The sequence below is a fragment of the Flavobacterium hibernum genome (assembly GCF_000832125.1).
Taxonomy (GTDB): Bacteria; Bacteroidota; Bacteroidia; order Flavobacteriales; family Flavobacteriaceae; genus Flavobacterium; species Flavobacterium hibernum.
In genome coordinates this window covers 115,344-173,014 of sequence record NZ_JPRK01000013.1, presented here as the reverse complement: position 1 = coordinate 173,014, position 57,671 = coordinate 115,344, and the positions used below count along the sequence as shown (strand labels likewise).

The 57,671-nt window shown below is 35.6% G+C and carries 30 protein-coding genes (2 of these 30 cut by a window edge); 7 read left to right on the top strand and 23 right to left on the bottom strand.

Translation table 11 applies throughout. The features are described from left to right. From IW18_RS16110 to IW18_RS16100, 3 genes are all read right to left on the bottom strand, one after another. Positions 1 to 3,083, bottom strand: the 5' portion of a protein-coding gene (locus tag IW18_RS16110) for a SusC/RagA family TonB-linked outer membrane protein (protein WP_041518911.1). Its footprint begins 103 nt before the window's first position; only the first 3,083 of its 3,186 coding nucleotides appear in the window; it begins with the start codon at positions 3,081 to 3,083; its stop codon lies off the left edge, out of view. 749 nt (positions 3,084 to 3,832) lie between these two features. Then, complete coding sequence (locus tag IW18_RS16105) at positions 3,833 to 4,561, bottom strand: LytR/AlgR family response regulator transcription factor (protein WP_041518910.1); 729 nt, start codon at positions 4,559 to 4,561, stop codon at positions 3,833 to 3,835. Further along, a complete protein-coding gene (locus IW18_RS16100) occupies positions 4,548 to 5,612 on the bottom strand; it encodes a sensor histidine kinase (RefSeq protein ID WP_041518909.1) in 1,065 nt (354 codons plus the stop codon). The genes IW18_RS16105 and IW18_RS16100 overlap by 14 nt, the downstream gene beginning before the upstream one ends. A 160-nt stretch (positions 5,613 to 5,772) precedes the next feature. Between IW18_RS16100 and IW18_RS16095 the strand changes: the two genes are divergently transcribed. The 3 genes from IW18_RS16095 (at position 5,773) to IW18_RS16085 (ending at position 14,567) form a co-directional block, all read left to right on the top strand. Continuing rightward, positions 5,773 to 7,626, top strand: coding sequence for an alpha-amylase family glycosyl hydrolase (locus IW18_RS16095; RefSeq protein WP_041518908.1), 1,854 nt, complete (start codon positions 5,773 to 5,775; stop codon positions 7,624 to 7,626). Between the two features lie 46 nt (positions 7,627 to 7,672). Continuing rightward, the gene (locus tag IW18_RS16090; protein ID WP_041518907.1) at positions 7,673 to 10,303 is read left to right on the top strand and encodes a DUF5916 domain-containing protein; all 2,631 of its coding nucleotides are present in this window, start codon (positions 7,673 to 7,675) and stop codon (positions 10,301 to 10,303) included. 337 nt (positions 10,304 to 10,640) lie between these two features. Next, positions 10,641 to 14,567, top strand: coding sequence for a starch-binding protein (locus tag IW18_RS16085; RefSeq protein WP_041518906.1), 3,927 nt, complete (start codon positions 10,641 to 10,643; stop codon positions 14,565 to 14,567). A 97-nt stretch (positions 14,568 to 14,664) separates the two neighbouring features. Here IW18_RS16085 and IW18_RS16080 read toward each other — a convergent pair whose 3' ends face one another. The 14 genes from IW18_RS16080 to IW18_RS16015 form a co-directional block, all read right to left on the bottom strand. Next, the gene (locus tag IW18_RS16080; protein ID WP_041518905.1) at positions 14,665 to 15,240 is read right to left on the bottom strand and encodes a Crp/Fnr family transcriptional regulator; all 576 of its coding nucleotides are present in this window, start codon (positions 15,238 to 15,240) and stop codon (positions 14,665 to 14,667) included. Continuing rightward, positions 15,233 to 16,456, bottom strand: coding sequence for an MFS transporter (locus IW18_RS16075; protein ID WP_052480186.1), 1,224 nt, complete (start codon positions 16,454 to 16,456; stop codon positions 15,233 to 15,235). Before IW18_RS16075 ends, IW18_RS16080 begins: the two co-directional genes overlap by 8 nt. Positions 16,457 to 16,604: 148 nt before the next feature. Beyond that, the gene (locus IW18_RS16070; RefSeq protein WP_041518904.1) at positions 16,605 to 17,255 is read right to left on the bottom strand and encodes a hypothetical protein; all 651 of its coding nucleotides are present in this window, start codon (positions 17,253 to 17,255) and stop codon (positions 16,605 to 16,607) included. An 85-nt stretch (positions 17,256 to 17,340) separates the two neighbouring features. Next, the gene (locus tag IW18_RS23490; protein WP_084607965.1) at positions 17,341 to 24,633 is read right to left on the bottom strand and encodes a pectinesterase family protein; all 7,293 of its coding nucleotides are present in this window, start codon (positions 24,631 to 24,633) and stop codon (positions 17,341 to 17,343) included. Between the two features lie 267 nt (positions 24,634 to 24,900). After that, positions 24,901 to 25,698, bottom strand: a complete 798-nt coding sequence (locus IW18_RS16060) for a rhamnogalacturonan acetylesterase (RefSeq protein ID WP_041518903.1) — start codon at positions 25,696 to 25,698, stop codon at positions 24,901 to 24,903. A gap of 1 nt (position 25,699) precedes the next feature. Further along, the gene (locus IW18_RS16055; RefSeq protein WP_041518902.1) at positions 25,700 to 26,695 is read right to left on the bottom strand and encodes an alpha/beta hydrolase; all 996 of its coding nucleotides are present in this window, start codon (positions 26,693 to 26,695) and stop codon (positions 25,700 to 25,702) included. A gap of 46 nt (positions 26,696 to 26,741) precedes the next feature. After that, complete coding sequence (locus tag IW18_RS16050) at positions 26,742 to 28,436, bottom strand: glycoside hydrolase family 28 protein (protein WP_041518901.1); 1,695 nt, start codon at positions 28,434 to 28,436, stop codon at positions 26,742 to 26,744. Positions 28,437 to 28,459: 23 nt separating this feature from the next. Continuing rightward, positions 28,460 to 29,683, bottom strand: a complete 1,224-nt coding sequence (locus IW18_RS16045; RefSeq protein ID WP_041518900.1) for a glycoside hydrolase family 88/105 protein — start codon at positions 29,681 to 29,683, stop codon at positions 28,460 to 28,462. Between the two features lie 3 nt (positions 29,684 to 29,686). Next, on the bottom strand, positions 29,687 to 31,330 hold the full coding sequence (locus IW18_RS16040; protein ID WP_041518899.1) for a glycoside hydrolase family 43 protein: 1,644 nt from the start codon (positions 31,328 to 31,330) through the stop codon (positions 29,687 to 29,689). Between the two features lie 174 nt (positions 31,331 to 31,504). Next, the gene (locus tag IW18_RS16035) at positions 31,505 to 33,154 is read right to left on the bottom strand and encodes a DUF5123 domain-containing protein (RefSeq protein ID WP_041518898.1); all 1,650 of its coding nucleotides are present in this window, start codon (positions 33,152 to 33,154) and stop codon (positions 31,505 to 31,507) included. Between the two features lie 11 nt (positions 33,155 to 33,165). Further along, complete coding sequence (locus tag IW18_RS16030; RefSeq protein ID WP_041518897.1) at positions 33,166 to 35,061, bottom strand: RagB/SusD family nutrient uptake outer membrane protein; 1,896 nt, start codon at positions 35,059 to 35,061, stop codon at positions 33,166 to 33,168. A gap of 24 nt (positions 35,062 to 35,085) precedes the next feature. Beyond that, positions 35,086 to 38,307 (bottom strand): SusC/RagA family TonB-linked outer membrane protein, encoded by a 3,222-nt coding sequence (locus tag IW18_RS16025; protein WP_084607964.1) that lies wholly within the window; start codon positions 38,305 to 38,307, stop codon positions 35,086 to 35,088. 177 nt (positions 38,308 to 38,484) lie between these two features. Next, on the bottom strand, positions 38,485 to 39,243 hold the full coding sequence (locus tag IW18_RS16020) for a hypothetical protein (RefSeq protein WP_115098654.1): 759 nt from the start codon (positions 39,241 to 39,243) through the stop codon (positions 38,485 to 38,487). Between the two features lie 897 nt (positions 39,244 to 40,140). Further along, entirely contained in the window at positions 40,141 to 44,457 is a 4,317-nt protein-coding gene (locus IW18_RS16015) for a hybrid sensor histidine kinase/response regulator transcription factor (RefSeq protein ID WP_041518896.1), read from the bottom strand. Between the two features lie 300 nt (positions 44,458 to 44,757). On the opposite strand from IW18_RS16015, the gene IW18_RS16010 reads away from it, so the two are divergent. Next, positions 44,758 to 47,373, top strand: a complete 2,616-nt coding sequence (locus IW18_RS16010; protein WP_041518895.1) for a glycoside hydrolase family 3 C-terminal domain-containing protein — start codon at positions 44,758 to 44,760, stop codon at positions 47,371 to 47,373. 131 nt (positions 47,374 to 47,504) lie between these two features. Here the strand turns inward: IW18_RS16010 and lepB are convergent, their stop codons facing one another. Then, a complete protein-coding gene (lepB, locus tag IW18_RS16005; protein WP_041518894.1) occupies positions 47,505 to 49,118 on the bottom strand; it encodes a signal peptidase I in 1,614 nt (537 codons plus the stop codon). 517 nt (positions 49,119 to 49,635) lie between these two features. Between lepB and IW18_RS16000 the strand changes: the two genes are divergently transcribed. Next, positions 49,636 to 50,466 (top strand): ATP cone domain-containing protein, encoded by an 831-nt coding sequence (locus tag IW18_RS16000; RefSeq protein WP_041518893.1) that lies wholly within the window; start codon positions 49,636 to 49,638, stop codon positions 50,464 to 50,466. 1 nt (position 50,467) lies between these two features. Continuing rightward, positions 50,468 to 51,823, top strand: coding sequence for an MBL fold metallo-hydrolase (locus tag IW18_RS15995; protein WP_041518892.1), 1,356 nt, complete (start codon positions 50,468 to 50,470; stop codon positions 51,821 to 51,823). A 301-nt stretch (positions 51,824 to 52,124) separates the two neighbouring features. Here IW18_RS15995 and IW18_RS15990 read toward each other — a convergent pair whose 3' ends face one another. The 3 genes from IW18_RS15990 to IW18_RS15980 all read right to left on the bottom strand — a co-directional run bounded on the left by IW18_RS15990 (position 52,125) and on the right by IW18_RS15980 (position 54,094). Continuing rightward, positions 52,125 to 52,571, bottom strand: a complete 447-nt coding sequence (locus IW18_RS15990) for a hypothetical protein (RefSeq protein ID WP_041518891.1) — start codon at positions 52,569 to 52,571, stop codon at positions 52,125 to 52,127. A gap of 133 nt (positions 52,572 to 52,704) precedes the next feature. Beyond that, a complete protein-coding gene (locus IW18_RS15985; RefSeq protein WP_041518890.1) occupies positions 52,705 to 53,340 on the bottom strand; it encodes a hypothetical protein in 636 nt (211 codons plus the stop codon). 124 nt (positions 53,341 to 53,464) lie between these two features. Continuing rightward, a complete protein-coding gene (locus IW18_RS15980; protein ID WP_052480183.1) occupies positions 53,465 to 54,094 on the bottom strand; it encodes an N-acetyltransferase in 630 nt (209 codons plus the stop codon). A 364-nt stretch (positions 54,095 to 54,458) separates the two neighbouring features. Between IW18_RS15980 and IW18_RS15975 the strand changes: the two genes are divergently transcribed. Beyond that, positions 54,459 to 55,922 (top strand): FAD-dependent oxidoreductase, encoded by a 1,464-nt coding sequence (locus tag IW18_RS15975; protein WP_205625289.1) that lies wholly within the window; start codon positions 54,459 to 54,461, stop codon positions 55,920 to 55,922. Positions 55,923 to 56,251: 329 nt separating this feature from the next. Here the strand turns inward: IW18_RS15975 and IW18_RS15970 are convergent, their stop codons facing one another. Both IW18_RS15970 and IW18_RS15965 read right to left on the bottom strand, forming a co-directional pair. After that, positions 56,252 to 57,091: a DUF4249 domain-containing protein gene (locus IW18_RS15970; protein WP_041518889.1), complete on the bottom strand. Its 840-nt coding sequence runs from the start codon at positions 57,089 to 57,091 to the stop codon at positions 56,252 to 56,254. A 5-nt stretch (positions 57,092 to 57,096) separates the two neighbouring features. Continuing rightward, positions 57,097 to 57,671 carry the 3' portion of a TonB-dependent receptor gene (locus tag IW18_RS15965; RefSeq protein WP_041518888.1) on the bottom strand. 2,038 nt of this gene lie beyond the right edge of the window, so the window shows 575 of its 2,613 coding nt (coding positions 2,039–2,613); its start codon lies off the right edge, out of view; the stop codon is at positions 57,097 to 57,099.

The window sequence follows — 57,671 nt, the reverse complement described above, 5'->3', positions numbered from 1 at the left end:
ATATTTGGGGCGTCTTTGTAGATAAATAAAAGGTTACGACCTACAGCAGTAAGGCTAGCACCATCTAATCCAAGTCTTCTGGCAAATGATTTATTAAAATTGTAAGCCAGTTTTATCTCTCTTAGTTTTACAAATGTTGAGCTATAAATATAAGCTTCGCTAATGTTGTACGACGCTTTGTAATATTCCTGCGCGCTAAGAACCGAAGTATTAGGAGTTCCATCTGCATAAACACCTTTAAAGATCATACCATCATCATAAACTGTCGATCCCGCTGGCGCACCTCCCGCAGGTACCAAAACTTTTGTCGTACCAGAAGTATAATAACTTAATCCACCGTTTGCAGCATCACGTCCCGGAAGCGTTTGAGCAAGTACACCTGTATAAGTACCCGTTCTGTTTGTTCCAGAAAAAATCTCTCCACCTACACTAGCATCAATAAGGAATGATAATTGAAGATTTTTATACGTCAAAGTGTTTGTAACACCCGCTAAATAATCTGGAGTATAATGTCCTAAAACTCTCTTTGTTGGATCAGCTTTTGGCAATCCATTTGCACCTACTACAATGTTTCCGTTTGCATCACGTTGGTAAGCAGTTCCGTAAAGTGCTCCGTAAGCTTGTCCTACAGATGCCAATACATCTACACCTCCAGAAGAACCAATTGTATAGTTTTGAATTTGTTTGTCATAATCCAGAACATCTACTTTACTAATATTCTTCGAATAATTAACCGCTACATTCCATCTGAAATCTTCCGTTTGAATAGGGTTTCCATCCAATTGAATTTCGATACCGTGGTTGTTAATTTTACCTGCGTTGATTAATTGCGAGTTATAACCACTTGCAGTTGTTGTTTTTATTTCTAAAATCTGATCAAAACTGTTTGTGTTATAGTAAGCAAAATCAAAATGCAATCTGTTTTTCCAGAAAGAAGCCTCTAAACCAAGTTCAGTAGAACGAGTTGTTTCCGGTTTCAGGTTCTCATTAAGTTTCTTTTGAGAAGAAGTCTGAATTGGATTTCCGTCAAATGCAGTTTGAAAGTTGTAAACTGTAGCCAATTGATACGGATCTGCATCGTTACCTACTTCAGACCAACCACCACGTATTTTTAAGAAGTCAAGAGTGTTACTTTTTAAATTTAAGGCATCAGAAACTACTAAACTTCCACTAACTGATGGATAAAAATAAGAACGGTTACTGCTTGGCAATGTAGACGACCAGTCGTTACGTGCCGTTACATTTAAAAATGCATAGTTTTTATATCCAAATTGTGCCGAAGCATATGCACTATACACTCTCAATCTTGACAATGAGTTCGATGATGTTAACGGATCTCTCGAATTCGTCAGCGTATATAAATCCGGTACAGCCAAACGTGGCGCTTTTTGGTAATTGTTTGCATCGCTATGGTTACGGATATTAAATCCGGCAAGAGCATCTACCGTAAAATCGTCGTTTATTTTTTTAGTGTATGTAAAAATACCCTCCGTATTTTGTTCGTTTACCGTATAAGCATCTTCAGCATATGATCCAAAAGGAGTTCCGTTTGTACCATATTTAATCTCATACTTTCTGCGATCATTATAATAATCAACTCCTGTACGGAATTTAAAATCAAGTCCTTCGGCAAGTTTTGCGTCCAAATGGATATCTCCAATTAAACGATTACGTTGTTGGCTTGTCGTATTGTAATAAGCATTCCAATAAGGATTGCTATAATAACTGTTGTTCCAGTTAACATCTCTATTATTTCTAAGCTGATTGATATCGACCTGACGACCAAACCAAAGAAACTGTAACATTACACCAGCAGCACGGTTTCCAGATGGACCTCCTGGCAAAGCCGGAGCATCAGTAACAATATAGTTAGCATTTACACCAACTTTAATTCCTTTAGTTATTTGATAATTAGTATTTACAGTAAAGTTTGTTTTATTTACTTCGCTGTTTGGTACTGTACCTGTTTGTTTTTGATTGTTAATTCCTAAACGAAAATCTGATTTATCATCTGATTTCGCCACAGAAACACTATTATCAAAAGTAAGACCTGTATTAAAAAAGTCTTTTACATTGTTTGGGTTAGCAACAAAAGGTACTGCTACACCATTCGAATAAAATTGAGGAATAAGACGTCCGTCTAATTTAGGTCCCCAGCTTTCATCAACTCCATCGTTAACTCCGCCACCTTTACCATCTACGTAGCTAAATTTTCCGTTAGAACCTTGTCCGAAAGAGTTTTGAAAACTTGGTAAAGTAGCAACCTGAGAAATTGTAATACCAGAACTAAAACTAATTCCAAGTCCTTTTTGATTTTTTCCAGATTTCGTAGTAATCAAAACAACACCGTGTGCAGCACGTGATCCATAAAGAGCAGCAGCATTTGGGCCTTTTAAAACTGTTAATGTTTCGATATCATTTGGATTTAAATCAGCAATCGCATTTTTAAAATCGCGGGAAGCAGCCACTCCTGCCACAGAATTCAGTTGCGAGTTATCAACCGGAACTCCATCGACCACAAATAAGGGTTGGTTATTTCCAGATATAGAAGTTTCTCCACGAATAATAATACGTGAAGATCCCATATCTCCTTGCGAATTGGTGATACGTACACCGGCTAATTTACCAGTAAGACTATTCAAGAAGTTGGTTTCTTTAGTGTCTGATAATTCTTTGCCTTTAAGTGCCTGTGTAGTATAACCTAAAGATTTCTTTTCTTTAGTAATACCAAGTGCTGTAACTACAACTTCAGATAATGCATTTTGTTCTTGAGTAAGATCAATTACTACTGAATTTCTATTTACTACAACTTCTGTTTTTTTATAACCCAAATAACTCACTACTAAGGTATAAGGAAATTTTTGACCTGTTTGAAAATAAAATTTACCATCAAAATCTGTCTGAACACCATGCGTAGTTCCTTTTATGTTTATTGAAGCTCCAATAACCGGCTCTTTTGTAACAGCGTCGATAACCGTTCCTTCAAGTTTAGACTGTATTAAAGGTTTAGTCTCCTGAGCGTTAACTCCTATGGAAATCAACAAAATACATATCGATATATATCTATTTAATTTTTTTTTCATTACTTTGTTTTAGTTTAAATAATAAGGCAATTCAAGAACGGATTTACTCCAATCTTGCTTTCCTTACTGAGATGTACAATTTCTTTAAGCTCCACCATTTCTGCTGCAACAGAAATGGTTTTTTTTTACCTGCATTGCATTCGTTTTTTCATTTTTTTTATTTTGGATTATTATTTTTTTTAATGGTTTGATACAAGAATTCGACCCTCAAAAACTGAGAATGCATCTTGTTAAAAATTGATATAAATTTGAGATTGAAGATTTTTTGAAAGCTGCAACGCAAATGTTTAAATAGACAAATGGTTCATGCTTGATTCGAAAACGAAATGTATTTGATAGTCTTTAACCTTGATTTTATTGCTTTACTTTTAAACTCTACTAATTTGATAGAACAAAAATATATTAAAAATTTTAATCCCAAAATTTTACACAACTTTTTTCTAAAAAAAATGTTAACTAAACTTTTTCTAAAACTTTAGTTTACTAAAAACAAGACACTTAGTAATTATCCAATTTTTTGGCTTGTGTAGGAATTTTTCTAAACCAAAAGTGTAAAATCGAGAATTTTAATGACGAAACATTAAATCACTTTTAAAAATATCTTGGAAATTAACCTTCTAAAACACGATTAAAAGCCCCTTTTCCGCCGCAAATTCTGAAATAAAGCAGTATATTTTTTTTGCAATAGAAGTTGTTTTTGGAACAATAAAAAAAGCTAAAAAAGTTCCGTTTTTATTTAATAACTGAGTCTAGTTATCAAAACCCGGCAAAGAATTCAACAAATGAGATACTGTCGAATTGTAAAATCTGCCAATAGGCAATTGTTTGTTTTGAATACTAATATGGTTAGCATTGTAACTTGTCACTTTATTTAAAGCTACCACAAAAGAACGATGAATTCTAACAAATAAACCCTCAGGTAATTTGTCTTCCATCTCAGTAATAGATTGATACGTTTTATAACAATCTGTAGCGGTATAAATAAGTAAATAATTTCCCTGAGATTCAAAGTAATGAATTTCGTCTAAAAAAAGCTTTAGCATCTTTCTTTCACATTTTACAAAAATAAAAGCGCGCTCAATTTCCAGATTTTTGGCGTGTAAAACAACTTCATTCAATTCCCTGATTTTAGTGTATTTGCTAATTGCTTTTGTAAAACGTTCTAACGAAATTGGTTTTAAAATATAATCAATAGCATCCAATTCAAAGCCTTCAACAGCATATTCTGTATAAGCCGTTGTAAAAATAATAGCAGTTTCAGAAAATAAACTTTTGGCAAATTCAATTCCCGATTTTCCGGGCAAATTGATGTCTAGAAAAATAAGATCAATTTTATGCGATTTTAAAATGTTTTGCGCGTTTGAAACACTCGTAAATTTGCCTTTCAAATCCAGAAAATCAAACTTCGCAATATGAAGTTCCAGTAAAATGGACGCTGGTAATTCATCTTCAATAATAATACAATTAATTGCTGCCATCTTTTATCTTTATTTTTAAGGAAACAAAAAAGCTTAGAGCCTCATTTTTAATCGTTAAAACATGTTTGTCAGGATACAGTAATTCTAATCGTCTTTTTACATTAGCAATTCCAATTCCGCTACTCACATTATCTGTTGCAGTATTAAAATGCTCCGGCAAACTATTTTCGATTTTAACAACCAGCCATTCCTCAGTAACCGAAATTGCAATCGTTATCCACCCCTGATTGTTTTCGTCTAAACAATATTTATAACTGTTTTCGATAAACGGAAGTATTAAAAATGGTTCAATCGAATGATTTTCGACATTTCCGTAAACGCTAAAACTTAATTGAAGCTGATTCTCAAAACGCAATTGTTGCAAGGCGATATAATTTTTGAGATAATCGATTTCATTTTCCAAAGAGATATTTTTATTGTTTACATCATAAATTGAAAATCGAAGCAAATCAGATATTTTAAGTACAATATCGGCAGAATCATCCGATTTACTCAAAATTTTAGAGTATAAACTATTTAAAACATTGAATAAAAAATGTGGATGAAACTGATTTCGGAGCGACGATAATTCGGCTTGTAATTTTTCTGATAAAATCGTCTGAACTTTATTTCTTTCCTCGGCCAAATAATAAAAAAGCTTAAACGCTATTGGCATCGTAACAACAAATTGAAGTTTGCTCACATTATACAAAAAAACGGGTGCCGATAATAGTGGTTCGATTTTCCAGAAAGTCAAATAATAGCGTAATATGATATAATTATCTATCAGTCGTTGCAGGAAAGCAAAAACCAAAATAAGAACGACGTAAACACCAAAAAAAGCCATTATTTTTTTTCTGAATAACAAACGAGGCATGAGCAACTCCACCACAATAGTTACAAAAAGTATTTTGGGCAAAACGCTGTACCACTCATTGCGCAATGCCATAAAAAAATCTCCTCCAGGCAAACCCTGAATCAAACTAAACAATAAAATATATCCCAGCCAATAAACGGCATACAATCTAATAATCAAGGATCTATTTTCCGGATCGTAAGTCAATATCTTCATTTGGCGTTGTTGCTTTACTTATAAATGTAAAAATAGTGCATTTGTTTCAAATCAAAATTGTCGTTTACAATGCAAATCATGTTGTTTAAATAAGTGGCTTTTTTAGCACCGTGAAGCAAAATATCTTTCGCTGGTAATATTAATCTAAAAATAGCTGGAGATGAAAAAAACACTCTTTTTTTACTTGGTTTTAATGTGTTGCACCTACATGGTTAACGCCAAAAATATTGACGTATACCCTACTAATTGGTGGGTTGGAATGAAAACAAATTCGATACAATTGCTTATTAGAAGTACCGGCGAAGCTTTTTCATCAGATGCTGTTACTATTAATTATTCAGGAATTAAAGTTTTAAAAACACATCAATTCTCGAACAAAAGATATCTTGCCCTAGATATTTTAATTTCACCCGAAGCTCTTGCGGGAACTGTTTTAATCGAAACGACTCAAAACGGAAAAAAGCAAAAAATTAGCTGGCCTCTAAACGCACGCCGTACTGGCAATGGTACCGAATATGCAAAGGGCGTAACTTCTGCAGACTTTATCGATTTAATAATGGTTGATCGCTTTAGTAACGGCGACCCAACAAATGATCGCGTAAAAGGAATGCGAGATCAATCTTTAGACAGAAATCAAATGTATGATCGTCACGGTGGCGATTTACAAGGCGTTATTAATAATCTGGACTATTTGCAAGGTTTAGGAATTACGGCTTTGTGGTTTACGCCTGTAATGGAAAACGATATGATGAATCGTACCGAACATGGTTATGCTATTACAGATCATTATAAAATTGATGCCAGATATGGCGGAGATGCAAAATATAAAGAGCTAAGCGAGCAACTGCATAAACGCGGAATGAAACTTATTTTTGATGCAGTTTACAATCATTTTGGACTCTATCATTTTTTAGAACAAGATCAGCCCGAAAATGATTGGGTACACCGTTGGCCAGAATACACGCAAACCAATTATAGAGAACAACCTTTGTTTGATCCTTATGGTGCAAAATCTGATCAGAAAAAAATGAGCAATGGCTGGTTTGACAAAATTATGCCCGACATTAATCAGGATAATCCGTATATGGCCAACTTTTTAATTCAAAATTGTATTTGGCATATCGAAACTTTTGGTATAGATGGCGTTCGCTTAGATACTTATACTTACAATGATTTAAATTTTGCCAATCGTTGCAATGCCGCGATTTTAAACGAATATCCTAAAATGACCATTTTTGGCGAAATTATGGTTCACGGTGTAGCCAATCAAGCATATTTTGAACAAAATAATATTGATACGCCTTTTAAAAGCAATTTACCTTCGGTTGTAGATTTTCAGAGTTTATACTACGGAATCATCCCCGCTCTTACTCAGCCATTTGGCTGGACAGATGGCGTAAACAAGTTATATTATACGTTAAGTAGCGATTTTTTAAGTAAAAATGCAATGCAAAAAGTATTGCTTTTAGACAATCATGATGAACCTCGTTTTTTCTCGGTTGTGGGAGAAAATGTAGAGAAACAAAAAATAGGTTTCCAATGGTTGCTTACTTGTCGTGGAATCCCACAGCTTTACTATGGTTCCGAAGTATTGGTGAAAGGTTTTAAAGCGCCTGATGGTTTGGTACGTAGTGATTTTCCGGGTGGATGGACAACTGATACTAAAAATGCTTTTACTGGAAAAGGTTTAACCGAAGACGAAAAATCGACTCAGGATTTAGTTCGAAAACTGGCCAATTTCAGAAAAAAATCTTCGGCCTTAACCACCGGAAAATTGATGCATTATATTCCGGTCGATGGCTTGTACGTCTATTTTAGATATGATGATAAACACACCATTATGTGTGTTATGAATACCAGCGATAACGAAAAGGAAATCGACTTTCAAAAATATAACGAAAGAACAGACGGTTTTAATTCAGCCGAAAATGTTGTTACAAATGAAAAATTTGCATCGCTCAAAAAAACTACCATTCCAGCTATGAAAATGTGGATTCTGGAATTAAATAAATAATCAGGATTAGCAGTGATAAAATTCGTTTTAATGAAGATCAGGAATTATGATTTATTATAAAAATACATTGATTTTATTATTGTTCTTTTTTCAACTGAGTTTTGGACAGCTTGCACCTAAAGTCGCTAAAAAGGTTTATACCACAAAGCCTTTGGGTGCATTAGCTCCGCCAATAATAGATGGACTTTTAACCGATGAAAGCTGGAACATTGTAGATTGGACGGGAGATTATATCGAAAATCTTCCTGACGAAAATACAGCCCCAATTGAGCAAACTAAATTTAAGATCGTGTACGATAACGAATTCATTTATTTTGCTTTTAAATGTTATGACAAAGACCCAAAAGGAATTGTAAAACGATTGTCCAGACGCGACGGTTTTGAAGGCGATTGGATCGAAATTAATATTAGCAGTCATAATGATCAGCTAACGAGTTTTTCATTTGCAGGATCAGCCGCAGGAGTAAAAAGTGATGGTTTTATTTCTGACAATGGTAAAACATGGGACGGAAACTGGAATCCAATTTGGTATTTAAAAACGAATATCGATGACGAAGGCTGGACAGCCGAAATCAAAATTCCTCTAAGTCAATTAAAATTTAGTGATGCTCCAGATCAGGTTTGGGGATTGCAATCGACCAGAAGGTATTTTAGAACCGAAGAACGATCTGTCTGGCAGCGAATTCCGCTCGATGCTCCAGGTTGGGTTAGCGAATTTGGAGAATTACGGGGTTTGGTTGGTTTATCTCCTCAAAGACAAATAGAAGTTCAGCCGTTTGTGCTTTCAAAATTAGAAACTTATCCACAAGAATTAGGAAATCCGTTTAAAACGGGTAATGATTTTAAACTAAACGGTGGTTTAGATGCCAAGATTGGTGTTACCAATGATTTGACTTTAAATTTAACGATTAATCCCGATTTTGGGCAAGTCGAAGCCGATCCGTCTACAATTGTCTTAGATGGTTTTCAGGTATTTTTTGATGAACGTCGCCCCTTTTTTGTCGAAAATAAAAACATCTTTAATTATTCTTTTGCCGATGATCAGGACAATTTATTTTATTCGCGCAGAATTGGTCGAAATCCTAACGGACAGCCTAATATTCCAAACGGTGCTTTTATGTCAATCCCCAACAATACAACCATTTTGGGCGCAGCGAAGTTTAGTGGAAAAACTAAAAATGGCTGGTCAATTGGAATCCTTGAAAGTGTTACCAATAAGGAATATGCAAAAATTCAACAAAACGATCAAACCAATAAAGTATTGGTAGAACCTTTGACTAATTATCTGGTGGCACGCGTTCAAAAAGATTTTAATAACCGTAATAGTTATTTTGGAACTGCCTTTACGGCTACAAACAGAAATTTAGAAACTGATTTTCTAAATTTTATGCATACATCGGCCTATACTGCCGGAATTGATTTTATGCACAACTGGAAAAACCGAAAGTATTATTTTAAAAGTAATATGGTCGCCAGTAAAGTTTTGGGTAGTGAAGAAGCCATCACAGCAACACAAAGAAACATGACACATTTGTTTCAAAGAACAGATGCCGGACATCTTTTTGTAGATCCTACCAGAACCTCTCTTACAGGAACTGGCGGAAAGTTTGAATTAGGAAAGGCAAGTGTTGGAAACTGGCGTTATAAAGGAATTATTATTTGGAGATCGCCGGAATTAGAACTTAATGATATTGGTTTTTTAAGACAGGCCGACGAAATTAAACAATCTGCTTTTTTATCCTACGAAACCCTAAAACCTTTTGGTCATTTTAGAAAAATAACCACAAACTTCGAACAGCTTTCGTATTTTGATTTTGAAGGAAATTATAATAAAATGCAATACACCATTGGTGCAGATCTTGTTTTAAAAAACAATTGGAGCGTTGTCGTTTCGGCCATTTATAAACCCGTAAATTATTCGAACTCTATTTTGCAAGGAGGCCCAAGATTTCGGTATTCAGAAGAGTTTTTTAAATCGATAAATATTACTTCAGATACTCGAAAAAAACTCAAATATAACTTTGCGATTTATGATACGAAAGGCAAGAACAATTCCTTTTCGTATACTGAATTTGCAACTGGAATTACCTATCAGCCCGTGAATGCTTTTACACTTGCTTTTACACCTAGTTTATCTTCAAACAAAAACAAATTGCAATACATCACTCAAACCAGTTTTAATACAGACGCTCGTTATATTACGGCAAATCTCGACCAGAATACCTTAAGTGCTTCTATACGTTTAGATTATAATATTAATCCCAATTTAACCATTCAATATTATGGTCAGCCGTTTATTTCCAGAGGACGATATAATGATTTTAACCGAGTTATCAATCCAACTGCATTTTTTTATGGAGATCGCGTAAGTTTATTTGATTCGAATCAAATTCATTTTAATGAAGTAAAAAACAGCTATCAAATTGACGAAGATGCAAATGGAATTACAGATTACAGCATTCACAATCCAGATTTTGCTTTTGTACAATTTCGATCTAATCTCGTGGCACGTTGGGAATATATTCCGGGTTCAGAAATTTTTCTGGTTTGGTCGCAAGGAATAACCTCAAACGGAGATGCTAGCGAAAATTTATTTACGGAACTTAATGCTCAGATTTTAGGACGAAAACCTACCAATACTTTTTTGATCAAAATGACCTATCGATTTATGTTTTAGGAATCTTAATAGTCTAACAACACTCTATAACCGGAACAGCCTTTTAGTATGGATTAGATTTAATTTTTTTCAGAAAACTTAAAGGCTGTTTTTATTGGCATTAACAAGAGAATAAAAATACTAAACACTCATTTTCAATACGTTAAAAAGTTTAAAAAATATTCTTCCATAAAAAAACAACATTTTTTGTAAATAAAGTTTTATTATTCTGCTTTTTAAAAAACTTGTAAACACTAAAACGTTGTAGTTCTTCTATTTTAATTAATTAAATAATTTTAATGTTAATAAAATATACTTTTAACATAAAAATAACCACTTTACTAACTAAAATTAAATTATGAAGAAAAACCTACTTTTGTATTATGCCTTACTAATTCCCTTTGCTTTTTTGCAGGCACAAGTGAATACTTCGTACTTATGGCATCTTCATCAACCCACATATTGGGGCGATGTAAGTAAAAAAAATGTGAACCGATACCAAATCGTAAAAGAGTCGCAAGACTTAAAGATTTCGGGTGCAAATAATGATAAAAACGGGCTGGCACATCCTACAAACAATCTTGAAGAAATTTTTGGTACAGGCGATCGTGTTGCTGCGTATCAATTTGCTCCAAAAAATGCTATAAACTCTATTCGTGATTTAGCCAAAGCCGGAGCACAAATAACTTACGGAGGTTCTTTGATGGAAAACGTTAACGAACTTGCACAAGCCAATCAATGGGGATATTCTAATTCGTGGACGCAGAATATTAAAGATGCAAAAGCATGGAAAACTTCTGGAGGATATTCTCGTATGGAAGTCGTTTCATTTACGATGCATCACGCGCTTTCGCCATTATTGAGTGACGAAGCTTTAAAAAAAGAAATTAAAGCGCATCAATATTACAGCGCACAACTATTTGGTTCACATGATTCTAAAGGATATTGGCCAGCAGAATGTGCTTTTTCTGAAAGGATAATAAAAACCTTAACCGAATGTGGCATTGAATGGTCTGTAATTGCCAACAGTCATTTGTCCAGAACTCTGGCCGATTATCCTTTAAAATACGGTTCTGGCGGTACAATGTGCGATGTTCCCAACAAAGCAGATCAGGTTGAAACTACAGGAAACACGTGGTTCTCTGCTCAAAAAGATGCGCGTGGCGGTCAATTTGCCGTACCCTATTCTTACCTTCCTTACAAAGCCAAATATGTCGATCCGGAAACAGCTCAGGAATACAAAATTACGGTTGTACCAATGGCAGATTATGAAAGTTATGAAGATGGATATGCTGCAATTGGTACTTCGTTGATTGCTCCAATTGTTGCAAAAGCATCGACTTCGCCAAGACCTCCTTTGGTTTTATTTGCTCACGATGGCGATAATGCTTGGGGCGGTGGTTCGTCGTATTACAACGAATCGGTTACGGGATTTTCTCATGCCTCTGCGGCCAACGGAAATATTCCAACTACAATTCCGCAGTATTTACACGACAATCCCGTTCCGGAATCGGCAGTAGTACACGTTGAAGACGGAGCTTGGGTAAATGCCGATGGCGATTTTGGACATCCGCAGTTTACCAATTGGCTGTGGCCGTTTTTTGATCCTGTTACTAAAAAGTTTAATCCAAACGGATGGACAGAAGATATGATGAATCAAGCCATAACAACTGCGGGAGAAAACCACGCAATCATGGCAGAACAGCTTGAAGGAAGTAATCTTAGAATGAGCGAAATTGTAAATCCTACAGCAGCAGTAAGTCCAGCCGAAAAAGCCTGGCATTTTTTAATGGCGGGTTACGACAGTGGAAATGCATATTATGGTCTTGCCGAAGATTTAGAAATAAAAACAACTCTGGCTGTTAATCGTTGTGTGCAATTTGCAAAACCAACTCTTGATGCACATCCGGGCGAAGATGCAACAAAACCTTCCGTATTTATTCCGCAGCGTTGGCCGTACAATCCCGGAGAAAAAGGATATGGAGCGCCTTATGCGTATAAAGATTTTCTGAACTCGGCAGATTTTACGGTATATACTTTTGCCTATGATGTAAGCGGGATTCAGAAATCAGAATTAAAATACCGAATTGATGTTGACGGAAAAAACAATCTTAATTCTAATGACAATGAAATTTATGCCGGTGGCGCCGAAGTAGGAAGCTGGATTTCTTTGCCAATGAGCGAAAGGGTTTTCCCGAAAGGAAACTTTACCAATAATCCTCAAGCTGATTTGTATATGCTTCCGGATGTTATTGCCAATCAATATTATGCCGAAATTGCAGGAATATCAGAGAAATTACTGGATTATTACGTCGAAGTAACAGATAAGAAAGGAAATGTAACGAAGTCTAAAATTCAGCATGTTTGGGTTGGTAAAAATCTCGATGTTGCGCCAAAAATTGCATTTACGCCAGACACAAGCAATTCTACAACTGCTATAGATATTACAATTACGGCAACTGACAGTACGGATCCTAAACCAAAATTGTATTACACAATTGATGGTTCTACTCCTACTCTTTCTTCTGCATTTGTCGAGTCTGTAAAAACTTTAAATATTGCCCAAACTACCACCATTAAAGCTTTTGCGGTAGATAAAGATGGAAATCAATCTGAAATTGTGACCAAAACGATTACTATTGGGGCGGTTCCGGAATTTACGGTTTATTTTAAGAAACCTGCCAACTGGAATTCTGCTGTCAAGGTATATTATTGGCTTCCAACAGGAACTGCTCCTGCTTTAACATATCCCGGAGTTGCAATGACAAAAGATTGTGGCGATTGGTATAAATATACTTTTCCGTCGACTGTAACGGCTTCAAATTTATTGTTTAATGATGGAACCTTAAAAACTGCTGATTTAAATGCTACTGGCGGAATTAAGTATTACGACAACGCATGGTTAGCTGCTGAACCTGCAAACAGATGTTCTACTACAGTAGCGCCAGATTTTACAATTTCGCAAGCGGGCGGTACTTTTACAACAGGAACAACGGTAAACTTGACCTTAACTGCAAACGAAACTACGGCTACAATCTATTACACTTTAGACGGAACTACGCCTACAACGGCTTCTCCTTCTTCAATAGGAACTAAAGCTTTGGCAATAACAAGTACAACAACTCTTAAAGCTTTTGCTAAAAATGTAGCAGGACTAAGTTCAGCCGTTAAAACAGAAACTTATACGTTTAATTCCCCAAGCACATTTACGGTTTACTTTAAAAAACCAACGAATTGGAATGCTGCTGTAAAAGTCTATTACTGGTCACCAACAGGAACTGCTCCTGCGGTAACTTATCCGGGAGTTGCAATGACCAAAGATTGTGGCGACTGGTATACTTATACATTTCCGTCGACTGTAAGCGCAACGAATTTATTGTTTAATGACGGAAATCTAAAAACTGCTGATTTGAGCACAACGGCTGGAATTAAATTTTATGACTCGGCCTGGCTAAGTGCTGAACCTGCAAATAGATGTCCTGTTATTGCCCCTGATTTTACAAACTCAAAAGCAGGCGGAACTTTTACAACTGGAACTACTGTAAATGTTGTTTTAACGGCAAACGAAGCAAGTTCTACTCTTTATTATACTTTAGACGGAACTACGCCTACAACAAGTTCAGTATCTGCAATTGGTACAAAATCGTTTGCTTTTACTGCCACTACGACTTTAAAAGCATTTGTGGTGAATTCGGCAGGAGTTTCATCGGCTGTAAAAACCGAAGTTTATAATTTTAGTGCTGCGACCACATTAACGGTATATTTTAAACCTCCAACAAGCTGGACTGCTGTTCCAAAAGTACATTATTGGAATGCTGTTCCCGCAGGAAGCGTGGCAAATACAACTTGGCCGGGCGTTACCATGACAGCAGATGTAAATGGTTTTTACAAATACACGATTACAGGTCCAACATCTGTTAATGTAATCTTTAATAATGGTTCTAGCGGTTCTGCAAATCAAACTGCCGATTTATTGAATAAAACAGATGGTTACTCTTATACTTGGGGAGTTTCTACAGCAAAAATGCTTGCTGTTCCGGAAGTTGTCGAAGAACAAACGTATGCAATTCGATTGTATCCCAATCCGGCAGATCAAACTTTATACATTGACTCGACTATTGCTATGACGGATTATAGTATTATTTCGGCACAAGGAAGTATTGTTCAGGAAGGAAAATCTAATGTAAATAGTATCGATATAAGTCGTTTAAGCAGCGGTTTATACTTCATCACCATACGATTGGAAAACGGAAAAGAAACCATGCAAAAAATTATTAAAAAGTAAATTTTACGAATTTTATAAAAATAACAAAACCTCCAAAGTGTGACTTTGGAGGTTTTTAATTTCTTGAATATTCTACACTCTTGTTGCGATTAGCTCACTATTGTTTTCTGCCTTTTATTCGGCTTAAAGTTTCCGGTGACATATTGAGATACGAAGCCACAATTTTATTCGATAATCTGCTTACAATTTCAGGATTACGGCTCACCAGTTCTTTATAACGCATTTCGGCATCTCTGGTTACTTCTCTTTGAAAAATGATAATATTATCCATATAGGCATTTTCCAGATAAATTCGATAGTATTTTTCCCAGGCAGGAATAATATCCAAGAGGTAGAAAAAATCTTTTCGGGAAATATGAAAAACCTGTGTATCCTCCATTGCCTGAATAAATTCGGCAGCAGGCAATTGTTTTATAAAACTCGTAAGTCCCGTTGCATATTGCTGTTCAAAAGCAAGATGGCGAGTAGTTTCCAGACCGTCTTCGCGAATAAAATAAATTCTTAAACATCCTTTTAGAACAAAATTAATGTACTGACTTACTTGACCTGCATGCAATAATGTCTCATTTTTTTGATATTCTTTGAAAAAAAATAAGTCCAATACCATATTAAGCTGTTCATCTGTCAATAGTACTCTGCTTTTTATATGTTCTGCCAGTGTTGTTTTATCCATTTTTAGTAACAAATTCGGGTTGTTTCTTTTGCTTTTTTAATTCAGCATATGCTAAGGTAGCACTTATAGCAGCAGCTACAGCACCCATTATATAAATATTATTATAGCCTCCATTTCTTGCCACTAATCCGGCTACAGGCGCAGTTAGACCAACACCAATATCAAAAAAAGCATTGTAAGCTGCAATAGCCATTCCGCGGTTTGAAGGATCTACGTGGTTAACCGCAATAAGTCCAAAAGAAGGAAATACTAACGACATCCCCAAACCTGTTAATAGAGATCCTGTAATACCCATTGCTGCCGAAGTTGCGCTCCAAATTAAGAGTAACCCAATAGCTTCGACAATAAGTGAAATTAAAGCTACTTTTGCTCCTCCAAATTTATCAGGATATCCCGAAAAGAAAATACGGGTTCCGATATATCCAATTCCAAAAGCACTTATGGCAAACGATGCGCCATCCCAAGATTGTTGTGCAAAGTAAAGTGTAATAAACGATGCTATACCTCCAAAACCAATACTTGCAAGCGCTAAACCACTACCCGATTTCCAAACTAAACCAATGGCTTTAAAAAATGACAATTGATGTTCCTGTGGTTCCATTTTTACCTGCGGTAAGGCTAGCATCGACAAGTATGCTAATATTGGGAACAAGATAATCAGAGTAAAAGGTGTAATAATCGAAAAATGTCCTTGCAAATAAATACTCAATGGTGCACCAATCGAAAGTCCTCCGTACATGCCCATACCATTCCAAACGATCACTTTTCCGATGTGTTTTTTACCTACTATTTTAAAACCCCACGCAAAAATTCCGATTACAATATAGCTTTCGGCAATTCCCAAAATGATACGTGCAATTATCAGAACGATTAAACTTAGCAGTGGCAGCGACGTTAATAATACTGAGATTACGCATAAAACACCCGTAACTGTACTGAGTATTAAGCCTAATGTAATCGACTTTTTACCTCCTTTGGTATCTGCCAGTTTACCTGCACTTTGACGCGTAAATAATGTGGCGGCATATTGAATACCAATTACTAATCCCACAATAATATTACTGTAACCTAAGGTGTCGTGTACAAAAAAAGGTAAGACTCCAAGAGAAATACCCATTATAAGAAATATATTAAAAATAATACCCGCGATCATTAAGAGATATTTAGTGCGAGTCGCTTTGATGGCTTTAGTTTCTGTTTCTGCTATTGTATGCATTTGTTGTAATAATAAATTTATTGGGCAAAATTACTATCGCTAAAAACAAAAAACATTGACCGGCGTCAAAATCGAGACTTTTTTAAAAATAAAAACAGAAGCCAGTTTTTCAAGTTGGCTTCTGTTTATGTTAATGATTTTTTTGAAATTAATTAAAAAGAACCCAATGGTCTTTTTCTAATCTCTCTCCAGAAAATGCTTTTTTAGAAGTGAAAGTTTTAGCTTCAGATCGCTTTACATCTCCCTGATATTGCACACTAAAGCTAACATCATTTACAGTAGAAGTTAACACTCCATCTTTATAAGAACTTGCAGTTCCTTTTCCAACAAAACTAACTTTATAGGTTTGACCATTTTCGATAACCTTAAAAGTTCCGCCTGTAGGTTTAATACTAACACCGTTTTTAACAGACATTCCACCTTTTTCTGCATTGATATTTTCACCAAGTAAAGATTGTCCCCATTTTGTAAAAGTATAAGCGGTAGCTTCTGAGTAACCTCCAAAACTATAATCTCCTTTGGATAAATTATTTTGAAGTGACGAAAACAATTCAAAATAAACAACTGCTCCATTTTCTGTTCCTGAAATTGATTTCGATTTTAACGAAAAATCAATATTGTAGGCATTTCCTCGTACGCCGTAATTTTCAAGATATCCTTGTGATAACTCAACGCTTTGATTGCCTATTTTTAAAAAACCCTTATTTGCATTTTCATTCGAATTTTCGTCGTCGTTACTTGAACAGGACGAAAATAACGCAATGAAAATCAGCACTAATAATTTGATACTATGATTCATATTGATATGATTAAATTTTTATACTTACGAATTCGTTTTGATAATTAGGGACAAAAGACGAAACTCTTATCCCCGATTATTAAACTTATTTAACTATAATTCTGGTAGACAATCCTGTTTTTAGGCTTTTAATAAAATAACTTCCTGCAGCTAAGTCTACTGTAGAAATTTCTGTTTCAAAAGCAGTTGTATTAATTTGTTTTACCAAGAATCCAGTCATACTAAAAATAGCCACATTATCGTGTTCTATTGTCGATTTTAGTGTCACTTTTCCTGTTGCAACCGTTGGAAACACATAAAAATCTCCCAACTTTTTCCAACGTCCGTAAAGCACAATATTGGCCGTTTGTTTCGTATCAAAACCATTTATTTCTCTTCCGTACGAGCTATCAGCATACCATCCTAAAAATCGATATCCCACACAAGTCGCTTCTTCAAGTATATAAGCGATTCCCGATTGTACACTGGTTTTGTTTGGATTAATTGTACCTGTTGGTAAATTCAAATAGGAAATGCTAAAAAAAGTAGGCGGAATAACCTCATCGGCTTTATTGTTTCCGCCTGCTCCCCAAAAAGCATAGAACGTTTGGTTTCCTGTCGCTGTAATTGCAATTTCTTTTATCGAATTTGCTACTGTAGCTGAAGTTGACCATCCAAAAAAGGTGTAGTCTTTTAGACTAGGACTTGGTAACGTTTGCGCAGTTCCTTCGGTATATTCTAAGGGTGTTAAACCTGTTATGGCTTTTCCATCAATCGAATTATTATAGGTAATTCCAGATTTTACGATTGGTTTTGGATTGGGCTTATTGTTTCCGCCTTCGCCCCAAAAAGCATAAAATGTTTGGTTTCCTGTTGCTGTTGCCGGAATCGTTTTAAGCAATCCAGGCGAAGTTGCTGTGTTCGACCATCCAAAGAATGTATATCCTTCTAATTTTGGAGTTGATAAATTGGTTAAAATCCCTTCTAAATACTCAGATGGTGAAAGTGTTATTGCTTTTCCGTCGATAGAATTTATGTAATTAATTTGCGAAAACTTAGCATCGGCTTTTAACCATCTTGGATCTCCAAGAGCATTTCCTTCTAATGAAGCTTTGGCTAAAGGAGAATTTTTAGAGAAGCTAAAATTACCAATTGCCGGGTTAGGATATAAAAGTGTTGTCATACCTAATCCTGTCAATGTCGTAATATTAGTTTCAGTAACCGTAACTGTCCCTTTAATTGTTTTTGAAGAAACTCCCACAAGAAGATTATTGTCTAAAACCAATTTTCCTGCGCCGTTAGCATTATTAGAACTAAACAAATTAATCGCCTTAGGATTTTCTCGTTCATCCTGCATAATATTATTTTTGAAGGTAAACGTTGAAGTAGCACTATACTGATTATCAATGAATACAAAAGCAGTTCCTTCCTGACTACAAGCATTATAAATGGTATTACTTTCGATCGTAACATTTAACACCTCGTTTGCGGCATCTTTTTTCTGTAACGCTAAGAAATTGTTTCCTTTGGTATAATTGAAAATTGTCGAATTTTTAATCGAAACTGAATTTACAATATGTGCATCTGGCTGAATAAAATTTCCGCCTTGAGCCGCGCTTCCATCAATAATACAATTCTCTAAAACAATTTTTGAAATTGGATGTTCGCTAGCGCCATCTGCTATTAATAAACTTTGTTTGATTCCTTTTATAGCTGCATTTTTTATTTCTAAACTTGCTAAACCTGCGCCTTTCTTAAATTGTAGCAGATTAGAATTGGCATTTGTCAAATCAAAATCTACTCCATCAAATTTGAAAGTTCCTGAAAAAATTTCCGGATTTTCTGAATAGAATGTTCCTGCAAAAACTGGTTTTGCATTTTCATCTGGAACAAATGTGTATTTATGATTTTTTACAGCAAGATCTGTTGTTGTAGTGTAAGTTCCGCTAGCCATGATAAATTTTGAACCATCTTCGGCAGCATTGTATTTCTCTACAAAGTTTTGCGGATTTACATACACATCTAATGTACCATTTTGTACTGCCGTTAAATGACTTACAAGGCTGTTAATATACACTTCGACATTGGTATAAATACCGTCAACTGTTTTTAAGTTCCCATCGGCAGAACTTGCAGGATTTAATCCTTTCTCTGTTTCCCATTTGTCTGACATACCGTCTCCATCTGTATCCAAAGGCGCTTCGCCAGTAGGAAGAACTGGCCACCCTCCTGTTGCCGATGGTGTATCGATATAACCATTTGTACTTCCGTTACCACCATTCATAATACTTGCTGTACCGGAACGTGTATCGTCGACTGCTCTTTTATCTACGGCATCTCTAAATAAATTTGCTCCTGCATTTTCTAAAACCAATTCGTATGCTTTTGTCGCAACATGAGTTGTTATTTCTCCAAAAGGATGTGGAACTTCAATTTTCACTTCTTCTTTATCAGCATCGCTTACTGGTAACTGACTGCTATGAAATTGACTGTAAACTCCATAAGTCCAGTTATCTTTACTGGCTCTTTCAGATCCTACAACATAATTTCCATCTACATAATATTTCCCCCAAATGCCGTATAATGGCGAGGTTGTATCTAAACTTCTGCCTGTTGATAATATACGCTCTTTAGTACCATTTGAAGTTCCAGGACCTGGTTTCCAATAATTGTTTACTAAATTCACATTCATGGCATCACCACCATAACAGCTGTTTCCTCCCCAATTGTAAATTACGTTGTTACGAATATCAACTAAATCGGTTTTTGCAAAAATATCATTTGCATATTCTCCTAACCTTGGATTACGGCTGTCGTGGTGCGCTAACAAATTGTGATGAAATGAAGCGTTTTTACCTCCCCAAACACCGCCGTAACCGTGTGCTCCTTTGGCATGAACGGAGTTACGAAGACTTTCAGAAATGATACACCATTGCATTGTAAAATTTGTATTTTGATAGAAAGAAACACATTCGTCTGTTGACCAACTCATCGAACAGTGATCTACAATGATATTCTTTTGAAAACGTCCGCCTAACGCATCGTTTTCTACATCGTTAGTATCTCCCATTCTAAAGCGTAAATAACGAATAATCACATTATCTCCTCTTACCTTAGCGTTGTAATCTTTTAAAGTAATTCCTCCACCCGGCGCTGTTTGTCCTGCAATGGTAATGTTGCTTGTAATGTTTAATTCGCTTTTTAGTGCGATATTTCCAGATACTTTAAAAACAACAATTCTTGGTCCGGCTTGGTTAATCGCATCACGTAAAGAACCCGCTCCGGAATCATTTAAGTTGGTTACATAAATAACTTTTCCGCCACGACCTCCGGTTACATATTTACCGTAACCTTCGGCTCCAGGAAATGCAGGAACAGTTTCTGTACCTCCGCCTGTAGCTTCTTTTTTAACTTCGATCTTTCCTTCTCCTGTAAAAAACTCTGGATTGGTTGTTTTATCGTAAACTCCATCTTTAAATTCTACTCCGTTAAGAGTCAGTTTTTGAACGTTTAAAACCGTACTTAAAACAGCTTTTCCATTACCCGAAATATTTAAACTTAAAGTTGATCCTGCGGCACGTTCGTGACTAAAAATCACAGTATTATCCTGAGCAACATTAATAGTTCCTGAACCAAAAGCATTTGCCGAAGCTCCCTCGATTGCTGTTGGATAATTTAGCGCTGGGAATTTTGTACTTTTTTGAGTTAAATCCCAAATTCCAATAAACTCGCTGTTGTCTCCTTTTAAAAGTAAAACACCTGTATTTGCATTAACTCCTTGCCCTGTATTGACCGGAAGAATAGTTCCGCTACCGGAAACTGGCCCGCTCAAAGTCATTATGGTTTGATTGGCAATACCAGAGATCATTTCGAATTTTACAGTTCCCGAAACTACTATTGGCGCATCTAAAGTCATTCCTGCTCCGCTTGTGTTATAATACACACGTGTTCCATCTTTAAAAATTAAGTTTCCTGTCGCTTTGTGTGAACCTCTTAAACGAAGTGTTCCTGCTCCGGAAAACGTAATATCTGCCGGAAAAACGGTTGCAGTTGTTTCGATTTCTTTTGTAGATGAAACTGTTTTTCCTGCCGCTGGCATTTCTGCCGGACTAAAATTAGCCGCATTGTCCCAGTTTTTATTTAGAGCTGATGTAAACTCATAATTAAAATTACTTGGCGGAATTACTTCGTCAGGTTTATTATTCCCTGCCGTTCCCCAAAAAGCATATACCGTTTGATTTCCTGTTGCAGTTGTAGCAATTTCTTTTAGGGTATTTGCCACTGTTGCCGAAGCTGACCATCCATAAAATGTATATCCTTTTAAAGTTGGTATTGGCAATGTTAGCAAAGTACCTTCGGAATATTCTAGCGGAGTTAAACCCGTTAATCCTAAACCGTCAATTGAATTGATATAGTTAATTGAAGATTTTACTGCTCCTCCATTTATTGTCATGCTAATGGTACTTATATCGCTTAATCCGCCATATTCGTTTGCAGCCTGAATCGTGTACACGTGTGCACCAGCATCTGTAGCAACATCTACATATTTTGCTTCGGTTGTAATGGTTTGAATTTTACCGTCTTTACTCACAACGTAACACATTGCATATTGGTTTTCATCCCATTTTAAAGTATTTTTTTCTGCAATAATAACATTTGATGGTTTTGTAACTTGTTCTACAATTCTACGCGGATCCCATTTGTCTGCTCCGCTCAAAACGTTTTCTATGGTGTATTCGTCTGCCTGTGCTTTTGTTAGTACAGGATTGTAATTTCCTGTTTTAGCAATACCGCTTACTGTAAAAGTATTAGTTCTATTATCAGTATTAACCGCAATTCCGCTTCCGTTTACACTATTGTATTCTGCAAAAAGTGCCGGATAAGTACCCATATTTGCCCATCCAAGTGTGTTAGGCTCATTTATCATTTTTGTGTTTAGATAAACCGCTCTTGGTGCATTTTGCCACGGTCGTCCCAAATAATAACTTGTCGTGGCAGTAATGGTGTTGTTATTAAAAATATAACCGTATTTAGTCGCTTCATCGTGATTTGGCGCTACGATATAACCAGCGGCAACAGAAACCAGCTTACATTCTTCAAACCAATGTGTTCCTCCTCCGCAAATAAAATCGACATCTCCCTCTATGGTAGATTTATAATAAAAACTTCTTTTTCCTCCTGTAACCTGAGTATCTTGTTTACTTCTTAAACGAACTCCGTTGTAAACATTTCGATCTCCGGCAGGATTCAATGCAGGTTTTTGTCCAGAATTAACTATTCCGTCTTTATGTTCAATCGTAACATTTTCGACATACAAATCATTGGCTTCTATCGAAAGTACAGGATTCTTGATTCCCTGACCCGGATTTCCTTGCAGAATAACTTTGTCTTTGGTTTGCGCTATTAACGAAACATTGTTTTTCCCTGACGGAAGCTGTAACACTATGCCTTGCGGATTTGTACCATCACCACCCAAATTATAGGTTCCGTTGGTAATTAATACCAAAAATCTCGAGGCAGAGTTATTTGGCGCAGCATTAAAAGCCTCAGCTATGGTTTTTACATATTTTCCTGAAGCAAGCTGTTCTGCTGTTGCATCGGCATCAACGATTAAATCAAATTTACGTTTAACAGGAACTGGTTTTTCCATTGTTTTAAAGGATAAACTTATTGCTGTGCCATTATTTCCGGAAAGGTCTTTTACAAATCCTGCCGGAATAGTAAAAGTGTATTGTTTATTATATTCAAGTCCGAAATAACTAAACTTAACCGTTTTGTTTACAAACTCAGCACTTAAATTCTTTCCGTTTAATACGGCTTGTCCTGTTCCTAACTGCACTTGTTCGTTAAAATTTAAAATAATATTTCCGTTGGCACCAACAGAATTTGCTGCTTCTGTCGGAAACGAAGATTCCAAAACTGGAGCTGTGGTATCTAAAACCAAAACCTCATCGGCCTTAATCATTAAATTCGATAAAATTGTCGCGGTTACATCTGTGGCAGATCCGTGTTTTGGACCGTTAACATTAGGAAACCATCTTAGGTATATTTTTTCTTTTCCTTCGGCCTCGACCGGAAGAACTCCGCCAATATTGGTAATCGTATTGGTATTTATAGTGGTTAATGCCGAAACATTTACAAAGTTTACTCCGTCTAATGAATATTGAAAAGTCCACTCATCGCATCCGAAATAGTAACCCAGAAGTCCCGAAGCTACATTAATGTTCTTATAACCCACTGTCGAAAGTGTTGTCATAAAATAAAAGAGTTGACCTCGCTCTGTATTCCATACACAAAAGCCGTTTTTACCGCCTCTGTTCTGAAGTCTTACATTTGGTGCAAAAACATTGTCGGCAACATTATAAGCAAACAATTGAGGTTTGTTTTCTACTTTAGAATATAGTTCTGCTACTCGCGGATTGGCATATTGATCGTTTTTAAAGGTCCAGCCTGCAATAAAATTCTGATTGGCATAAGTTCCTGTAATATTTTGGTTTTGATTCATTACAACTGATGTACTTAACGCTGTTGAACCATCAGACCAATTGCTGAATTTGATAATGTCGTTTTCAATCGCGGTAACCGTAACATTAGTTCCGCTTTCGTATATTGAGAATGCGCCGTCTTTCCCTGCTGGAGAAATAGCATAATCGCCTAATCCAAATGCGCCATTAACATTTACATTTAGCGTATAAGTTGCAATAGGATCGTATTGTGCAATAAGGGTAGAGTTTGCATTTACGGTAAATGTGAGCGGATTTGCGGTCGAAACCAAAGCTCCTTTATCATCTACCCATTGTTTAAAATTGTAGCCAAAGTTTTTGTTGGCGGTTAATTTTACTTCGGTTCCTTTAGCAAATGTAGTTCCTCCCGGATTAAGCGTAATGGTTCCTGATGATGCGGGACTTACATTTGTTGTTAAGGTGAAATTTACGGCGTTTGGATTATCGGTAACTTTTTCAAAATAATCAACATTAAACAAATAACCTGTTCCCGGTCCTGTAAAAACAAGATACAAATCGAAAGTGCCTGTTGTTGGCGTAATAGCGGCCGAAAACTTCTTGTAATTGGTAAAACTCGTGCTTCCTGATACAACAGCAGTTCCTATTAAAGTTCCGGTTGCCGAGCCTAATCTAAATTCGACAGTCCCGCCGGTTGCGCCTGCGGCTGTTACATCAAAACGGGTAACAAACTCCGTAAACGTCATTGCATTAAATTTTATCCAGGTTCCGTTTTTAATGTAACCTACATTTCCTGTGCCCGAGAGCGCGGCATTGGTTTCGGCCCTCGCGCCCGAAGACTGATTAAAGGTTTCGGCTTCAATTTTCTCAATTGTTTGCGAAAACCCCATTACTGTAAACAGTATGAGGTAAAGATGAATAAAGAATTGTTTTTTCATTTGGTTATTATGGTTTGGTTAGTAAAAGTGTTCGAAAGAGATTCTCTTTCTATGTAAATTGTTTTATTCTTATAAATTCTATTTTAGAGTGCAATTAATTTTAAACACATAGTCCCGACGCTTCGGGATAGTTTTAAGGCGCTTAAAAAAGGCGTTTCACTTGTTTTAATAAACATAGCGGGCTATGTGCCAGAAACTAGTTTCTTTTTATGTTCCTTTTCAATACAAAACCTATGTTTCTATGTGTTGAAAATTATATCGGCTAGATTATTTTAATTCTTTCATTCCTTCAAAAACAAGCCTTGCCACTTCTACAGCACCTTTGGTTTGAAAGTGTGTATTGTCTTTTTGACCGTTGGGATAGGCTTCGTATAAACCTGCGGAAAAATTCATGAAATAGTTTTCGGTCACGTAAGGCTGTCCTTTTTTAGTGAAAAACTGCATTGATTTTTGGTTTAAATCGATAAGCATTACGTTTTGCTCTTTTGCAATATCTTTTACCGCCTGATCGTATAATCCGTGAATGTTTTGTAATTCGCCATTTTTCCAAGGAAAGTTTCTGGCTACGGGAGTTAAAATAATTGGCTTAGCTCCTTTGGCTCTTGTTTGTTCGATAAACAATCTTAAAAATTCTTTGTAACCTTCAATATTTACATAGCGTTCGGGTTTGTCTTCGGCAGCATCATTATGACCAAACTGCATTAAAACCAGATCATCTTTTTTAAGATTTTCATATACGGCGCGCCATCTTCCTTCTTGAAAAAAAGTTCGGGTACTGCGTCCGCCTCTTGCTCTGTCGTCTACAAAAACACTGTCGGTTTTTATTAGCTTACTGATTTGTTTCAGACTGTCTTTGACTAAAAATTGCTGAAAAACTTGTCCCCAACCTGTAACGGGATATCGGGTTTTCATATAGTCTTTGCCTTCTTCGTAATTATTGGCATAATCTGCCATTGTCGAATCGCCTATTAAATAAACTGTTGTTCTGGATTTTGATTTATCAAAAGCTGTAAACAGGATACCCAGACTCAAACAGATTATTGGTATTAGAAATTTTGCTTTCATTTTATTTGCTGAAAATTTTAGTTAAAAAAGTGTCGATATATTGAATTGTGGGTTCAAACCAAGGATCAAAAAGACAAAAAGAATGGGGTGAATTTTCGAATTCATGAACTTCAGAATAGATTCCGTTTTCAGTTAAAACCTTTCTGTAATCGTCTCTTCCGGCATGCATACGAGCTATTGAACTATTGACAAACAATGTTGGCGGTGTGGCTTTGCTAACGTAACTTAATGGCGAAGCGGCTTCCCAAAGTTTAGGATTCTCTTTTCTTGAATACCCAAACCAATAGGTACCTGCCGAAATCTTTTTGCTGTCATCGCCTTCACTACTTTCCTGATGTACAAAAGACAATGTTCCGTCTATACTGACTACGGCATTAACTTGAGATTTTGAATCTGAATTGGTTATTTCTCCTTCAAAAAGAGGCATGTTTCCGGTTGTTCCCATAAAAGCTCCCATTTCTCCTCCTGCCGAAAATCCCAGAGCTACTATTTGATCGGGGTTTACATGGTACTTTTCTGCATTTTCTCTAATCCAGCGAATGGAAGCTTTGATGTCGTAAATGGCCGCGGGAAAAAGAGCTTCTGTAGATAATCTGTACTCTGGCGTAAAACATACATAACCTAAACTTGCCAGTTTTTGCGCCATTTGATGATGTTGTTGTCTGTTTCCTGATCGCCAGCCACCGCCATGAATGATGATAATGGCGGTTTGCTTTTTCTTGGCATTTTTATCAAAAAAAACATCAAGCTTCATTTTGCGTTTACCGTAAGTGCAATACACGATATCATTTTTTTGCTGTACAAAATCAAAATGTATTTTGGGCACTAATTTGGTTTGCGGAAAATACTTAAGCGTTTTTTGAAAGGCACTCGCATTGGTAAAAGAAGTATCTCTTACACTTGTAATGCCTTTTAGATATTGAGCATTTAAACTTTGAATGAAGATTAAAAATCCCCAAACTAATATTTTAGCGCTATTTTTATTTTGAAACTTCATTTTCCGTTTTGATTTAAGACATTGTGATTTATAAAACACGAGGAAACTATTCTATTAGTTTTACCTCATCTTTTATAGATTCCAGAACTTTTACATCTTTATCTAAAACCATTTTTTTGCCATCGGTTTTTAGTGATATATCTTTTGTTGTTGCGCCACCAACCCAAAACATTTGGTTTTCTCCTTTTGCTTTAATGCTTTCTATATTGATGTTTTGACTGTTTGAAAAACTTACTGCTATTCCGGGTTTATCCAATCTTAAATCGATGTTTTTAAAATCAATTTTTCGGGCGTAATTCATTTGAATTCCAACATCAGATCTAATAATCATGTTTTGAAATTGAATGTTTTCAACTGGCATTTCGGGAATCCCCATAATCTTTAAGGCTTGTGCTGCACCGTTTACATAAATGTTCTTAAAATGCATATTTTTAAAAACGGGAGTTTCCTCAGAAACAAGAACTTTATCGACTGTTACTTCACCTGTAAGTTTATCTTCAGATAATGATTTTCCGAAATAATATAGGTTGAAATTGATCGCATCGGTTGGGATATTATTCATGCGAATGTCTTCCATCCAAATGTTTTCGACTACTCCGCCACGACCTCTCACAGATTTAAAACGCAAGCCACAATCTGTTCCGTTAAAGGTTAGATTTTTAACAAAGATGTTTCGAACTCCGCCAGACATTTCGCTTCCAATTACAAAACCTCCGTGCGCATGATATACCACGCAATCTGTAATGACAAATAATTCTGTTGGTTTTGCGCGTTCTCTTCCTTCTTTATCTTTTCCTGATTTAATACATATTGCATCGTCTCCAACATCAAAACGGCAATTGGTTACGGTACCAATTCTGCAAGATTCGATGTCCAAACCATCACCATTTTGAGAATACCACGGATTACGAATGGTAAGATTTCGCAAAGTAAGATGTTCGCACATTAATGGATTAACGTTCCAAGCGGGAGAATTTTGAAAAGTAACGCCGTCAAGAAGTAGTTTTTTACAATTAACAAAACTGACCATTACGGGACGCAATGACTCTTTAAAGGGTTCCATATTGGCTATGGTTTGTATTTTAGGAAGTTTGTCTCTTTCTTCATTTCCTATATAAGCACCTTTTGATGGATACCAAATTTTACCGTCTTTAGACAAAACTCCGCCAGACTTTACTAATTCATCCCATTGATTGCTGGTCATTTTTCCAATTTTAACTGGTCGCCACTGCGAGCCGTTTCCATCAAAAATACCTTCGCCGGTAATGGCTATGTTTTCTAAATCAATTCCCATAATTGGAGATTCGCATCGAATGACTTTATTTCCTTCAAAATAAGATTCTATGAGTTTGTATTGGGATAAATCGCTGGTAAAGGAAATATATGCACCGTTTTTCGTATGAAGATTTACGTTGCTTTTCATTTTTATTGGGCCTGTTGTCCATAATCCTGACGGAATTACGACAACGCCTCCGCCCGATTCTGAGCATTTTGCAATGGCTTCGTTAATGGCTTTTGTACAAAGTTCTTCGGTATTTGGAACTGCTCCAAAATCGATAATATTTAGGGTATCGGTTTTAAACTTCGGAATTTGTACTTCGGGCATTTTAAACGGAAGTTTTAGTACGGCCGAACTTGCTTTTTCTGATGAAGCTACGCTAACTCCTGCTTTTTTGTTGACACAAGAAAGGGCTGAAATTAGTATTGCAGTAACAAGGATTGTTCTTTTAATTTTTATCATAATCAATGGTAGATTTTGAAATTTTATTTTTTATCTAAATGCTTTTGCAATTCGATTCCCGCCATAATAAATGGTCCAACTGCTTTTGCATCATCATCTCTAATAGGTTCTGAAATATAGTATTCGAATGAACCGTCTCGATCTTTAGGGTTTTTCCCTCCTAATCCTGCAACTGCACAGCATTTCGTAATAGAAATTGTTCCGTCTGGGTTATCTTTTATAAATTGTTTCAAGATTCCTTTAAAACCAGTTTGTGCCGATTTTAAATACTTTTCTCCCACATATCCTTTGTTATACGCTTTGATAAATGAATACACAAACATTGTTGAACAGGTTGATTCGAGATAATTTCCTTTTCTTGCGGGTTGATCCATTACTTGCCACCAAACGCCTGAATTAGCATCTTGTGCTTTGCGAACGGCTTCAAAAACCTTTTGCAGTATCTTGATCAGGTCTTTTCGTTTGGGATGATTTTCTGGAACAAATTCAAGAATATCGACCAAAGCCATGCAATACCAACCTTGCGCACGCCCCCAAACGTGTGCAGAAGTTCCGGTATTTTTATTTGCCCAAAACTGTGCTCGTTTTTCATCATAGCCATGAAAGTTTAAACCTGTTTTGGAATCAAAAGTGTGTTTCTGAATTAATTCGGCCTGCAAAATAGCATCATCAATGGATTTTGGATCATTAAAAACTAATCCGTATTGAGCCGAAAAAGGATCGGCCATATAAACGCCATCGAGCCACATTTGCCACGGATAACTTTTTTTGTGCCAATAACCACCGTCAGAATTTCTTGGATGTCCTTCCATTTGTTTATGAAGTGTATCCATTGCTTTTTTGTAGCGCTCGTCTCCTGTTTTCTTATAAATATCAAAAAGCAGTTTTCCGGAATTTATTAAGTCCAGACTGTATTTTTCGAGTTCGTAACCGCCTTGAATTTTTCCATCTTTATCGATAAGCTGTTCCGCGTATGAAAGTCCGTAATCCCAGTACTTCTGTTCTTTGGTATAATCTGACAATTGCTGAAACGCAAGTGTTACCAAACCGTTGGTATAATTCCATTTTGGGAATTTTACACCATCGAGATAAACAGGATTGGGAACACGTTTTTGATCTGAGTCTGCCATTTTCTTAGCCCATTCAATTGGTTTTGTTTCGGTTTTATCACTTGGTTTTGATTGTCCAAATGAAACCGAATTGCAAACCAAAAGGGTTAGAAAACAATATTTAATTTTTTGTATCATATCTTAATTACTTTCTACTCTAAACCAATCATAATCTGCATAACTGCTATCATTAACAGCTTTTGTTCCTGAGGCAAAAAGACCAATTTTTGCTCCTACCCATCGTCCTGCTGTTGGTTTAAACGAATCTCCTAGTTTTTTAAAACTCTTACCATCTAAACTGTAGTAAAATGTAACTCTGGCATCAAAAGGTTCTTTGTTTTGAATCATTTCTATTTTGGCGCGCAAATAGACTTCTTTTTGTGTGATTGGTACTAAAGCAATTTCTTTTTCGCCTTCTTTCGAGGTACGCCCATTTTTCATTAAACGTTGCGTTAAATTCAAATTGCCTGTTTTGTCTTGCTCAATCGCGATATAAGCGTAGTCTTCGCCAAATACAATTAAACCAGAATTGCTTACTCCTGCTTCTGGATTATTTGCGAACGTAAGTTTTGCCGTGGCGTTAAAATTATCGCCTGGAAATTTTTGCAATAAAAGATTCGGCATCATCCACATTGTTTTTATGGTTTCGTCGCGCGGAACGCAATTAAGGCGCATAAAACCCAAATTTGCAGATGACCAACCCCAATGTTTACTTGGGTCTTGATTGGCCTGCCATTGCCATTGTAATCCAAATTGATGTGTATTAAATTCATCCGAAGAAACTAAGGGAGTTGCAGGATAGCTTTTGCCAACATTTGGTTTTGTCCATTCTAGAACCGGTTCGCCAATACCGTCTTTGTCATTGTCTACGCCCATAATTGGCCAATTGTCTTTCCAGGTAACAGGTTGTAAATTAACTACTCGACCGTAAGCCCAGCGGTCTTGAAAATGTATAAACCAACCGTCACCATTTGGTGTTTCGATATAACCACCCTGATGTGGGCCGTTCATTACTGTATTTCCTTGATGTAATACCACTTTAGACTCATATGGTCCCCAAACATCCTTAGATCGCATTGCTAGTTGCCATCCGGGTTTTACACCTCCGGCGGGAGCCATAATCCAATAATAACCATCGCGTTTGTACATTTTAGAGCCTTCGACTGTTGTATGTCCGTCATGACCATCAAAAACTAATGCTGGATTACCAATTAATTTTGTACCGTCTGGTGTAAGTTCAGACAGCATTAAAACCGTTTTTACATTGGCACGACTACCTGCAAAAGCATAAGATAAATACGCTTTTCCATCTTCATCCCAAAATGGGCAAGTGTCGATAATTCCTTTTGCTTCTTTTACGAGAACTGGTTCTTCCCAAACGCCTTTTGGATCTTTGGTTTTAACCATATAAATACCAAAATCAGGATCGCCCCAATAAATATAGTATTCACCATTGTGATACCGAATGGATGGCGCCCAAACTCCGTCGCCGTGACATACGGTTCGATAATGTTCTATTGGGAATTGATTTTGTAATCCATATCCAACCAATTGCCAATTTACCAAGTCGTTTGAATGTAAAATAGGAAGCCCTGGAATACTATTAAAACTGGATGCGGTCATATAATACCCATCTTTACCCGCGCATACATCGGGATCCGAATAATCTACGTGTAAAATAGGGTTCTTATATTTTCCGTTTCCTAAATCGGCATTCCAGCCTTGAGCTTCTACTCCCAAATAACATAATAATCCGAGGGAAAGCAGTAATTGTTTGAATTTCATTTTTTATTGTTTTTTGATATAATTCTTTGATTTAAAACATTGAAGATTAAAAATCTGCGCTGTTTTAAAATTTCACTTTCTTTTAATTAACTATGTTTTGAACAGTACAGAGAAGTATCCTCAACCACAAGGATACTTCCTTAGTACTGAAACCACTTAATTAATTAACAAAACTTATGGTAGCCATCTAGTATCTCCTATCTTGTTGGTAACAATTGGAGAATTAGAATCTTTAATCATTAAATTTCCGTTTGCCGGATCGACAAATAAATTTTGTGCGCTAATGCCTAAATCTGTTCCTTTTATTGCGGCAGATCCAAGCAGATAATCTGTTGTGGTGTAATTATTCTCGTATGTTGAAGTTGTATTTGCTCCAATTGCCTGAATAACTTTACCACAAGCTGATGCCAACAATACTTTTTTGAATATTAGGGTTGATCCTACTGCGTTTGGAATATTTATTAACGCTCTGTTGTAAGCGTAATCGTAAATAGTAACATTTTCATATTCTAAATGAATTGGATATGTCGATGTTCCGTAATCGAAAAGGTTTTTAAAGTTTCGGTTTTTATCTGTTGTTTGATAGTAATCTCTCATAAAAGTACAATTAGAGAAAATTGCTTTCTTGACATTATCTGCTCCGGCTGAACCAAAGGCAAATGTTCCGTAAGGCCCTGTGTGTCCTCCATCCTGATCAAACGTACAATAGCTCATATTAAACTCACCTATTTCTTTGTATTTTCCGTTACCTTGATGTCTCCAGAAACCACGTTTGAAATAATTGAATACACAGTTGTAGAATATTATTTTGTCTACTTTCCAGGCAGTACCACTATTAAAGAAATACCCCGCATCTATGGTTTGATAGAAACGAATGTTTTCGAACTCCAGAGAAGATAAATACGATCCTTCGGTAATGTTCCAGTTTCCGTTCATTTCAATTTGAGGACGTTCTCCCTGAGTTCCTCCTGTTAGTTTGAATCCTTTTGAGATAGTAAACGGAGTAATTTTAAACAATGAACCTGCTTCCAGGAAATATTCTGTTCCTTCCGGAACGGTTGGATCATCATTATTAGCTCTTAGCAATGCATCTAAATCTGTTCCTTTTGCAACAATAATAGTCGAAATAGATGGTCCGGCTGTACGGAATGAAACCTGATTATAGGGTTTATCATAACGTCTTGGTTTCTTGGTATCGTAGATATTTACATTGTACAAGGTGTTTTTTTCTAAACCAACAACTTTTGCTTCTCCTTTGCTAATTTCATCGGCAGTTAATTTTCGTCCGATTACAGGAAGCGTTAAAGACTGTGCAGGCTGAACTGAGATACTGTCTACAGGATTTTTTGTCGAAACTTGCCAGTTTACGGTTACATATGTTTCGGTAATATTTACTTTTACTACGGGTTGCAAAATAGGGTCAAATGCAGGACGATCTTCTGTTAAAGCATTTGTATACGACCATTGCGAATTATGATCTCCGTTGACATGATTTGATCTTACTCTGATATAAAATTGTGTTTTATACGGAATATCATCCATCAAAATCTGAGTTTCGGAAATGGTATAGGATTTATATAAACTTTTGTAATAGTTATCTAAATGCAATTCGACAGTATATGAAGCTGCGTCGTTGACCTTATACCATACTACTGCAATTGAATTACTTTTTACTAATGGTGCCGTAAGTACAAATTTTGGCTGAAATAAATCTTCAACTGGTTTGTAACGAAACTCATCATTCGCACAGGATTTTAGCATTTCTCCACAGACAATTAAGCCTATAAATGATAAAATATAAATTAATGTTCTAAAATTTTTCATATTATATTTTATTAAAAATTAAAACCATAAAAATTTTGAATGGCTCCACGATGATCTGTAATTACCTTTGATGGATACGGACATAAATAACGCAAAGGATCAGTTGGTGATACTGAGGAAGCATTGGTATAGTTGATAAATCCTCTAAAACTCCATTTTATATCGTTTCTTGGTTCGTAACTCGCCGTATCATTATTTAATGAATACCAACTTGTAGCAAACAGAAGTTCTGTGTAACCAGCAGGGCGCGCTTGCAGAATTTCGTCGATACCTTTTATATCCAGAATTGTTCTGCCTGAGTTTATTGGATCTGGAATGTTTTTGTAATAAATACTTCCAGGAACTTGGTCGATTCCAGGAACATAAGCTCCGTTTGCAACACGTCCCCAGTTTAATAATTTATAATATTGGTTGTAAATTACTTCGCTAAATTTGTTCCAGCGTGCCAGATCGAATTTACGTTTGCTTTCGCCTCCAAATTCCCATTTACGTTCGTCCATAATGGCTTTAAAGAATAATTCCGGAGACGATTTAGATTGTACATAATTATCTACTTTATCTGACCAGCTTGTTTGAGCAAAAGCTCTGCGACGTACACGTCTTAAACACTCTTTGGCATCTTCGCGCGGGCCAAAACGTTCGTTTACTGCCTCAGCATACATTAGTAAAACATCTGCAAATCGCATCCATGAATAATTGATTCCTGTTCCTTTGGTACTTGTGCTTCCTAAAGGATCGTTCATGTATAATTTCGACCATTTTCCTACTGCTAATCGTGCTAAATCTAAACGAATTACCTGATTAAGGTTTTGATCGTATGATAATGGTGCGCAGGTAACATCTCTTCTTAAGTCTTTATTGTCAAATGAATACAGGTATTCTCCGCATAAACTTAGGTTTCCTGATGCTCCTCCATAAGGATGACTTCCTTCAATAATTGGAATTCCAACAAAATAACCATATTCTCCTGAAGAGTTTTTTAGCATTGGAAGCGAAAAAATTACATCGTCTGTAACTGGTGTTTCCCAATTGTTTTGCTTTACCCAAAAATCTTTGAAACTTAGTTTTAAGTCGTGTTGCTTACCTTGAATTACTTTATTTAAATATAGAATTGCAATATCATAATACACTTCATGATTTTTACCTCTTTCCATATGTCCTTTACTTGCAGGATTGTTTTCGTCAGGGCGTAATGTCCATCCTCCACGTGTAAGTGCCAATAGACCAATTAAACTTTGATTGAAACTTCTTGAAGCACGTTCTACTCCAAAATCTAATTCGCTTGCGTTTTTCATGAAAGGCTCAGCTGATTTTAAATCGTCGATTAAAAATTCAAGAATTACATTTCTATCGGTAACTCCAACCGCAAAATTCTCGTCTCCTGTTGAAGATTTGGTACGAAAAACAACGTCTCCCCAAATACGAATCATATCTAAGTATACCATTGCACGAATTGTTTTTGCTTCACCGTACATCTGCATGATATTAGAGGGTTGCGTTTTAGGATCGGCTTTGTATAAATCTGAATTTTCGATTCCCTGAATTACGTCATTTGCTGTATTGATGATTTTATACATGGCGCTCCAAGTAGAATTTAGAGTTGTCCAATATGGTTTTGGATCGTAACAGGCAAGATCTGACCCGTTTCCGTTTACTGTATTGGTCGAAACACCAGACATTTCTACATCGGTATTCATATTAAAAACAAAGGCAAGACGGTTTGAATAGGCGTCTTCGGTCAACAAAAGCGTATACACACCCGCAATTGCAGATTGTATGTCTTTTTCTGATTTAAAAACTTCTGCTTCTGTAAAACCTGTTGCAGGCTGTACTTCAAGATAATCTTCACAAGCTGTAAAAGACAGTGTAAAAATTAACAGAAAACTAAATATTATTTTTTTGTTCATCTTTAGGTGATTTAATTCGTTTAATTAAAATGACAACTGTACTCCAAAAGCGTAGTTACGCGTTCTTGGATAAGAATTGTAATCAATATTTGGTGTTAATCCTTTTTCCATATTTACTTCGGGATCGTATCCTGAATAGTTGGTCCAAATAAATAAGTTACTTCCTGTAGCGTATAATCTTACTCTGCTGAATCCTATTTTTGCACTGCTTTGTTTTGGTATTGTGTATCCTATACTAAGATTGTTTAATCGTATAAATGAACCATCTTCGACCGCATATGACATTGCAATAGGACGCCCTAAGCTTGTTGGATTCCACATCGTAGCATTTTCGTTTTGCTTGGCTAACATTTCCGGCGAATAACGTAAGTCGTTCCCCATGTCGTCAAAATTTCTCCAACGGCTGTCCAGCCCCACTTCCATTCCTAAATTGCTTTGTGTGTTTTTGTACCATGAAGTCATCATGATTTTATTAGCGTTATAAACATCAAAGCCGTACATGAAATTGAAAAACGCCGATAAATCAAAGTTTTTCCAAACTGCATTTACACCAAAACCTCCAGAAAAATCAGGGTTTGTATTTCCAATCACTTTTCGGTCTTTATCTCCAATTACATTCGAATTTGGATCTGATGGATCAACAGGTGTCAATTTTTTGAATTTGGCATTTCCAGGGCGCGGATCGCCCGAAAGGTTTTTTGAGTTGGCAACTCCGTCTTTTAGTTTCCAGGTTCTGGTCACGGCATCAAAAGAATCAAAATCGTTCATGGTATAAAATCCATCATTTACAAAACCATAAATCAAACCTTTTGTACTACCTACATAAGCACGATAATCGTCGTCGTTTAACAAATCGTTTCCTGCCCAGCCAGAACTCAAAATCCATTCTGTTTCTCCGCTTGATAATTTGTCAATTTTGTTTTTGTTATGTCCGATATTAAAATTCAAATCAAGCTGAAAATCTTTTTTCTTAATCACATTTGCATTGATCGCAAATTCAACTCCTTTGTTAGACGTTTGTCCAACGTTGGTCATCATTTTTGTAAATCCAGAAACAGCAGCAATATCTGATGGTACTAGTAAATCTTTTACTGTATTGTGATAAAAATCAAGAGTTCCTGTAATACGCTCGTTGAAGAAACCAAAATCAAGACCTAAATTGGCTGTATAAGTTGTTTCCCATTTTACATTTGGGTTGTTTAGGTATTCACTATTATAAAAATTATAGTAATATTGATTTTCTTCTCCCCAACCTACAGATCGATCTCTTGAAACGCCATAATATTTCGCATATAAATCTCCTTTAATTCTATCATTCCCTGATGCTCCGTAACTTACACGAACTTTTAGGTTGGATATAATTTTACTGTCTTTTAAGAATTTTTCGTTCGAAGCTCTCCACGCAAAAGCTCCTGCCGGAAATACGCCCCATCTGTTTTCAGGACCAAACTTGGTCGAACCATCTGTACGAACGGTGAACGTAAAAAGATATCGATCGTTGTATCCGTAATTAACACGTCCAAAAAAGGAAGAGATTCGGTTGGGAGAACCAGCATCTGAACCGTTGTCGAAAGGAGTTCCTAATGCAAGATTGTCTAATGCTTTTTCTCCTGAGATCTCTTCTGGAAAATAACGGGTACGGTAAAATTTGATCGAACTTTCCTGATCTTTCATTTCCTGACCGATCATCAATTGAAAATCGTGGTTCTCTTTTACTTTAAATCCATAATTTAATACGTTGTTCAATTGCCAACGTGGAGCCTGAGTCATGGACCAATATACTACAGGCAAGTTTTTGTTTTGGGTTGCGGTTTGTGTATCTGTACCCCAAAAACGTCCATCCTCGATATATTTATATTCGTAACCGTAAGAAGAACGCAAAGTCAATCCTTTTTTAATAGTCCATGTTAATGCTCCTGTATTGTTAAAAGTTCTGGTGGTACGCTCACGGTAATTTTTTGCAGCGTCTTCTATTGGGTTAAAACGAACGCGTGTTTCATAATCTTCGGGATCAAAATAGGTATTATCATCCGGCAAAGTCATGTAATCTTCTAATCCTCCTGTTGGTGCTTCGCGCAAAGCTCTAAGCAAACTAACGCCGTCTGTTCCAGAACCATCAATGGTTTGATTGGTTAAACGGCTTTGAAATTCGAAAGTAAGATTGTCTGTTAATTTCGAATTCAAAATTAAATACAGGTAGTTCTGACGCATTCCTGTTCCTAACAATACTCCAGGCTGATCTTGATTTACGAATGTGAATTTAAACTTCGTTTTATCGCCTCCTCCGTTTATATTGATATCGGTGTATTTTGTAATTGGATTGCTTCCAAAAATCTCTTTTTGCCAGTCTGTTCCTTTGTTTCCTTTATAAATGTATAATTCATTTGCGCGTCCGTAATTATTATAAAAACCGGTTGGATTTGAGTTACGTGGACGCTCGTATTCGTATTGCATCATTACAAATTCGTACGGATCCATTACATCTAGATGATTGGCAAGCGTTTTAATTTGTGTGTAGTTATGAATGTTTACGGAAACTGTTCCTGATTTTGGTGTTTTTGTGGTAACCAAAACTACTCCGTTTGCACCTCTCGCTCCATAAACCGCAGTCGATGCTGCATCTTTTAAAACTTCTACTGATTCGATATCTGTTGGCGGAATATCATTTAAGTTGGCAACTTCAAAACCATCGACTAATATTAAGGGTGAGTTATCTTCGGTAATAGAACCACCACCACGAATTCTAATCATTACTTCTGAGCCTGGAGAACCATCGGTTGTTGTAACCTGAACTCCCGGCAATCTTCCTACCAAGGCTTCGGCAACTGAAGCTGTTGGTACTTTTGCTAATTCTGTTCCTTTAATACTGGCAATTGCGCCTGTTAAGTTTTTACGTTTTTGTGTACCGTAACCAATGATCACAACTTCGTTTAGTTCGCTGTTGGATTCTTTCATTTGTATGGTAATTCCAGATGTACGCCCTTTTAACGGAACGGTTTCATCTGTCATTCCAATAAACTTAACTATTAAAACTGCCGTTTCGGGATCATTTACTGCAACACTAAATTTACCATCGAAATCTGTAACTGTATTTGTTTTTTCGTTTTTTACAATAATTGTTGCGCCGGGAATCAGTCCCATATTATCCCTTACTGAACCGGTCACGGTTATACGTTTCTGAGCATAAGCACTAAATGTCAAAAAGAAGACGGCTAGAATGCTCCAGATATATTTTTTGATCTTCATAACTAGAATATTTTTTTATTTATTTGAAAAGTCAGGCATTTGGTTTTATACTAATAGCAAAAATTTGAACAATCAAGTTTGTCGTCATCGCTTTATTGCCATTAGTTATAAATCCGTCAAGGACTGCTAGTTTTATTTTATAAAGTGTTCTGAGTAATTTTAAAAAAGTCTGCTGTATTAGATATCATTCAAGAAGAAATCAGCATTTGTGACTTTATTGGCCTCAATTGAAAAGGTTGTTTCTAATTGCTTTGTTTTTACAACCTTCATGTTTTGATCTAAGTACTCAATTTTTACCCGAACGTTATTAGCAGCGTCACCTGTTTGAAATAAAATAAAATCATCTGTATAGTTAATTCCTCCGTTTGCTGTTGCTTTGCTTCTGGTAACAAACATATCTTCATTTATGTATGTTGCGTCAACAACTTTATAGGCGCTACGTTTTATAGAAACTGTAGTTTTTATTGTCGAGTAACTTTTATCGGCTATAATATCTAATGATTTTAAACGCAGTATTCCTGTTCTTGTTAGAATGTTTACGGTTACCGGCTCTTCAAAAGGAGATGCATACGGCACGGCATCAGACAAGTTTACATGTTGGTTTGCCAATGCCGGTTGCGTAACAATAAGATCGTTTAGATTGGTTGGCAAAGGAATCATTTGCTCCGGATAATCGCTCGCTACAAATTTGTATTTTCCGTCGTTTAACGAAAAACGATAAAGCGAACTATAGTTTGCAACATAATCGCCGTTGTCTTTATAAACAAACAAAGGTCTGGTTGATATCCCTACATTTAAATTCCACGGTTCACCATTTAACTGAAAATCTATTGATTTTACGGTAGAACTTTCATATTTATAATCGTCACTAGAACAGGAAGTCAGCACGAAAAGCAGTACACCTATTCCAAGTATTAGGCTTTTTATCATTTTCATATCGTCTAAATTTAAAAATGAAGAATATTTGCCTTTTCGTGTGTTGTATTGCCACAAATAACTTTTGAGGTTGGTGGCGATAAGTGATTGTTAGTTTTGGTTTGGTTCATAATTTTTTGGTTTAAGATTAGTAAGTTAAAAATCTGTTAAGATTATGAAGCAAAACTAGATATAGCTAATCTCAAATTGGGGTAAATATTGCTTTTCAGAAAGGGTTAAATCGCTATTTACCCACCAAAAACTAAGTATTTACCAAATAATGGCTTTATTTTTTATAATATGTAAAAAAATATTCACAAATAAAAAAGCATTTCTCAATAGGGCTCAAATTCTAATTTCTAAAAAAAAACCTCATTACGAAAAAGCAATGAGGCATAAATAGATATGTTTTTTATTGTACGTTGGCTATAATTATTTAACACATAGGGACATAGATTTTATTACTTTAAAAAAGGCGTTTCACTTACCTTAACGAACATAGAATAACTATGTGTGAGAAACAAGTTTCTCTTTTATTCTTTTTTATTCATTCCTAAATATAAATCTATGTCCCAATGTATTTAATTTTCTTGCCCGCAGATTAAGCAGATTTTTTATAATCCTTTTAATCCGTGAAATCTGTGGCAAAAAAAATACTAATCTTTGTAGAGTTTCTTGCGGAGATTCCTCCTTCGTCGGAATGACAAGATTGCGGATGTTTCTAATCCGTCAAATCTGTGGCAAAAAAAACACTAATCTTTGTAGAGTTTCTTACGGAGATTCCTCCTTCGTCGGAATGACAAGATTGCGAATGTGTTTAATTTTTTTTTACGCAGATTAAGCAGATTTTTTATAATCTTTTTAATCTGTGAAATCTGTGGCAAAAAATATCTTTTAATTTTTTATTCTAGAGTAATTCTATCGAAACTGTTTGCGATATTCTACTGGTGTGTAATTGAATTTGGCTCTGAAACATTTTCCGAAGTATTTTAAATCATTAAAACCTACTTCAAAGCAAACTTCTTTTATTAATAGATCTTCATTTTTAAGCAATTCGGCAGCTTCGTTCAATCTCATATCCCGAATAAATACAACGGGAGAAACACCTGTAATACTTTTAAGTTTATTAAAAAAACTAGCACGTGACATGCACATTAATTTCCCTAATTCATCTACTGAAAAATCAGATTTAGAGATATTTTCTTTAACCAATTCAATTACTTGGAGCATGAATTTATTATCTCTGTTGGAAATTTGTAATGGTTTTTCTTCTGATATTTCTGCAATACTTCCCGTAGAATACAAACGCTGCAATCGAAATCTTTGTTCTAAAACATTCTTTACTCTTGCCTTTAAGAAACTCACATTAAAAGGCTTCGTAATATAATCATCGGCACCATATTCTAATCCTTCCAGTTTGCTTTCAATTGCTGTTTTCGCGCTGAGTAAGATCACAGGAACGTGGCTAATTGCAAAGTTATTTCGAATAATTTTAAGCATTTCGATACCATCCAATTCTGGCATCATAATATCACTGATAACAAAATCCGGCGATAACTCGGCGGCTTTTAAATGGCCTTCTTCTCCGTTTTCTGCGGTATAAATAGTATAATCATGTTCTAGAATTGAAACGATAAATTTTCTTAATTCCAGATCGTCTTCTACTATAAGTCCAATAGGTTTATCTCTTACTTCTACTTCTACTTGATCTTCTACAATTAATTCATCATCAATGAAATGTTCTTCTGTTTCTTCAAAAATGATATCGACATCATCTGAGAAATGGCTGTATCCTTTTGGAAAAGAAATTTCGAAACTGCTTCCTTTACCTACTTTAGTTTCTAGTGAAATTTCAGCACCATGTTTTTCGACTGAATCTTTTACAATCGAAAGACCAATTCCTGTACTTGGATTAAATGGGTTTTCATTGTAGTTGGAGAAACGAACAAACAGCTTTTTCTGAACACTAGCATTAATTCCGGGCCCGTTATCACTTACTTTTAAGTAAACTTTATTTTCAGATTCTTCTACGTTTACTGTTATTGAATTTCCTTTTTTACAATATTTAAAAGCATTAGAAAGTAGATTGACCAAAATTTTATCCAGACTATCCGGATCAGCCCAAATATGCGGTTTGGTTTCGCTAATATTAACCTTCAATTGTATATTTCGCTGAAGACTCATTTCGGTAAAATTTTCGCATACTTCAGTCACAAATTCTCCTAAATCAATTTCGCGAACTTCTAATTTACGATCCTGCATTCTTCTTAAATCTAAAATTTGATTGACCAAATTCAACAACTTATTGCTGTATTTTTCGATAATACGAAGCTGAGATTTAACGGAATCGTCTATCTGATTATCTGAAAGCATTACTTCTAATGGCGCTGTAATCATAGTAAGCGGAGTGCGGATTTCATGCGAGATATCCGTGAAAAAATTCAATTTCAGTTCACTTACTTCTTTTTGAACTCTAACATCATTACGCAATTTTAAAATGGTTAAAAACGCACGTCTCACCAATAAAAACAAACCTATTGCCAACAATAGATAACAGAAGTAAGCAAAATAAGTTCCCCAGATTGATGGTTTTATAATAATTTTTATTTGTCTCTCATTGTCCAGCCATAAGTTATGACCGTTGGTAGAAGATACCAAAAGCGTATAAGTTCCTCGACCCAAATTGGTATAATTAATAGATTGACTTGCTTTTAGATAATTCCATTCTTTGTCAATTCCTTCTAATTTATAGCGATAAACGATATTTTCATTTTTAATGAAATCTAAAGCTGAAAACTGAACTCTAAAAAAATTCTGATCGTGTTTTAATGTCACTTCTTTTAGTAAATCAGGGTTTTTGGGCGTTTCGGGATTAATCTCGAACAATTCTTTATTGTTTACTAGAAAACCGGAAATCGCCAAATAAGGTTTAAACAAGAAAGGTTTAATTGCTTCTGGTTTAAAATAAATAACGCCATCAGAATATCCCGAGACAATTTCGCCACTTGCCAGCCTGCATTTTGTAGCTTCCGAAAATATTTCGGTTCCTATAATTGATTTTAACTCCGGAAAAGTCTCGCAACTGCTATTTTTAGGATCAAATCGTACGATTTGATTGTCTCCCATAAGCCAGATTTTACCAAATTTATCTTCTTGCATACCTACAACGCCATCTAAAGGAAAACCTAAATTCTCGCTCCAAAACGATTTCACTTTTACTTTGTCTTGCTTGTCTATATCGACCAAAATAAGCCCTTTTCCATTCGTAGAAAGTGCCAAACGATTGTCTGATGTAACAATGATATCTAAAATATCATTTCCTGATGCCTGAAAATATTCTTTAAACTGTATTTTGTCTGCCGATTTGTTTGCATTAGAAAAAGCAAACAATTTATAAGATGAGACAAAAAAGATTTTGTTATCTTTGGTTTCAACAACGGAACGTACTTTGTCGGCAGTTTCAATTGGATAATTTTTCAGTTCGTTTCTGTGACTCACAAACGTGGTTTTATTATTTGACTGACGAACTAAGTTAATTCCACCGCCCCAAGTTGCTAAATAAATCTGACCGTTTGAAGCTTGAAAAACTTTATAAACATCGTCTGAACTAACGCTGTACTTGTTATTTTTATCGTACTTAAAATGTTCCACAGCAAAGCTGAAAGAACCTTGTTTGGGCGTGAGACAAAAAACGCCATTTCCGCGCGTTCCAATCCACATTCTGCCTTGAAAATCCTGCATCATACTATAGATGTCCGATCCCCAACCCGGACTGTTGCTGGACAAAGTACCATCTGAACCTAAGAAACCTAACTTTCTTTTTTGAGCATCAAACAATTCTATTTTTTCGTCACGACAAGCTACCCAAAGATTTCTCTTATTGTCTTCCATGAGGCTTCGAACATTGTGTTTTTTATTCTCAACTGGTGATAATTTTAAGGATAAAAAATTACTATTATTAAACGTAATTAGATCTAATCCTTGTTTATAAGAACAAAACCAAAGATTACCCAATTTGTCAAACATCGCAGTATACATAACGTCTGACACGGTTTCTTTGGATTCCTTAATGCATCGCATTATAGAAAATAACTGATTTTGTTTTTCATCCCAATACCCAAATGCTCCTTTGTTGGACTGAATCCAGACTGTTCCGTTTGGCGAGGTTAACAAAAAGCTTTTTTGTTTACCGCCTGTTGTCGCAGGATTGCTTGAATCGACTTCTAGCTGTTTTAGTTTTCTGGTTTTTATATCAAACTGAAATACTCCTGAGGTTGGCGTATCAAACCAAAATTGTCGCGAATTGGTTAATCCTAAAAAATTAATATTTTCATTAGGCACGCCCGGCAATGTTTTACTAGAATAATGATCTAGTTTACCAGTTTTTATATCGTACAAACAAAAGCCATTACCTTTTGTAACTATCAATACTTGACTATTGGCTATGGCATTAATAAGCAGAATGTCACTTTTGATTCCTAAATCTAAGTCGAAAAAAGTGCTAGATTTTTTATTGTATCGAATAAATCTTCCGTTGTTTCCTGCAAACCAAAGATCGTCTTTGGTTTCTTCTGCAAAATTAAACGAGTTGGATTTTCCTGCTTGCCCCGCCACGTTCGAAAAAAAAGATTCGGGTATTTGACTTGATTTTTTTAATCGGCAGATTCCAGCTTCTGTCAAGAACCATGTTGTTCCTAATTTATCTTCGTAAACATCTGTAATCTTCCCAAAATGTTTGGCCAAATCAAAATTTACGCGTTTTATTTGTTTGTCTTTTTCAAAAGCGATCATGTAATTTTTACTTTCGGGAAAGAGCCACGTTCTTCCGGACGGCATAATTTTAAAATGATCAAATTTGTGATTGGCAGAATTGCCTTCAACTGGATTATGAAATTTTAATTCGTTTGTATCAAAATAATAGATGTCATTTTTTTCAGATTGAATCCAAATTCTCTCATTACTATCAAACTTAAATTTCGATACACGGTTCGATTGTATATTTAAGGGTACGCTTTGTTCTACTTTAAATTTTCGAAAAGTAGTTCCGTCATAACGAATCAATCCGTTGAAAGTTCCCAACCAAATAAATCCTTTTTTATCTTGCTGAATACCTAAAACTCTTGATTGATTTAATTTTCCGTCATTTGAAAAATGTGTTAGAATCCCAGCTGGCTGAGCGGCACACCACGCACACATCAAACTCAATAAAACTACAATTGTATTATGTTTCAACATCTTAAATTTATTTTTTAGCGGTAATCACAAAAATATCAATTTTCTTTTCCTAACCTAAAATACTACCCGTAATTAGCAAAATACCCTCCGTAAATTAGCTATTTGTCCTCCTTTATCTTTTTGGTACTAACGCATAAAAGTTACGTTCAAGCTTTACAGCACCCTTTAAATAGCAATTAATCCTAAGCTAAAAAATGTAAACTTATAATTTTGTATCTTCAATTATAGATTCTATTCTATAAACTTCTCAATAAAAAATACTATTAACTATATCAACCAAAAAACCACCACATTAATTCAATGAGAAAAGTATACAGACTTGTGTTTATGCTCAACTTTCTTGCATTAAACACTTTTGCACAAGAAAATTACATCTTTAAAAATCCAAATTTACCTATTGAGCAGCGTGTCGACGATCTTGTTTCGAGAATGACCGTAGACGAAAAAATAAGTCAGCTAATGGATTCTTCACCCGCTATCGAACGTTTGGGCGTACCTGAATACAATTGGTGGAACGAATCCTTGCATGGTGTTGCCCGCGCAGGATATGCGACTGTTTTTCCGCAATCTATTTCAATTGCATCATCATGGGATCGTCAATTAATTTTTGATGTTGCCAATGCTATTTCTGATGAGGCGCGCGCCAAACATCACGAATATTTAAGACGTGGACAACACGGTATGTATGAGGGTTTGACTTTTTGGTCGCCAAATATCAATATTTTTCGCGATCCTCGCTGGGGACGCGGACATGAAACTTATGGTGAAGATCCTTTCTTAACCAGTCAACTTGGGCTTAATTATGTAAAAGGTCTTCAGGGAACGGATCCAAAATACTTTAAAGTAATTGCAACTGCCAAACATTTTGCGGTTCACTCCGGACCGGAACCTTCTCGCCATCAATTTGATGTAAATGTAAGTGATATTGATCTTTACGAAACGTATCTTCCTGCCTTTCGTACTTTGGTAAAAGATGGTAATGTGTATTCGGTTATGGGCGCTTACAACCGTTTTAGAGGAGAATCTTGTAGTGCGAGTCCTTTTTTATTCAATATTCTTAGAAACGATTGGGGTTTTAAAGGCTACATCGTGTCTGATTGTGGTGCTGTAACAGATATCTGGAAATACCATAAAATTACCAATGATGCGGCTTCAGCATCGGCATTAGCCGTAAAAGAAGGTTTAGATTTAGAGTGCGGAAGCAGTTACAAATCATTAAAAGAAGCTCTTGATCGCAAATTACTTACCGAAGCAGATATTGACGTTACTATAAAACGTTTGTTTACAGCTCGCTTTAAATTAGGAATGTTCGATCCGGATGAAATTGTGCCTTATGCGCAGATTCCGTATTCGGTAAATAATAACTCGGCTAACGATTGGCTTGCGCGTACGGCTTCTCAAAAAAGTATTGTACTGCTAAAAAATAAAAATAACACTTTACCGCTTTCTAAAAATATAAAAGCTGTTGCTGTTATTGGGCCAAATGCCAATGATATACAATCATTATGGGGAAATTACAGCGGTATTCCAAGTAATCCAATTACGGTTTTAAAAGGGATTCAGAACAAAATTGAGCCTACTACAAAAGTTCTATACGCAAAAGGAACTGATCTTGCTTTGGGTGTTCCCGAAATGAAAGTTATTCCGTCGATTTACTTTCAAAATCCAAACGGAATACAGGGCTTAACAGGCGAATACTTTAATAATAGTAAATGGGAAGGTGAACCCCTTTTTGTTCGAAATGATGACAATATAGACTTTCATTGGGATATTAATACTCCTGATCCTCGCATGAAAATGGGTAATTATAGTGTAAGATGGACGGGTTATATCTCGGTTCCTAAAACGGGTCTTTATAATATTACGGATTGGTCGAAACCGTTTATGACTGTGGAAATCGAAACAGGGAAAACATCGGGAGGAAAAAACAATCACAGTCCAAGAATTCGTCCGCAGAAAATTCAATTAGAAGCGGGAAGAAAATATAAAATCGAGGCTAAATATCAAAACTTTTACGGCGATGCAATTGCACAGCTTTTATGGTCTGAGCCACAGGAGAACTTACTTGAAAAAGCGGTTGAAACAGCTAATCAGGCGGATGCTGTGATTTTGGTTTTGGGATTAAATGAACGCTTGGAAGGCGAAGAAATGAAAGTTGAAGCTGATGGTTTTGAAGGCGGAGACCGCACGAGCCTTAACTTACCTGCAAATCAGGAAGCGTTAATAAAAGCGATGAGCGCAACAGGAAAACCTGTAATTTTAGTTTTAATAAACGGAAGCGCGCTTTCGATAAATTGGGCAAATGATAATGTTCCTGCTATTTTAACTGCCGGATATCCGGGACAACAAGGCGGAAATGCCATTGCCGATGTACTTTTTGGCGATTATAATCCCGCAGGACGTTTACCGGTTACTTATTACAAATCTGTAGATCAGCTTCCGGATTTCGAAAATTATAATATGAAAGGTCGTACGTACCGTTATTTTGAGAAAAAACCTTTGTATCCGTTTGGATTTGGATTGAGTTACACAACATTCAAATACAGTAATTTACAACTTCCGTCGAGCGCAATTGCAGATAAAGATCTGAAAGTATCTGTTGATGTTACAAATACTGGAGATCGTGACGGAGAGGAAGTAGTTGAATTGTATGTAAAAGATGAAAAAGCTTCTACTCCACGACCAATATGCCAACTTGAAGGTTTTGAACGTATTAATCTTAAAAAAGGCGAAACAAAAACGATTAGTTTTACCATTACGCCAAGACAATTATCTTTAATTAATAAAAAGAGCAAACGTGTGGTGGAACCTGGATGGTTTACTATTTCGGTTGGAGGAAAACTACCTGATGGTTCAAGCGATATTCAAACTGGTAGAGTCAATATTACCGGAAAGACTGTGTTACTTGATAACTAATATTTTTTCTAGTCTGTTGTTTTAAACAACGACGTTTGATAAATTGTATAAAAAAAGAGCTTCATTTACCTGAAGCTCTTTTTTTATGAATTGACTTTTTATTTAGTGTTCTAAATTATCTCAAGTATATATTAAACTTGTTCTTTTTTCCTTTTCTTTATTATTCTACTTCCAACGGAATAAAGCGCTATTAGTACTAAAAAATGTATCAAATAAGACTTAGGTTCACCATCGCCGTTGATTACTGAGAAAACGCGATTCCATCTTACTTTATAAATGCCGCTGCCATCTTTATCCCAACTAAACCAAATAAAAACAGGTTTACCAATTACGTGATCAAAAGGAACATATCCCCAATATCTCGCGTCTAAAGAGTTTTGACGATTGTCGCCCATCATCCAGTAATAATCCTGTTTAAAAGTATATGTTGTACTTACTTTTCCGTTTATAATGATCTCATTACCCTGAATTTTCAAACTATTATGCTCATATTCTTCTATAATTCGCTTATAGAAAGGAAGTGTTTTTAAATTCAATTGTATCGTCTTTCCTTTTTGAGGAATATAAATAGGTCCATAATTGTCGATGTTCCAACCCAAAGACGGAATATGAGGAAACACCTTTCCATCTTCGCCCTTTGGTGACAGATATTTTTTAACTCCTTTTACAACTGGATTCGTTGCTATTAATGCGGCTTCTTTATCTGTTAATGTCAAAAAATACTGTCCTGTGTTTGTTAATGCAAAATCTCCATTATCATACTTCATCCCTTCTCTCGCGCCATATCGATGTACAAGCGCATCTTGACTAATAGCAACACCTTTTGTATCTACAATAAAATTATACTGTGGTTTTGCACTTTCTGGTAATTTGTCCTTTTTGCCATTGATGTAAATATCTCCGTCACGAATTTCTAATGAATCTCCGGGCATTCCAACACATCGTTTCACTAAATTTGTTTTTTTATCTAATGGCTTGTAATAATTTCTATCCGGATGAAAATTATCCATATCACGAAGCGTGTCTGCAGGCTGATTAAAAACTACAATCTCATTGCGTTTGATGTTTTCTATTGCAGGAAATCTAAAATATGGCAATTGAAATTTGTTTAACAATGAGGTTTCTTTTTTGGTATGATCGTCGTTAAACAAATATGATTTTACACCAATCAAGGGAATTGAATCATGAACCATTGGCAATGCAACAGTAGTCATAGGTGTTCGTGCTCCAAAATTAATTTTACTTACAAACAAAAAATCTCCAATTAATAATGTTTTTTCTAATGATGAAGACGGAATTGTAAAGGGTTGGATTACGTAAGTGTGTACCAATGTTGCAACAATTATCGCGAATAGTAAAGAACTTACGGTTTCTCCTGTCTTAGTTTTTGGCTGTAAATCTTTATTTTCAACATAAGTTAACTTTTCAGAAGTATAGTTTAAATAGGTAATATAAAACCCTAGCGTTATTAAAACCAATGCTGTATCTAATCTGGAATTTTTGCCAAAACTTCTAATAGTTTCGACCCAAACCACAGGAATCATTATAAGGTTAATAATAGGAATAAATAATAAGAACAGCCACCAAGTGGGACGTTTTATAATTCTCATTAAAATAACTAAATTATAAATTGGAATAAATGCTTCTAAGGGCTTTCTTCCTGCTTTTGCGTAAAGTTTCCAGGTAGATAATCCGTGGATAAATAGCATTATTAAAATAAAAACGAGCCATTCTAATATATTCATACTTTTAATTTTTAAGAGTTATTTTATACAATAAACTGATATTGTATATGTAGTTATTTAATTAAATTGTTACAGAAACCATCAACAAAAAACATTTTAACCTTCTTATTTGCATCTAAGTTAATCTCAAATCACTAAAACAATATTCTTTTAACTTTTGTTTATTGATTGTAAATTTTTCAACAAAAGACCGAAGTTTAAAAGTCAATTTAGAACTAGTAACTCCGCTTTTTTCCGTGCAAAAAACAGAACCATAAAACATTGATTATCAAAAATATTTCCGAAATTTGTTAGTATATCAACCCGCTTTTATATAAAAATAGGGGGTTTTGAAAAGCAAATCCTAAAAAGAGAATCCCAACAATTGCTTTTTAAAATACATACCAAAAAAACGGCAACGCACTTATTTAAAAAAAGAAAAAAATAGTAAAAACTCAAAGGTGATATTTTGATTATCTGTGCAGGAAAAAAAGCGTTTTTATTTAGTGCAATCATCTGATAAAACTTATTCTTTAGTATGAAAATAACGAAGCACTCGGGCCACTCAGTACCTTTTGATAAAGAAAAATTAAAACTTTCTCTTGAAAAATCAGGAGCTAACAGTGATCTTATCGAAGAATCTCTACTCCAAATCGAAAAGCAAATGTATGATGGTATTACCACCAAGGAAATATACAAGCTTGCTTTTGAAATTCTAAAAAAAGCGTCAAACGCACATGCCGCGCGTTACAACATTAGATTGGCTTTGCAAATGCTTGGGCCAGCAGGTTTTTACTTTGAAAAATTTATTTCGAGATTGTATGCTGCCGATGGTTTTAAGACTAAAACAAACTTAACGCTACAAGGAAAATGTGTATCGCATGAAGTTGATATAGCAATCGTAAAAAACAATATTATTACGATGGTGGAATGTAAATTTCATGGTAGCCGAGATGGCTCTACCGATGTAAAAGTACCGATGTACATTCTTTCTCGTTTTAACGATCTTAAAGTAAAACCCCAAACTATTTTTTCGAGTAACGAAACTATAAATTCTTGTATTATTGTGACCAACAATCGTTTTACTAAAGATGCTCAGGATTTTGCAAACTGTAGCGGAATCTCTCTTTTAAGCTGGGATTATCCACAAAATAACAATATTAAAAATAAAATAGATAAAGGTGCGCTCTACCCTATTACCTGCCTGACAACATTATCAATGATTGAAAAAGAAAAATTATTGGTTCTGGATCAAATACTGGTTAAAGATCTTATTGATAATCCTCAAATTCTTGTAAAAATTGAACTTAGCGACAATCGAACTAAAAATATATTAGCTGAAGCTTCACAACTTTGTAAACATATTTAAGATGAAAATAAAATTTATAGGAGGAGCCGGAACTGTTACGGGTTCAAAAACCCTCATCGAAACAAAAGACAAAAGAATATTGATTGATTGTGGTCTTTTTCAAGGTCTTAAAGCTCTGCGCGAACTCAATTGGGATCCATTGCCAATTTTGCCTTCGACAATAGATTGTGTCCTGCTTACACATGGTCATCTCGATCATTGTGGCTGGTTGCCCAGATTAGTCGCTCAAGGGTTTACGGGTAAAATATATTGTACTGCTCCAACTAAATCAATCGCTAATCTTGTTCTTTTGGATAGTGCCAAAATTCAGGAAGAAGAAGCTAATCGAGCCAATGAAGAGCAATATTCTAAACATACTCAGGCAGAACCACTTTATACCATAACGCAAGCTGAGGCGGTCTCTTCTTTTTTTAAGGTTGTGCCTCCAAATAAACCCATAGTTATCGAAGACGATATTACTGCTGTTTTTGAAAATGCGGGACATATTATTGGTGCGTGTAGCATTACGGTAACTGTCGAGGGCAAAACTTTAGTTTTTTCTGGCGATATTGGTCGTGATAATGATGTCTTGATGTTTCCGCCCACAAAACCCACAATGGCGGATTATGTTTTTTTGGAGAGTACTTATGGAAATAAACTACATCCTAATTTGGATGTAAAGGAAGAGTTAGAAACATTAATTAATAACGCCATCGATCAAAACGGAACGGTAATTATTCCGGGGTTTGCTGTCGAGAGAGCACAATCGATAATGTTTCTTTTGTGGCAACTCAAAACTGAAGGTCGAATTCCAAATATCCCATATATACTAGATACTCCAATGGGGGCTAGCGCCTTGCATGTGTTTTTAGAAAATTTGCAGTGGCATAAACTTTCTGTCGATGATTGTCATGAAATGTCTAAAATGTTTAGCATTGTCTCTGAGTTTGAGCAAACCATGCGTATTATTGATGACCCGCAACCTAAAGTAGTCATTGCAGCAAGCGGAATGGTTACGGGAGGTCGCGTATTATCGTATTTTGAACATTATATTGGTCTTGAAAATACTACGGTTATTTTTGTGGGTTATCAGGCGGAAGGTACTCGCGGAAGAAAACTTATTGAAAAAGCCAAGGAAATCAAAATATATGGCAATTACTATAATGTAAAAGCCCAAATATTTCAAGTGGAAGGACTTTCGGCACACGGAGATCAAAAAGATCTTTTAAACTGGCTCTCTGCTCTTAAAAATGTTCCGAAATGTGTTTATTTAGTTCACGGCGAAAACCTTCCGGCAGATGAACTCCGAATTAAAATTCAGAATCAATATCATTTTAAATGTAATGTTGCTATGATGGGAAATGAAATCGAAATTTAGAATCAATGTTAAATATGAAAAGAGAAAAAAGTTTACCGCAAAGTGCGCAAAGTTTTTTTTCTCTTAGCTTTTATAAAAAGGTAAAGTTCGCAAAGCTTTGTATTAATTTAGCTTTGCGTCCCGAGGCTTCGGGATATGCTTTTAGAAGCATTCTTAAATAAAAAATCTTTGCGGTCTTTGCGGTAGAAAATAATAAAGCGGTAAATTTTTTTCCTTTTTCACTTTTAACGCTAATCTATTACTCCAATAAAAAAGCCCATTTCGTTATGAAATGGGCTTTTTACTATAAAAATTTGTTCGCTTAGTTCAAATCGTTGAACTCGTGTAATGATTTTAATGTGCTTTCGTAAAATAAGATCGCCGCGATTAAGTTTCCTTTATCAGAATAAGGCATCATTTTTCTTTGAAATTCTACTGTAGTATCTAAGAAAGATGTTGTACCAACAGCTTGTAAATCTAATACTTTCTTGTGTTCGTTATCGTCCGGAATACCTAAGTCTGCCATAGTAACTCCTGGTTTTGTAACCAAAGCGATATAAGGAAGCGTTTTTACTAAAACTTTAATACGCTCAATATATAACTCTAAAAGCTCACCTTTTTGCATACCACTTAATTCTTTTTGATCGTGATATTTTTTAATTAGTGCTGTTGTACTAATGATACTTCTTGGAGCATTTTTTGCCTGTGCGAATATAGCACCAGTCGTTAAAAAGAAAAGGAAACTTAGTAAAATAGTAGTATTCTTCATTTTATGTGGTAGTTGGGGTTGTTTAATGAGCACAAAAATATATAAATTAACTTAAAATGCAATTTTATTAATTTGTTTTTTTTACAATAATTTTAACAATTAGTAACAAATCGTGCTGTGAGTCAGGCTATTTTTATGATTTAATTATTCTAAAACGGCTAGGATATTTTATCCAGATACTTTTTTTGTTGCCGTAATAATCCATAAAATCTTCACAAACAAAAACCGCGTGTGCCGTTGACCATGCAACAACACCACAAAATTCGCTTCCGGATTGTCGCTTTAGTTTTTGTATTTGTTTGCCTAGTTTAAATCCTAAATATTTATAAATTGTTGGAGTATATACAGAGCCATCTTCTAAATCTTCTAATGCTTTATCAAAAGTGGCTTCTCTATTTATAATTTGCTTGTATTTTGCCATTACGGCGTAAGTCAACACGGCATAGTCTTTTATTTTTTCGCTTTCGCAATTGTCTTTGATATAAACAAAATCTGCAGATATTTTGGCTCTCTTAATTTCTTCATTTTTTAGATTAAATGAAGCATTATTCTTTAGTGTTATTTTATAAATGCTATCGTCTATTTTCTCTGTAATAAAAAGATTATCTAATCCGTAAACATTTAATGAAGCTTTAATAAAAGCAATCGATGAGCAATTGGTGCGTTCTCCTTGTTTAAAACTTTCGAATATTTTGTCTGAACTCAATTGTGCATAAGAATTGGAACAAACAAACATTAAAAATAAAAATATTGAAGTAACAGATTTCATTGTCTTTAGATTTTATAATTGTTTCCCAATATATTTTTGGGAGTAAACATATTTTACAAATCTATAAAAATCAACCCATAGTTTTTTTGACTTTTTAACTTTTATCAAAAATTATAATTCATCGTTACGAATTGCCAGAAATGCTGTGTTTTGGATCAAATCGCATTGCTGTACACAAGCAATTCTTTCTTTGCTTACTTATTAATACAGGACAGTTTACACATGATTTGCAATCTTCCCAAAAAACCTCATCTGTAGTTAATTCTGAATAAGTCACAGGCTCAAAACCTAGTTCATGATTCATTTTCATTACCGCTAATCCTGTGGTTAAGCTAAATATAACGGCATTGGGATATTTTTGACGGCTCAGCCAAAAAATTTTTCTTTTAATTTTTCTGGCAAGTCCGGTATGTCTGAATTGTGGCGCTACGATTAATCCGGAATTAGAAACATATTTACCATTTTCCCAAGACGAAATAAAAGAGAAACCTGCCCACGTTCCATCTGCTGCAAAAGCAATAATGGCTTCTCCTTTTTTCATTTTCTCTTCAAGCGATTTATGCGAACGTCCGGAGATTCCTGTTCCTCTGGCAATTGCCGATGATAATGTTACATCGCAAATTTCTTTTATCCAAAATATATGATTGGCATTGGCAACTTCAATCGTAAAATCTATTACATCATTATGTTCGTGACTATTTTGTAATAAAGCTTCCTTAACGGAATATTCTATAGTATTTACTTGGTTTTTCATATTTGAATAGACATATCTCCTATTTTATTTTAGATGAACTGGAAATATCTCACGTTATTCCCAAAACATATACCAATATTAAGATCATAGTACAACTTTAAATATTACACACTATATATGAACCACTTACAAACAAAACAATACTTTCTTTCTGTTGATATTGCTTCTCAAAATGATATGATTTTATCATTTTGAGATAACTTGTTATTTGTCTTTAAGAAGATTTTACGTCAATTCTAAACTCATTTTGTACTGGTGCTCTTTTGTCTTAAATTTGTACAGCGATTAAAAAAGTAATACTACATTATAATCATTGCTTTATCCTGTTGAGGGTAATTATTTTAACACATAGAATCATAGATAATTGGAAGTAAATAAAGTGGAAAATGAAGAAGGAAGCTGGACTGCTTGTCCGGAATGTCAGGGACGCGGCAAAAAAAGCCAAAGACTCAGCAAGAAAATAAGACTCCACTATCAAGCGGCATTAGAGCAATTTGAAAAATCAAACGGCGAAGGTATTCCTCCTGTTCGTCCAAAGGCACATTTGTCGATATGCTCGAACTGTTCAGGATCTGGATTGCTTCGTTCTGCAAATCCTCCTGTGGCAGATACCGAAAATTATCCTCATGTTGCTATTATTGGTGCTGGTATTGGCGGCGTTGCAATTGCTGTAGCCTGTTTGCATCGCGGAATTCCTTTTATGATCTATGAGCGCGACAACAACTTCGATGCCCGATCTCAGGGCTACGGACTTACGCTGCAACAAGCTAGTAAAGCCATTGAAGGACTTGGAATTTTCGATCTTAAAGATGGTGTTACTTCAACAAGACACGTTGTACATACTATCGACGGAAAAATAATTGGAGAATGGGGAATTAGAAAATGGATTCCATCTGATATAAAAACATCGCCAAAACGCACCAACATACATATCACCCGACAATCTTTGCGTTTGTCGTTATTGGAGCAACTAGGCAAACACGATGTTGTACAATGGGGACATCAATTAATGGATTTTAAGACGTGTGAGGATGAAACTGTCGATCTAAACTTTCAGGTTGATGGAGAAATAAAAAACGTCAAAGCTGATCTTGTGGTTGGTGCCGATGGTATTCGAAGTGTGGTACGCAAATTATTGATTGGTGAAGAACGTACTCCTTTGCGTTACCTTGATTGCATTGTTATATTAGGTATTTGCGATTTGAGTGCTCTTACTGGAATTGATAGTGAATTATTAGATTCGGCTACAGTATTTCAAACTGCCAATGGTAATGAACGAATTTACATGATGCCTTATAAATCAGATTCGGTGATGTGGCAACTTAGTTTTCCAATGTCCGAAGATGAAGCTAAAGCATTAAGCGCTCAAGGACCTCAAGCGCTAAAAGACGAAGCGTGTCGCCGAACGCAATGGCACAACCCTATTCCGCAAATTTTAGCCGCAACTCCAGAAGCTAATGTTTCCGGTTATCCTGTATATGATCGCGAATTGCTTACAGGTGATTTATTGCAAAAAGGTGGTTCTGTAACTCTTATTGGTGACGCTGCTCACCCAATGAGTCCGTTTAAAGGACAAGGTGCCAATCAGGCATTATTGGATGCACTTTCGCTGGCTCGCGAAATTGTAAAAGAATGCAGACCTTTATCTCAATGGAGAAAAGCGGGAGTGCGAAAAAGTGTCTTGAATAATTTTGAAAAAGAAATGCTAAAGCGAAGCGCCACTAAAGTAAAAGATTCAGCCGATGCTGCAAAGTTTCTACATTCTGATATTGTACTTCATGAAGGCGACGAACCAAGAGGAAGATGTCTTAAAAAGAAAAACAAATAAGCTCATTTGTCATCCTGAGCGTCCCGAAACTTCGGGAGAAGGCGCTCCAATTGAAACGAGGGCTTCGACTTCGCTCAGCCTGACATACAGGATCAAGAAATAAAATACAAGAACTCATTTGTCATCCTGAGCGTCCCGAGACTTCGGGAGAAGGCACTCCAATTGGAACGAAGGCTTCGACTTCGCTCAGCCTGACATACAGGATCAAGAAATAAAATACAAGAACTCATTTGTCATCCTGAGCGAAGTCGAAGGCGCTCCAATTGGAACGAGGACTTCGACTCCGCTCAGCCTGACATACAGGATGCAAAAAATAAAAAAACAAGCCCTTATTTAACTACGTAATTAATTTTATTGGCTTCACAAACCCTAAAATAGCCAAGTGCAAAATTGTTAGCATTAGTAGTATTGATAATATTTCCTCTTATATTGCCTGGTGTAGCAGCAAAAGGATTTGAGTTGGTTACTTCCAAAATTAAATTCATATAATTATAAAAGTTTTTAGAAACACCGCGATGTGTGATATCAAGAACTTTTCCCGGTTTTAAGTCCGTATCTGTAAACTTTTCATTTATTTCATTTCCATTCACAAACTCATCACTCGTAGATGTATATTCCGGAAAAGGTAAAATATCACTTTTGTAATCTGTTAGATAATAATTAGCCTGATTAGCTGGGTCTTTATAATAAAATGTTACCACAATAAGATCTTCTCCTGTTACATCTGCCATAAATTCCTGATCTATCTTTTCAACTGGCGGTACGGCAATTAGTTTTTCTGTAGCAGTTAAAGTTTGTCCATCAACATTTACAAATAATTTATATTCCATATCAATTACAGGAACAAAATTAGTACAGACATATAGTCCCGGTTCAGATTCATTGAATGTAAAAACATCTCCTTTACTATTTTCAACTCTTACCTGTGCTCCCGAAACCTTTGGAGTAGTAGGACTGTAGTACGGAGCCATTCGGGTAATTTTTATCGACTGTTGATTGCCGCTTGTTCCTTTTTCCCAAATAATCTCGGCATCGATCACTATTTTAGGATCTCCGCTTTCTAAATCAAGTTCAACAACCTTGTCACAAGACAAAAAAAGTAAAACAAAAAGAAGACTAAATAAAGTAAATGCTTTACTTTTTAAATTGTATTTTTTTAATCTTAGCATACTAATTAAAATTTAAAATTATAAGAAACACCAGGTACTAATCCGTAAATAGACAATTGTCTGGACTCATTTGCCCCTGTAGTATCATTTTGTGAGAACGTCATCGATGCAGCATTTTGCCTATTATAAAGATTATAAATACTAAATACCCAGTAGCTCTGCCATCCAGTCTTTTTATCAGGTTTAGGCGTGTAGGTAGCACCAATATCCAAATGATGATATGCAGGAAGTCTGTTTGAATTTCTCAACGTATAATTAGGTACATTTCTTCCACCAAATTCATAATAACCGTTTGGATATGTCACCGGCTGGCCTGATTGCAAAGTAAAATTAGCATTAAAGGACCATTTTGGATTAAATTCATAATTGGCCGTAACATTTAGATTGTGCAATTTGTCATATCCTGATAAATACCAATCACCATTGGCAATTCCTGGTTCGTTGGGTGTTCTTCCGGGTGTTTTTTGTTCTGCTTTAGATAATGTATAGGCAACCCATCCTGTAAAACGACCAGTATTTTTTCTGAATAATAATTCCATACCATATGATCTTGCTTGTCCGTTCAGGATATCTCGTTCGA

What these genes read in the sequence shown, in the direction of transcription:
- IW18_RS16105 (WP_041518910.1), bottom strand. Translation starts at nt 4,561, where the DNA reads ATGGCAGCAATTAATTGTATTATTATTGAAGATGAATTACCAGCGTCC.
- IW18_RS16100 (WP_041518909.1), bottom strand. Translation starts at nt 5,612, where the DNA reads ATGAAGATATTGACTTACGATCCGGAAAATAGATCCTTGATTATTAGA.
- IW18_RS16095 (WP_041518908.1), top strand. Translation starts at nt 5,773, where the DNA reads ATGAAAAAAACACTCTTTTTTTACTTGGTTTTAATGTGTTGCACCTAC.
- IW18_RS16090 (WP_041518907.1), top strand. Translation starts at nt 7,673, where the DNA reads ATGATTTATTATAAAAATACATTGATTTTATTATTGTTCTTTTTTCAA.
- IW18_RS16085 (WP_041518906.1), top strand. Translation starts at nt 10,641, where the DNA reads ATGAAGAAAAACCTACTTTTGTATTATGCCTTACTAATTCCCTTTGCT.
- IW18_RS16080 (WP_041518905.1), bottom strand. Translation starts at nt 15,240, where the DNA reads ATGGATAAAACAACACTGGCAGAACATATAAAAAGCAGAGTACTATTG.
- IW18_RS16075 (WP_052480186.1), bottom strand. Translation starts at nt 16,456, where the DNA reads ATGCATACAATAGCAGAAACAGAAACTAAAGCCATCAAAGCGACTCGC.
- IW18_RS16070 (WP_041518904.1), bottom strand. Translation starts at nt 17,255, where the DNA reads ATGAATCATAGTATCAAATTATTAGTGCTGATTTTCATTGCGTTATTT.
- IW18_RS23490 (WP_084607965.1), bottom strand. Translation starts at nt 24,633, where the DNA reads ATGAAAAAACAATTCTTTATTCATCTTTACCTCATACTGTTTACAGTA.
- IW18_RS16060 (WP_041518903.1), bottom strand. Translation starts at nt 25,698, where the DNA reads ATGAAAGCAAAATTTCTAATACCAATAATCTGTTTGAGTCTGGGTATC.
- IW18_RS16055 (WP_041518902.1), bottom strand. Translation starts at nt 26,695, where the DNA reads ATGAAGTTTCAAAATAAAAATAGCGCTAAAATATTAGTTTGGGGATTT.
- IW18_RS16050 (WP_041518901.1), bottom strand. Translation starts at nt 28,436, where the DNA reads ATGATAAAAATTAAAAGAACAATCCTTGTTACTGCAATACTAATTTCA.
- IW18_RS16045 (WP_041518900.1), bottom strand. Translation starts at nt 29,683, where the DNA reads ATGATACAAAAAATTAAATATTGTTTTCTAACCCTTTTGGTTTGCAAT.
- IW18_RS16040 (WP_041518899.1), bottom strand. Translation starts at nt 31,330, where the DNA reads ATGAAATTCAAACAATTACTGCTTTCCCTCGGATTATTATGTTATTTG.
- IW18_RS16035 (WP_041518898.1), bottom strand. Translation starts at nt 33,154, where the DNA reads ATGAAAAATTTTAGAACATTAATTTATATTTTATCATTTATAGGCTTA.
- IW18_RS16030 (WP_041518897.1), bottom strand. Translation starts at nt 35,061, where the DNA reads ATGAACAAAAAAATAATATTTAGTTTTCTGTTAATTTTTACACTGTCT.
- IW18_RS16025 (WP_084607964.1), bottom strand. Translation starts at nt 38,307, where the DNA reads ATGAAGATCAAAAAATATATCTGGAGCATTCTAGCCGTCTTCTTTTTG.
- IW18_RS16020 (WP_115098654.1), bottom strand. Translation starts at nt 39,243, where the DNA reads ATGAAAATGATAAAAAGCCTAATACTTGGAATAGGTGTACTGCTTTTC.
- IW18_RS16015 (WP_041518896.1), bottom strand. Translation starts at nt 44,457, where the DNA reads ATGTTGAAACATAATACAATTGTAGTTTTATTGAGTTTGATGTGTGCG.
- IW18_RS16010 (WP_041518895.1), top strand. Translation starts at nt 44,758, where the DNA reads ATGAGAAAAGTATACAGACTTGTGTTTATGCTCAACTTTCTTGCATTA.
- lepB (WP_041518894.1), bottom strand. Translation starts at nt 49,118, where the DNA reads ATGAATATATTAGAATGGCTCGTTTTTATTTTAATAATGCTATTTATC.
- IW18_RS16000 (WP_041518893.1), top strand. Translation starts at nt 49,636, where the DNA reads ATGAAAATAACGAAGCACTCGGGCCACTCAGTACCTTTTGATAAAGAA.
- IW18_RS15995 (WP_041518892.1), top strand. Translation starts at nt 50,468, where the DNA reads ATGAAAATAAAATTTATAGGAGGAGCCGGAACTGTTACGGGTTCAAAA.
- IW18_RS15990 (WP_041518891.1), bottom strand. Translation starts at nt 52,571, where the DNA reads ATGAAGAATACTACTATTTTACTAAGTTTCCTTTTCTTTTTAACGACT.
- IW18_RS15985 (WP_041518890.1), bottom strand. Translation starts at nt 53,340, where the DNA reads ATGAAATCTGTTACTTCAATATTTTTATTTTTAATGTTTGTTTGTTCC.
- IW18_RS15980 (WP_052480183.1), bottom strand. Translation starts at nt 54,094, where the DNA reads ATGAAAAACCAAGTAAATACTATAGAATATTCCGTTAAGGAAGCTTTA.
- IW18_RS15970 (WP_041518889.1), bottom strand. Translation starts at nt 57,091, where the DNA reads ATGCTAAGATTAAAAAAATACAATTTAAAAAGTAAAGCATTTACTTTA.